The sequence below is a fragment of the Mycobacterium kansasii ATCC 12478 genome (genome assembly GCF_000157895.3).
Taxonomy (GTDB): domain Bacteria; phylum Actinomycetota; class Actinomycetes; order Mycobacteriales; family Mycobacteriaceae; genus Mycobacterium; species Mycobacterium kansasii.
This window is the reverse complement of record NC_022663.1, coordinates 3,626,422-3,684,092: the sequence shown is the minus strand read 5'-3', so window position 1 is coordinate 3,684,092 and position 57,671 is coordinate 3,626,422. Positions and strand designations below refer to the sequence as shown.

Annotated in this window: 46 protein-coding genes (2 of these 46 only partly in view); 23 read left to right on the top strand and 23 right to left on the bottom strand. The window is 67.0% G+C overall.

Annotated features, from left to right (window positions below; translation table 11 throughout):
* On the bottom strand, positions 1–2,361 hold the 5' portion of the coding sequence (gene nirB, locus MKAN_RS16035) for a nitrite reductase large subunit NirB (protein WP_023369814.1). The gene continues 213 nt to the left of window position 1, outside the view; only the first 2,361 of its 2,574 coding nucleotides appear in the window; the start codon lies at positions 2,359–2,361; its stop codon lies beyond the left edge, outside the window.
* 215 nt (positions 2,362–2,576) lie between these two features.
* Between nirB and MKAN_RS16030 the strand changes: the two genes are divergently transcribed.
* From MKAN_RS16030 to MKAN_RS31175, 6 genes are all read left to right on the top strand, one after another.
* Positions 2,577–3,038, top strand: a complete 462-nt coding sequence (locus tag MKAN_RS16030; protein ID WP_023369812.1) for an Hsp20/alpha crystallin family protein — start codon at positions 2,577–2,579, stop codon at positions 3,036–3,038.
* A 199-nt stretch (positions 3,039–3,237) separates the two neighbouring features.
* Positions 3,238–3,534 carry a hypothetical protein gene (locus tag MKAN_RS16025; protein WP_036396094.1) on the top strand — a complete coding sequence of 99 codons (297 nt, stop codon included), beginning with the start codon at positions 3,238–3,240 and terminating at the stop codon, positions 3,532–3,534.
* A 78-nt stretch (positions 3,535–3,612) separates the two neighbouring features.
* Positions 3,613–4,437: a hypothetical protein gene (locus MKAN_RS16020; protein ID WP_023369808.1), complete on the top strand. Its 825-nt coding sequence runs from the start codon at positions 3,613–3,615 to the stop codon at positions 4,435–4,437.
* Positions 4,438–4,476: 39 nt separating this feature from the next.
* Positions 4,477–6,411, top strand: coding sequence for a fumarate reductase/succinate dehydrogenase flavoprotein subunit (locus MKAN_RS16015; RefSeq protein ID WP_023369806.1), 1,935 nt, complete (start codon positions 4,477–4,479; stop codon positions 6,409–6,411).
* The gene (locus tag MKAN_RS16010) at positions 6,411–7,157 is read left to right on the top strand and encodes a succinate dehydrogenase/fumarate reductase iron-sulfur subunit (protein ID WP_023369804.1); all 747 of its coding nucleotides are present in this window, start codon (positions 6,411–6,413) and stop codon (positions 7,155–7,157) included. The genes MKAN_RS16015 and MKAN_RS16010 overlap by 1 nt, the downstream gene beginning before the upstream one ends.
* 123 nt (positions 7,158–7,280) lie before the next feature.
* Positions 7,281–7,436 (top strand): hypothetical protein, encoded by a 156-nt coding sequence (locus MKAN_RS31175; protein WP_165800732.1) that lies wholly within the window; start codon positions 7,281–7,283, stop codon positions 7,434–7,436.
* An 87-nt stretch (positions 7,437–7,523) separates the two neighbouring features.
* On the opposite strand, the gene MKAN_RS16005 is transcribed toward MKAN_RS31175, so the two are convergent.
* Positions 7,524–8,012, bottom strand: coding sequence for a flavin reductase family protein (locus MKAN_RS16005; RefSeq protein WP_023369800.1), 489 nt, complete (start codon positions 8,010–8,012; stop codon positions 7,524–7,526).
* A 493-nt stretch (positions 8,013–8,505) separates the two neighbouring features.
* Here MKAN_RS16005 and MKAN_RS16000 point away from each other — a divergent pair, with 493 nt between their 5' ends.
* On the top strand, positions 8,506–10,341 hold the full coding sequence (locus tag MKAN_RS16000) for an acyl-CoA dehydrogenase (RefSeq protein ID WP_023369798.1): 1,836 nt from the start codon (positions 8,506–8,508) through the stop codon (positions 10,339–10,341).
* Positions 10,342–10,646: 305 nt separating this feature from the next.
* Here MKAN_RS16000 and MKAN_RS15995 read toward each other — a convergent pair whose 3' ends face one another.
* Positions 10,647–12,038 carry an acetyl-CoA C-acetyltransferase gene (locus MKAN_RS15995; RefSeq protein ID WP_023369796.1) on the bottom strand — a complete coding sequence of 464 codons (1,392 nt, stop codon included), beginning with the start codon at positions 12,036–12,038 and terminating at the stop codon, positions 10,647–10,649.
* 102 nt (positions 12,039–12,140) lie between these two features.
* Between MKAN_RS15995 and MKAN_RS15990 the strand changes: the two genes are divergently transcribed.
* Both MKAN_RS15990 and MKAN_RS15985 read left to right on the top strand, forming a co-directional pair.
* On the top strand, positions 12,141–13,505 hold the full coding sequence (locus MKAN_RS15990; RefSeq protein ID WP_023369794.1) for a 3-oxoacyl-ACP reductase: 1,365 nt from the start codon (positions 12,141–12,143) through the stop codon (positions 13,503–13,505).
* Positions 13,506–13,522: 17 nt separating this feature from the next.
* Positions 13,523–14,365, top strand: coding sequence for a MaoC/PaaZ C-terminal domain-containing protein (locus tag MKAN_RS15985; protein ID WP_023369792.1), 843 nt, complete (start codon positions 13,523–13,525; stop codon positions 14,363–14,365).
* A gap of 3 nt (positions 14,366–14,368) precedes the next feature.
* Here the strand turns inward: MKAN_RS15985 and MKAN_RS15980 are convergent, their stop codons facing one another.
* From MKAN_RS15980 to MKAN_RS15970, 3 genes are read right to left on the bottom strand one after another with little or no spacing between them, the layout of a single operon-like run.
* Positions 14,369–15,631 (bottom strand): chloride channel protein, encoded by a 1,263-nt coding sequence (locus tag MKAN_RS15980; RefSeq protein WP_023369790.1) that lies wholly within the window; start codon positions 15,629–15,631, stop codon positions 14,369–14,371.
* A 9-nt stretch (positions 15,632–15,640) separates the two neighbouring features.
* A complete protein-coding gene (locus tag MKAN_RS15975) occupies positions 15,641–16,279 on the bottom strand; it encodes a TetR/AcrR family transcriptional regulator (RefSeq protein ID WP_023369788.1) in 639 nt (212 codons plus the stop codon).
* A 57-nt stretch (positions 16,280–16,336) separates the two neighbouring features.
* On the bottom strand, positions 16,337–17,512 hold the full coding sequence (locus MKAN_RS15970; RefSeq protein WP_023369786.1) for a glycoside hydrolase family 3 N-terminal domain-containing protein: 1,176 nt from the start codon (positions 17,510–17,512) through the stop codon (positions 16,337–16,339).
* A gap of 144 nt (positions 17,513–17,656) precedes the next feature.
* Between MKAN_RS15970 and MKAN_RS29750 the strand changes: the two genes are divergently transcribed.
* From MKAN_RS29750 to MKAN_RS15950, 5 genes are all read left to right on the top strand, one after another.
* A complete protein-coding gene (locus MKAN_RS29750; protein ID WP_023369784.1) occupies positions 17,657–17,830 on the top strand; it encodes a DUF2613 domain-containing protein in 174 nt (57 codons plus the stop codon).
* A gap of 55 nt (positions 17,831–17,885) precedes the next feature.
* Positions 17,886–22,118 (top strand): alpha-(1->3)-arabinofuranosyltransferase, encoded by a 4,233-nt coding sequence (locus MKAN_RS15965; RefSeq protein WP_023369782.1) that lies wholly within the window; start codon positions 17,886–17,888, stop codon positions 22,116–22,118.
* Position 22,119: 1 nt separating this feature from the next.
* Positions 22,120–22,881 (top strand): glycerophosphodiester phosphodiesterase family protein, encoded by a 762-nt coding sequence (locus tag MKAN_RS15960; protein WP_023369780.1) that lies wholly within the window; start codon positions 22,120–22,122, stop codon positions 22,879–22,881.
* Positions 22,882–22,956: 75 nt separating this feature from the next.
* Positions 22,957–24,402, top strand: a complete 1,446-nt coding sequence (locus MKAN_RS15955; protein ID WP_023369778.1) for a lipase maturation factor family protein — start codon at positions 22,957–22,959, stop codon at positions 24,400–24,402.
* 393 nt (positions 24,403–24,795) lie between these two features.
* Positions 24,796–25,140, top strand: coding sequence for a GNAT family N-acetyltransferase (locus MKAN_RS15950; RefSeq protein WP_023369776.1), 345 nt, complete (start codon positions 24,796–24,798; stop codon positions 25,138–25,140).
* Between the two features lie 15 nt (positions 25,141–25,155).
* Here the strand turns inward: MKAN_RS15950 and MKAN_RS15945 are convergent, their stop codons facing one another.
* Both MKAN_RS15945 and MKAN_RS15940 read right to left on the bottom strand, forming a co-directional pair.
* The gene (locus MKAN_RS15945) at positions 25,156–28,491 is read right to left on the bottom strand and encodes a serine/threonine-protein kinase (RefSeq protein WP_023369774.1); all 3,336 of its coding nucleotides are present in this window, start codon (positions 28,489–28,491) and stop codon (positions 25,156–25,158) included.
* A gap of 756 nt (positions 28,492–29,247) precedes the next feature.
* Positions 29,248–30,876: an acetolactate synthase large subunit gene (locus tag MKAN_RS15940; protein WP_172836716.1), complete on the bottom strand. Its 1,629-nt coding sequence runs from the start codon at positions 30,874–30,876 to the stop codon at positions 29,248–29,250.
* 87 nt (positions 30,877–30,963) lie between these two features.
* Between MKAN_RS15940 and MKAN_RS15935 the strand changes: the two genes are divergently transcribed.
* The gene (locus MKAN_RS15935) at positions 30,964–32,337 is read left to right on the top strand and encodes an NADP-dependent succinic semialdehyde dehydrogenase (RefSeq protein ID WP_023369768.1); all 1,374 of its coding nucleotides are present in this window, start codon (positions 30,964–30,966) and stop codon (positions 32,335–32,337) included.
* A gap of 101 nt (positions 32,338–32,438) precedes the next feature.
* On the opposite strand, the gene MKAN_RS15930 is transcribed toward MKAN_RS15935, so the two are convergent.
* The 3 genes from MKAN_RS15930 to MKAN_RS15920 all read right to left on the bottom strand — a co-directional run bounded on the left by MKAN_RS15930 (position 32,439) and on the right by MKAN_RS15920 (position 35,941).
* Positions 32,439–33,383, bottom strand: a complete 945-nt coding sequence (locus tag MKAN_RS15930; protein WP_023369766.1) for a R2-like ligand-binding oxidase — start codon at positions 33,381–33,383, stop codon at positions 32,439–32,441.
* Positions 33,380–34,051, bottom strand: coding sequence for a TetR/AcrR family transcriptional regulator (locus tag MKAN_RS15925; RefSeq protein ID WP_023369764.1), 672 nt, complete (start codon positions 34,049–34,051; stop codon positions 33,380–33,382). Before MKAN_RS15925 ends, MKAN_RS15930 begins: the two co-directional genes overlap by 4 nt.
* 183 nt (positions 34,052–34,234) lie before the next feature.
* Positions 34,235–35,941 (bottom strand): acyl-CoA dehydrogenase family protein, encoded by a 1,707-nt coding sequence (locus MKAN_RS15920; RefSeq protein WP_023369762.1) that lies wholly within the window; start codon positions 35,939–35,941, stop codon positions 34,235–34,237.
* Between the two features lie 136 nt (positions 35,942–36,077).
* Here MKAN_RS15920 and MKAN_RS15915 point away from each other — a divergent pair, with 136 nt between their 5' ends.
* The gene (locus MKAN_RS15915) at positions 36,078–37,058 is read left to right on the top strand and encodes a phosphotriesterase family protein (protein ID WP_023369760.1); all 981 of its coding nucleotides are present in this window, start codon (positions 36,078–36,080) and stop codon (positions 37,056–37,058) included.
* 2 nt (positions 37,059–37,060) lie between these two features.
* Here MKAN_RS15915 and MKAN_RS15910 read toward each other — a convergent pair whose 3' ends face one another.
* Positions 37,061–38,227, bottom strand: coding sequence for an acyltransferase family protein (locus tag MKAN_RS15910; protein ID WP_023369758.1), 1,167 nt, complete (start codon positions 38,225–38,227; stop codon positions 37,061–37,063).
* Positions 38,228–38,403: 176 nt separating this feature from the next.
* Between MKAN_RS15910 and pgfA the strand changes: the two genes are divergently transcribed.
* A complete protein-coding gene (gene pgfA, locus MKAN_RS15905) occupies positions 38,404–39,693 on the top strand; it encodes a cell envelope lipid trafficking protein PgfA (RefSeq protein ID WP_023369756.1) in 1,290 nt (429 codons plus the stop codon).
* A 9-nt stretch (positions 39,694–39,702) separates the two neighbouring features.
* A complete protein-coding gene (locus MKAN_RS15900) occupies positions 39,703–41,388 on the top strand; it encodes an MmpA family trehalose lipid delivery protein (protein ID WP_023369754.1) in 1,686 nt (561 codons plus the stop codon).
* 48 nt (positions 41,389–41,436) lie between these two features.
* Here MKAN_RS15900 and MKAN_RS15895 read toward each other — a convergent pair whose 3' ends face one another.
* Positions 41,437–42,600 (bottom strand): glycosyltransferase family 4 protein, encoded by a 1,164-nt coding sequence (locus MKAN_RS15895; RefSeq protein WP_023369752.1) that lies wholly within the window; start codon positions 42,598–42,600, stop codon positions 41,437–41,439.
* 586 nt (positions 42,601–43,186) lie between these two features.
* On the opposite strand from MKAN_RS15895, the gene MKAN_RS15890 reads away from it, so the two are divergent.
* Positions 43,187–43,966 (top strand): class I SAM-dependent methyltransferase, encoded by a 780-nt coding sequence (locus MKAN_RS15890; protein ID WP_036395900.1) that lies wholly within the window; start codon positions 43,187–43,189, stop codon positions 43,964–43,966.
* A 44-nt stretch (positions 43,967–44,010) separates the two neighbouring features.
* The gene (locus MKAN_RS15885; protein ID WP_023369748.1) at positions 44,011–45,480 is read left to right on the top strand and encodes an aldehyde dehydrogenase; all 1,470 of its coding nucleotides are present in this window, start codon (positions 44,011–44,013) and stop codon (positions 45,478–45,480) included.
* 46 nt (positions 45,481–45,526) lie between these two features.
* Here the strand turns inward: MKAN_RS15885 and MKAN_RS15880 are convergent, their stop codons facing one another.
* Complete coding sequence (locus tag MKAN_RS15880) at positions 45,527–46,348, bottom strand: crotonase/enoyl-CoA hydratase family protein (RefSeq protein WP_023369746.1); 822 nt, start codon at positions 46,346–46,348, stop codon at positions 45,527–45,529.
* Positions 46,349–46,656: 308 nt separating this feature from the next.
* Here MKAN_RS15880 and MKAN_RS15875 point away from each other — a divergent pair, with 308 nt between their 5' ends.
* Positions 46,657–47,295 (top strand): TetR/AcrR family transcriptional regulator, encoded by a 639-nt coding sequence (locus tag MKAN_RS15875; RefSeq protein WP_023369742.1) that lies wholly within the window; start codon positions 46,657–46,659, stop codon positions 47,293–47,295.
* A 208-nt stretch (positions 47,296–47,503) separates the two neighbouring features.
* Here MKAN_RS15875 and MKAN_RS15870 read toward each other — a convergent pair whose 3' ends face one another.
* From MKAN_RS15870 to MKAN_RS15860, 3 genes are all read right to left on the bottom strand, one after another.
* The gene (locus tag MKAN_RS15870) at positions 47,504–47,800 is read right to left on the bottom strand and encodes a hypothetical protein (protein ID WP_023369739.1); all 297 of its coding nucleotides are present in this window, start codon (positions 47,798–47,800) and stop codon (positions 47,504–47,506) included.
* The gene (locus MKAN_RS15865; protein ID WP_023369737.1) at positions 47,797–49,284 is read right to left on the bottom strand and encodes a class I adenylate-forming enzyme family protein; all 1,488 of its coding nucleotides are present in this window, start codon (positions 49,282–49,284) and stop codon (positions 47,797–47,799) included. The genes MKAN_RS15870 and MKAN_RS15865 overlap by 4 nt, the downstream gene beginning before the upstream one ends.
* 121 nt (positions 49,285–49,405) lie before the next feature.
* Positions 49,406–49,933, bottom strand: coding sequence for a methyltransferase family protein (locus tag MKAN_RS15860; RefSeq protein WP_023369735.1), 528 nt, complete (start codon positions 49,931–49,933; stop codon positions 49,406–49,408).
* Positions 49,934–50,013: 80 nt separating this feature from the next.
* Here MKAN_RS15860 and MKAN_RS15855 point away from each other — a divergent pair, with 80 nt between their 5' ends.
* Positions 50,014–50,613, top strand: coding sequence for a TetR/AcrR family transcriptional regulator (locus tag MKAN_RS15855; RefSeq protein ID WP_036395902.1), 600 nt, complete (start codon positions 50,014–50,016; stop codon positions 50,611–50,613).
* Positions 50,614–50,634: 21 nt separating this feature from the next.
* On the opposite strand, the gene MKAN_RS15850 is transcribed toward MKAN_RS15855, so the two are convergent.
* From MKAN_RS15850 to MKAN_RS15830, 5 genes are read right to left on the bottom strand one after another with little or no spacing between them, the layout of a single operon-like run.
* On the bottom strand, positions 50,635–51,417 hold the full coding sequence (locus tag MKAN_RS15850) for a crotonase/enoyl-CoA hydratase family protein (RefSeq protein ID WP_023369731.1): 783 nt from the start codon (positions 51,415–51,417) through the stop codon (positions 50,635–50,637).
* Between the two features lie 42 nt (positions 51,418–51,459).
* Positions 51,460–52,869 (bottom strand): WS/DGAT/MGAT family O-acyltransferase, encoded by a 1,410-nt coding sequence (locus MKAN_RS15845; protein WP_023369729.1) that lies wholly within the window; start codon positions 52,867–52,869, stop codon positions 51,460–51,462.
* Between the two features lie 52 nt (positions 52,870–52,921).
* Positions 52,922–54,133 carry an alpha/beta hydrolase gene (locus MKAN_RS15840; RefSeq protein ID WP_023369728.1) on the bottom strand — a complete coding sequence of 404 codons (1,212 nt, stop codon included), beginning with the start codon at positions 54,131–54,133 and terminating at the stop codon, positions 52,922–52,924.
* Positions 54,134–54,173: 40 nt separating this feature from the next.
* Positions 54,174–54,713 carry a hypothetical protein gene (locus tag MKAN_RS15835; RefSeq protein WP_023369726.1) on the bottom strand — a complete coding sequence of 180 codons (540 nt, stop codon included), beginning with the start codon at positions 54,711–54,713 and terminating at the stop codon, positions 54,174–54,176.
* Between the two features lies 1 nt (position 54,714).
* Complete coding sequence (locus MKAN_RS15830) at positions 54,715–55,977, bottom strand: molybdopterin-dependent oxidoreductase (RefSeq protein WP_042313708.1); 1,263 nt, start codon at positions 55,975–55,977, stop codon at positions 54,715–54,717.
* Between the two features lie 368 nt (positions 55,978–56,345).
* Between MKAN_RS15830 and MKAN_RS15825 the strand changes: the two genes are divergently transcribed.
* Positions 56,346–57,245 (top strand): alpha/beta hydrolase, encoded by a 900-nt coding sequence (locus MKAN_RS15825; protein WP_023369722.1) that lies wholly within the window; start codon positions 56,346–56,348, stop codon positions 57,243–57,245.
* 54 nt (positions 57,246–57,299) lie between these two features.
* Here MKAN_RS15825 and MKAN_RS15820 read toward each other — a convergent pair whose 3' ends face one another.
* On the bottom strand, positions 57,300–57,671 hold the 3' end of the coding sequence (locus tag MKAN_RS15820) for an amidohydrolase family protein (RefSeq protein WP_023369720.1). The gene runs 951 nt beyond the window's last position; 372 of the gene's 1,323 nt are visible here — the last part of the coding sequence; its start codon lies off the right edge, out of view; it ends in the stop codon at positions 57,300–57,302.

The following is a 57,671-nucleotide window of genomic DNA, read 5'->3' as shown; positions in this document are numbered from 1 at the left end:
CGAGTCTTCGCAGACGACCTCGCGCACGTGGTCGAGCCCCAGCGATTCCACCCACGGCGCGGTGCGTTGCAGCCGGTCGGCCGTGCGGATGTAGTACATGAGAAACCGGTCGATGTAACGGACCAGTGTCTCGGTGTCGAGGTCGCCGGCCAACAGCTGGGCATGCTTGGGAGTCATGCCACCATTGCCGCCCACGTAGAGGTTCCAGCCTTTTTCGGTGGCGATGACACCCACGTCCTTGCCGCGAGCCTCGGCGCATTCCCGCGCGCAGCCCGAAACGCCCAGTTTGATCTTGTGCGGCGCGCGCAGGCCGCGGTACCGCAATTCGAGATCGATGGCCAGCTGCACCGAATCCTGCTGCCCGTAGCGGCACCAGTCGCTGCCCACGCAGCTCTTCACGGTGCGCAGCGCCTTGCCATAGGCGTGGCCGGACTCCATGCCGGCGTCGACCAGCCGCTTCCAGATCAGCGGCAGCTGATCCACCCGGGCGCCGAACATATCGATCCGCTGACCGCCGGTGATCTTGGTGTACAGCCCGAATTCCTGGGCGATCTGGCCGATCAGAATCAGGTGCTCGGGCTTGATGTCACCACCGGGAACCCGCGGGACCACCGAGTAGCTGCCGTTCTTCTGAATGTTGGCCAGGAAGTGGTCGTTGGAATCCTGCAGCGCGGCTTGCTCGCCGTCCAGGATGTGGTCGGAGCCGGTGGAGGCCAAGATCGAGGCGACCACGGGTTTGCATATGTCGCAACCCTTTCCGCGGCCGAAACGCTCTAGGAGGCCGGAGAAGGTTCGGATCTCGGTGGCCGAAATGATCTCGAACAGCTCCGCCCGCGACTGGCTGAAGTGCTCGCACAGCGCCTTGGACTGCTCGACTCCCTCGGCTTCCAGCAGCTGTTTCAGCAACGGCACGCAGGACCCACACGAGGTGCCGGCCGCGGTGCATGCCTTGAGGGCCGGCACATCGGCGCAACCATCGGCGATCGCGCACTTCAGGTCACCCTTGGTGACGTTGTTGCAGGAGCAGATCTGAGCCGAATCCGGCAGCGCCCCAACGCCCAACCCACCACCGCCCGGGCCGGATCCGGCCGGCGCGATCAGCGCCAGCGGATCCCCGGGCAACTCGCTGCCGACCATGGGCCGCAGCACCCCGTACGACGAGGCGTCACCCACGAGCACACCGCCCAGCAGCGTCTTGGCGTCGTCGGAGAGCACCAGCTTCGCGTAGGTGCGCTTCACCGCGTCGTTGATGACGACCTCGAGGCAGTTCTCGGTCGCGCCCATCGCATCGCCGAAGCTGGCGACGTCGACGCCCAGCAGCTTGAGCTTTGTCGACAGATCCGCTTCCGGGAACTCGGCAGCACCGCCCAGCAGCCGGTCCGCCACCACCTCGGCGCTGGTGTATCCCGGTCCGACCAGGCCGTAGCAGCACCCCTCAATCGCCGCCACTTCCCCGACCGCATAGATATCGGGATCGCTTGTCCGGCAAGACAAGTCGGTGAGTACGCCGCCGCGCTCGGCGATCGCCAGACCCGCCGCCTTCGGCAACTCGTCGCGCGGCCGGATGCCGGCGGCGAAGATCACCACGCCGGCGTCGATGGTGTCACCGTCGGTAAGCCGCACCCGAACCGTCGCTGAGCCATCTGAGTGTTCAACGGGCTCAATGGATTCGGTGCCAGTGCCAACATGGACGGCGATCCCGAGGTCAGTGATCATGCGAGCGAGCAGGGCGCCGCCGGCCTCGTCGATCTGCTGGGCCATCAATCGGGGCATCATCTCGACGACGTGCGGCTGCAACCCGAACTGGCGCAGCGCATTGGCGGCTTCGAGTCCCAGAAGGCCGCCTCCGATGACCACTCCGGCGTCGGTGTGAGCCGAGTTCAGTGTGTGTTGGGCGCCGGCGCGGATCGCGTCGAGGTCGTCGAGGGTGCGGTAGACGTGACACTCGGGCAGGTCGTGCCCGGGCACCGGGGGGACGAATGCGTAGGAGCCGGTGGCCAGCACCAGAGCGTCGTAGCTGTGTCGCTGTCCGTCGGCGGTGACGACCGACTTGGTCGCGCGGTCGATCTCGGTCACCCGGGTGTTGAGCAGCAACCGGACCCGGTCGTCACCGGCATAGTCGTTGCCTGGCAAAGCGAGTTGCCCGCGGTCCCAGGTTTCGGTGTAGGACGTCAGCCCGACCCGGTCGTAAGCAGCGTCGCCCTCCTCGGCCAGCACCGTGATCCGCCACAAGCCGCTGGTGTCGCGAGCACGCAGTGCCTCCACCAGTCGGTGGCCCACCATGCCGTGCCCCACCACGATCACATGCCGCCGGCAGGGCGATTCCCCGTCGCGCGCGCGAGTGGTTCCGGCTGAAGCCATGCCATGAAGGTTAAGGGCGGAAAATTGCCGCAAAATCGCCCAATGTGACAGCCCGATGACATGGCGCTCACAGCTGGGAACAGTCTGTGTGACTGCGTTCACTATCGGCGAAAGCCCAGGTGGAACTTTAGCGGCTTCGACTCATGTTCTACGAGATAGCCAGCCGGCGCAGCGCCGGATACAGCTAACTCACAAGGAAGCATAAGGAGATATCCATGAGCAATCTCGCATTGTGGTCGCGTCCCGCCTGGGGTACCTGGGACCCCGACCGCTTGCTGCGTGACTTCTTCGGCCCCGCCGCGGCCACGGACTGGTACAAGCCGGCGACCGGCGAGTTCAGCCCGGCCGCGGAGATCGTCAGAGACGGTGACGACGCCCTGGTCCGGCTCGAACTTCCCGGTGTCGACGTCGACAACGACGTCAACGTCGAGGTCGACGTTAGGAACGGGGTGAGCCGCCTGGTGATCCATGGTGAGCACCGGGACGAACACGCGGAGAACGCGGACGGTCGCGTCCTGAAGGAAATCCGTTACGGGTCATTCCGCCGTTCATTCCGGCTGCCGGCCCAGGTCACCAGCGAGGCCGTCACGGCTTCGTATGACGCGGGCATCCTGACCGTGCGGGTCAACGGCGCCTACGCGGGGAACCAGGCGCAGCGCATCGCGATCACGAAGTAATCCGTTAGTCCGGCGACGACGATCCGGCGGGGTGGATGGCTCCGCCGGATCAGCCGGTTGCGGGCGCGGTCCGCGCCGAAGGTCGACCTCGCCGGTGGGCTCGGCCGGTGCTGCGATGCCCTGTGCATCGCCGCGGAGTGCGGATACCATCGGGTGACGTATTGTGATCCGAAACACCATCAGCTTCCAGGGAGATACGTTGTCCGCCTCTGCTGAAATCGCGGAACTGCACGACCTCATCGGCGGTCTGCGGCGGTGCGTGACCTCGCTGAAGTCACGGTACGGCGACGACCCGGCCATGCGCCGCATCGTCATCGACGCCGACCGGATCCTCACCGACATCGAATTGCTCGACACCGATGTCTCTGAGTTGGACCTGGATCGCGCCGCTGCCCAGTATTCCGGCGAGAAGATCGCCATCCCCGACACCGACTACGACCGCGATTTCTGGCGCGACGTCGACGACGAAGGTGTCGGCGGTCACAGTAGATACTGACAACCAAACCCCGCCGAAAAGAGGGCCCCCTATCTGTGTACCCTTCGACGAGATACCACTCGAAGAGGATCACACAAGATGAGCGCACCCGCGGCGAACCGTCCTGACACCGGCGTTTTCTCACCCACCCGGGCGCAAATCCCCGAACGGACCCTGCGCACCGACACCTGGTGGTGGGCACCGCTGGTCACCAACATCGGGTTCCTGGCGTTCATCGTCTATGCGACCACCCGGGCATTTTGGGGTAGCGGCTACTGGGTCGAGAAATACCACTACCTGACACCGTTCTACTCACCGTGCGTCAGCGCGTCCTGCGAACCTGGCGCAAGTCACCTCGGCGTCTGGTTCGGACACTTCCCGTGGTGGATTCCGTTGGGAATGCTGGTATTACCGTTCCTGCTCGGTTTCCGGCTGACCTGCTACTACTACCGCAAGGCCTACTACCGGTCGGTGTGGCAGTCACCGACCGGCTGCGCGGTACCTGAGCCGCGGGCCCATTACACCGGCGAAACCCGGCTTCCGCTGATCATCCAGAACAGCCACCGGTACTTCTTCTACATTGCCGTGGTGGTGTCGGTGATCAACACCTACGACGCGGTCATGGCCTTCCATTCGCCATCCGGTTTCGGCTTCGGTTTGGGCAACGTCATTTTGGTGACCAACGTGCTGCTGTTATGGGCCTACACGGTCTCCTGCCATTCATGCCGGCACGTGACCGGCGGCCGCCTCAAGCATTTCTCCAAACACCCAGTCCGGTATTGGATCTGGACGCAGGTCAGCAAGCTCAACACCCGGCACATGCTCTTCGCGTGGATCACCCTTGGCACGCTGTCGCTGACCGACTTCTACATCATGCTGGTGGCCACCGGAACCATCACTGACCTGAGATTCATTGGCCACTAGGCCAATTCATGATTACAAAGAACAGCTGAGCGAGGTTTCATGGTTGAGGTCGAACGGCACTCCTACGACGTGGTCGTCATCGGTGCCGGCGGCGCAGGGTTGCGGGCGGTCATCGAGGCACGCGAACGCGGCTTGAAGGTCGCGGTCGTGTGCAAGTCGCTGTTCGGCAAAGCCCACACGGTGATGGCCGAGGGCGGCTGCGCGGCCGCGATGGGCAACACCAATCCGAAAGACAACTGGAAGACCCATTTCGGCGACACCATGCGCGGCGGCAAGTTCCTGAACAACTGGCGCATGGCCGAACTGCATGCCAAGGAAGCCCCGGACCGCGTCTGGGAGCTGGAGACCTACGGCGCCCTGTTCGACCGCCTCAAAGACGGCAAGATCAGCCAGCGCAACTTCGGCGGCCACACCTACCCAAGGCTGGCCCACGTCGGCGACCGCACCGGCCTGGAGTTGATCCGCACCATGCAGCAGAAGATCGTGTCGCTGCAGCAGGAGGATTACGCCGAACTCGGCGACTACGAGGCGCGGATCAGGGTATTCGCCGAATGCACGATCACCGAGTTGCTCAAAGACGGTCCGGAGCACGAAGAGCGGATCGCCGGAGCGTTCGGCTACTGGCGCGAAAGCGGCCGGTTCATCCTGTTCGAAGCCCCGGCGGTGGTGCTAGCCACCGGCGGGATCGGCAAGTCGTTCAAGGTGACGTCCAACTCCTGGGAGTACACCGGCGACGGGCACGCGCTGGCGCTGCGGGCCGGCGCGTCCCTGATCAACATGGAGTTCGTCCAGTTCCACCCGACCGGCATGGTGTGGCCGCCCAGCGTGAAGGGGATCCTGGTCACCGAGGGTGTCCGCGGCGACGGCGGGGTGTTAAAGAACAGCGAAAACTCTCGTTTCATGTTCGACTACATCCCGCCGGTGTTCAAAGGCCAGTATGCCGAGAGCGAGCAAGAAGCCGACCAGTGGCTCAAGGACAACGACTCGGCCCGTCGTACCCCGGATCTGCTGCCCCGCGATGAGGTTGCGCGGGCGATCAACTCCGAAGTCAAAGCCGGTCGGGGCACCCCGCACGGCGGCGTCTACCTCGACATCGCTTCCCGGCTGACGCCCGAGGAGATCAAACGGCGGCTGCCGTCGATGTATCACCAGTTCATGGAGCTGGCCGGGGTGGACATCACGAAGGAGCCGATGGAGGTCGGGCCCACCTGTCACTACGTGATGGGCGGCGTCGAGGTCGACGCCGACACCGGCGCGGCCACGGTTCCCGGGCTGTTCGCCGCCGGCGAGTGCTCCGGCGGTATGCACGGCTCCAACCGTCTGGGCGGGAACTCGCTGTCGGACCTGCTGGTTTTCGGCCGGCGGGCCGGCTTGGGCGCCGCCGACTATGTGCGGGCGCTGAGCAGCCGTCCGACCATTTCATCGGAGGCCGTCGACGCCGCCGCCAAGCAGGCGCTCAAGCCGTTCGAGGGGCCGACGGACGGTTCGGCACCGGAGAACCCGTACGCACTGCAGATGGATTTGCAGCACGTGATGAACGACCTGGTCGGCATCATCCGCAAAGAAGACGAGATCACCAGGGCATTGACACTGCTGGACGAACTGTGGAAGCGGTACCAGAAGGTGCAGGTGGAAGGGCATCGTCAATACAACCCGGCCTGGAACCTGGCCATCGATCTGCGCAACATGCTGCTGGTCAGCGAGTGCGTGGCCCGGGCCGCACTGGAACGCACCGAAAGCCGGGGCGGTCACACCCGTGACGACCATCCCGGTATGGACTCCAACTGGCGCAACACCTTGCTGGTCTGCCGCGCCGCGGGCGACGGGGATAGCACCGTCGGTCCCCACATCGCCATCACCCACCAGTCGCAGGTGCCGATGCGGTCGGACTTGCTGGAACTCTTCGAGATTTCCGAGCTGGAGAAGTACTACACCGACGAAGAGTTGGCCGACCATCCGGGACGGAGAGCGTAATGGGCTACAACGCGTGTTTGCGAGTGTGGCGCGGCGATGACGGCGGCGGGGAACTCCGCGACTTCACCGTCGAGGTCAACGAGGGCGAAGTGGTACTCGACGTCATTCACCGTCTCCAGCAAACCCAGACGCCCGACCTGGCGGTGCGGTGGAACTGCAAGGCCGGCAAGTGCGGATCGTGCTCGGCGGAGATCAACGGCAGGCCGCGGTTGATGTGTATGACCCGGATGTCGACGTTCGCCGAGGACGAGGTGGTCACCGTCACGCCGCTGCGTACCTTCCCGGTGATCCGCGATCTTGTCACCGACGTGTCGTTCAACTACGAAAAGGCTAGGGAGATACCGTCTTTCGCGCCGCCCAAGGATCTGCAGCCGGGCGAGTACCGGATGGCGCAGGCCGATGTCCAGCGCTCACAGGAGTTCCGCAAGTGCATTGAGTGCTTCCTGTGCCAGGACGTCTGCCACGTCATCCGCGACCACGAGGAAAACAAGCAGGCATTTGCCGGGCCGCGGTTCTTGATGCGCATCGCCGAACTCGAGATGCATCCGCTGGACACCCGCGACCGGCGCAAGGAAGCCCAGGAAGCTCACGGGCTGGGATACTGCAACATCACCAAGTGCTGCACCGAGGTGTGCCCGGAAAACATCAAGATCACCGACAACGCGCTGATCCCGATGAAGGAGCGTGTGGTCGACCGCAAGTACGACCCCGTCGTGTGGCTGGGTAACAAGCTGTTCCGGCGCTAGCGGTTCGGGGAATGATCTGCGGCCGTTAGGCCTGCGGCGCCATCGGGTACCCCTCCCTTATGCGGGTCCCTTATGCGTGGCGTCGGGTCAAGCCTGCCCACAGCCGGAAAGGCAGGAGGAATGATGCGGGAAACCAAGAGCATTAACGACATTCGCACCGCAATCAGGGAGTTGTCGGTGCGCGCGCAACTTGCGCGCAAAGAAGAGCGGTATGAAGACGCGGCCGAAATCGAGGGCCGCATCCAGGGCTTTCGGGACGAGTTGGCCGAGCGCCCCTAGCGGCCAGCCGAGGCAGGCTTCCGCGCGGGTGCCGGCCCCTGACCGCAGGCTCCATCACCGAGATCACCGAGGTGAGCCGAGCGGCGCTCAGACGCCGAGCCGACGAAAGACGCTGCGGTGGAAAACGATCGGTGCCACGTCGGCATCCACGGTGACCTGGTTGACCCGCAGGACGACGATGGTGTGATCCCCGGCCGGGATCAGTTGCTCGATCGCGCTCTCCAGCCACAGGCTGGTGCCCTTGACGAAGACCGCGCCGCTGTCGCTGGATACCGTCTCGAGCCCGGCGAACCGATCGCCGGTCTTGGCGGCCAAGGTGCGCGCAGCCTCGTCATGAGTTTCGCCCAGCACACTGATGCCCAGCATCGGGGCAACCTTGAGTCTGGGCCACGTCGTCGACATGTTCTGCACGCAAAACGACACCAGCGGCGGGTCCAGCGAGACGGGAACGAAGGTGCTGGCGGCCAGGCCTTCCCGGATCCCGTCGATTTCGGCGGCGATTGCCACCACACCGGACGGGAAGTGTCCGAAAGCCTCACGCAGTGAGGACGGTGTCAGGTTGCTGTGTGAATTCACCGGACTTCATTCGCCCCTCGAGCCGAGGACGGATTTCTCGCAGCCGACACTACCCGGCGCGATATCGGGGGCGTATCCGTACCGGGATGCCGCATTCGGGTCGTTGTCCGCCTGCGGCACTGCGGACACCCGCCGCGCCGCCCCGAGAATCCTGCTCACGAGCTCTCGGACACGGCGTGCCCGGTCACATGAAGCCCATCTGATGGCGGCCTCGCGCAGGGTGCTGTGGCGATGACCGGCCGGGGTCCACGGATCCCGCTACCGGTAACGCCGTGATACCCGTTCGCCATAGTGAGCATCATCGTCGCAGGTGGCAGGGCCTTCCGGGGATGCCGTCACGATGAATCCAACCGGTTGGTTGGTTCGCAAGTGAAATATAGCTCACATCTACTTGCGTACAACTACGCAGCCGATATATTTTAGCGGTGTTACTGGTGGGTAACTTAGACCTAGTACCCAACCGCAAGTGGCATTCTCAACGAGGAGGACCGTAGTGAGCCACTACAAAAGCAACGTCCGCGACCAGGTTTTCACCCTGTTCGAGATGTTGGGCGTTGACCAGGCTTTGGGCAAGGGCGAGTTCAGTGACCTGGACGTCGACACCGCCCGGGAGATGCTGGTCGAGGTCAGCCGATTGGCCGAGGGACCGGTGGCCGCATCGTTCGTCGAGGGCGACCGCAACCCGCCGGAATTCGACCCGAAGACGCACTCGGTGACGCTCCCGGAGGCGTTCAAGGATTCCGTCCGCGCGGTTATGGACGGAGGCTGGGACAAGGCCGGTATCGAGGAGGCCCTGGGCGGGATGCCGATGCCCAAGGCCTTGGTCTGGGCGCTGCACGAGCACTTTCTGGGTGCTAACCCGGCGGTGTGGATGTATGCCAGCGGCGGCGGCTTCTCCAACATCCTCTACCACCTCGGCACCGAGGAGCAGAAGAAGTGGGCCGTGCTGGCCGCCGAGCGCGGCTGGGGATCGACGATGGTGCTCACCGAGCCGGACGCGGGCTCGGACGTGGGTGCCGGACGCACCAAGGCTGTCCAGCAGGAGGACGGCTCGTGGCACATCGACGGCGTCAAGCGGTTCATCACCTCCGGTGATTCCGGCGACCTGTTCGAGAACATCTTCCATCTGGTGCTGGCTCGCCCCGAGGGTGCGGGTCCGGGCACCAAGGGGCTCTCGCTGTTTTTCGTGCCCAAGTTCCTGTTCGACTTCGAGACAGGCGAGTTGGGCGAACGTAATGGCGTCTTCGTCACCAATGTCGAGCACAAGATGGGTCTCAAGGTGTCGGCGACCTGTGAACTGTCGCTGGGCCAGCATGGTGTGCCCGCCAAGGGCTGGCTGGTCGGCGAGGTGCACAACGGCATCGCGCAGATGTTCGAGGTCATCGAGCAGGCCCGGATGATGGTCGGCACGAAGGCCATCGCAACGCTGTCGACCGGCTACCTGAACGCACTGGAATATGCCAAGTCACGCGTGCAGGGCGCCGACCTGACCCAGATGACCGACAAGACCGCGCCTCGGGTAACCATCACCCATCACCCCGACGTGCGCCGGTCGCTGATGACCCAAAAGGCCTACGCCGAGGGTCTGCGTGCGCTCTACCTCTACACCGCGACGTTCCAGGACGCGGCGGTCGCCGAGGTGGTGCACGGCGTGGACGCCAAGCTGGCCGCCAAGGTCAACGACCTCATGCTGCCGATCGTCAAGGGTGTGGGTTCCGAACAGGCCTACGCCAAGCTCACCGAGAGCCTGCAGACCCTCGGTGGCTCCGGCTTCCTGCAGGACTACCCGATCGAGCAGTACATTCGCGACGCCAAGATCGACTCCCTGTATGAGGGCACCACCGCCATCCAGGCGCAGGACTTCTTCTTCCGCAAGATCGTCCGGGACAAGGGTGTGGCGCTGGCCCACGTATCGGGCCAGATCCAGGAGTTCGTCGACAGCGAGTCCGGTAACGGCCGGCTGAAGACCGAGCGGGCGCTGCTGGCCAAGGCGCTTGCCGACGTCCAGGCCATGGCGGCCGCGATGACCGGCTACCTGATGGCCGCTCAGCAGGACGTCACCAGCCTCTACAAGGTGGGCCTCGGTTCGGTGCGGTTCCTGATGAGCGTCGGTGACCTGATCATCGGCTGGTTGCTGCAGCGTCAGGCCGCGGTGGCGGTGGCGGCTCTCGACGCGGGTGCCACCGGCGAAGAGCGCGCCTACTACGAAGGCAAGGTCGCGGTGGCGTCGTTCTTCGCCAAGAACTTCCTGCCGCTGCTGACCAGCACCCGCGACGTGATCGAGACCCTGGACAACGACATCATGGAGCTCGACGAGGCCGCTTTCTAGGCCCCTCACATAACAGCCAGATCCCCCGTTTCCTCGTTGAAACGGGGGATCTGCGTCTGTGGGGCATCCGGAAAAGACCGCCGCTGGATCCCCTCGCTCCAGCGGCGGCCCTTTTCGTACGCCCGTCGTGAAGGACTGCCGACCGGCGGTCGACCAACGGATTGCCCCGCGCTGCGGCCGGGGTCGGGGGTCAGACCACAACGCGGGGCTATCCGAGCTAACAATTACCCATCGGCTCCGGGTAATAAACCCACCGCCAAATCTTTTCGTTTCGCGGATCTTTGGGCCGCCTCGTGCAGGCTTTGTCAGGCCTCCAGAATTGCGGCTACACCCTGGCCACCGGCCGCACAGATCGAGATCAGCGCACGAAGAGGCTTACCCGAGCCACCTTTGCCGGCTGTCTTCTTCTCGCTCAGTTGCTTGGCAGCCTGAGCCAGGATCCGCCCGCCCGTCGCGGCGAAGGGGTGCCCGGCAGCCAGCGACGAACCGTTGACATTGAGCTTGGAGCGATCGATCGCGCCGAGCGCGGCGTCAAGGCCCAACCGCTGCTTGCAATACTCCTCGGATTCCCACGCCTGCAGGTGGGCCAGCACCACCGAGGCGAACGCCTCATGGATCTCGTAGAAGTCGAAATCCTGCAGGCTCAGCCCGTTTCGGGCCAGAAGCCGCGGCACCGCGTAGGTTGGCGCCATCAGCAGGCCGTCACTGCCGTTGACATAGTCCACGGCCGCGGTCTCGGAGTCCACGAGGTAGGCCAGCGGTGGTAGCGAATGGTCGGCCGCCCACTGCTCGCTGGACAGCAACACCGCCGAGGCGCCGTCGGTCAGCGGCGTGGAGTTACCCGCCGTCATCGTCGCATCGCCGGCCTTCACTCCGAAAACCGGGCGCAAGGTGGCCAGTTTCTCGGCGCTGGAGTCGGGACGCATGTTGTCGTCGCGGTACAGCCCGAGGAAGGGCGTGACCAGGTCGTCGAAGAATCCGCGGTCATAGGCGTTAGCCATATTGCGATGGCTGGCGGCGGCCAGTTCGTCCTGGTCGACGCGTTTGATGCCCATTTGCTTGGTGGTGATGGCGGCGTGCTCGCCCATCGACAGCCCGGTACGCGGCTCGCTGTTGGCCGGAATCTCCACGCCGAGGTTGGCCGGCAGCGTGCCCAGCAGCTTCAATCGCTGGACATTGGACTTGGACCGGCGCAGCTTCAGCAGATTGCGGCGCAGGTCATCGCCCAGGCCGATCGGCGGGTCCGACGTGGTGTCCACGCCGCCGGCGGCTGCCACGTCGTAACGACCCGCAGCGATACCGTCGGCGGCGACGATCGCCGCCTGCAGGCCGGTGCCGCAGGCCTGCTGCAGGTCGACGGCCGGGGTGTGCGGCGACAACTCGGAGCCCAGCACGCATTCGCGCATGAGGTTGAAGTCGCGGCTGTGCTTGAGCACCGCGCCGCCGGCCACCAAACCCAGGCGTTCACCGCGCAGGTTGAACCGGTCTATCAGCCCGCCCAGGGCGGCGGTGAACATGTCCTGGTTGGACGCGTCGGCATAAGCGCCGTCGGACCTGGCGAAGGGAATGCGATTGCCGCCCAGGACGGCGACTCGACGCTTGGACTCGGAATTCTGTTGAGCAGCTGCGGGCACTTTGCGTTCTCCGGGTATCTGCGGGTTCTTCGGTATTTCGGAGGCCTTGCGGATTTTGGGCATCAGCCGTTGCAAGCCATACTACCCACTGTTCTTACTCTCAAGTAAGTTCGTCCTCGCTACGGTTGCTTATAGCAACACATACCCGACACGGAAGGCAGCTCTGTGGCTCCCAAGCTCTCGTCCGATCTGTTCTCGCAGGTTGTCAGCTCCCGACCCGGATCGTTCGTGGCCAAACAACTCGGGGTCCCGCAACCTGAGACGCTGCGCCGGTATCGACCGGGAGATCCGCCCCTGGTCGGATCGTTGCTGATCGGAGGTGACGGCCGGGTGGTCGAGCCGCTGCGCGCCGCACTGGACGACGACTACGACGTGGTGAGCAACAACCTCGGCGGCCGCTGGGCCGACTCGTTCGGCGGGCTGGTCTTCGACGCCACCGGCATCACCGACCCGGCCGGGCTCAAAAGCCTGCACGAATTCTTCACACCGCTGCTGCGCAATCTGGGCGCCTGCGCGCGGGTGGCCGTAGTGGGTAGCACTCCCGAGGCGATTACCAACACCCATGAACGGATCGCGCAGCGCGCGCTGGAGGGCTTCACCCGCTCACTGGCCAAGGAATTGCGGCGCGGCAGCACGGTCGCGTTGGTGTACCTGGCGCCCGACGCCAAGCCGGCCGCCACCGGGCTGGAATCGACCATGCGGTTCATCCTCTCGGCCAAGTCGGCCTACGTCGACGGTCAGGTGTTTTATGTCGGGGCGGCTGATTCCACGCCACCGGCCGACTGGGATCGGCCGCTCGACGGCAAGGTCGCCATCGTCACCGGCGCTGCTCGGGGCATCGGCAAGACGATCGCCGAGGTGTTCGCGCGCGACGGCGCCCGGGTGGTGGCCGTCGATGTGGAGTCCGCCGAGGAGGCGCTGGCCGAAACCGCCAGCAGCGTGGGCGGCACCCCGCTGTGGCTGGACGTCACCGCCGACGACGCCGTCGACAAGATCACCGAGCACCTACGCGACCACCACGGCGGCAAGGCCGACATCCTGGTCAACAATGCCGGTATCACCCGGGACAAGCTGCTGGCCAATATGGACGACGCTCGCTGGGACAGCGTCGTCGCCGTCAATCTGCTTGCGCCGCTTCGGCTCACCGAGGGTCTGGTGGGAAACGGCAGCATCGGTGAGGGCGGACGAATCGTCGGGCTCTCGTCGATCGCCGGCATCGCGGGCAACCGGGGACAGACCAACTACGGCACCACCAAGGCCGGCATGATCGGCATCACGCAGGCGCTGGCACCCGAACTGGCCAAGAAGGGCATCACCATCAACGCCGTCGCACCGGGATTCATCGAAACCCAGATGACGGCGGCGATCCCGCTGGCCACGCGCGAGGTGGGCCGGCGGCTGAACTCGCTGATGCAGGGCGGGCAGCCCGTCGACGTCGCCGAGACCATCGCCTACTTCGCCAGCCCGGCGTCGAATGCGGTGACCGGCAACGTTATTCGGGTCTGCGGCCAGGCCATGATCGGCGCTTGAGCGGCTAGGAGGATCCGGTGAACCAGCCAAGCGGCCTGAGAAACATGCTCCGCGCGGCGGCGGGGGCGTTGCCCATGGTGCCGCGCGGAGGCCAGCTGCCTACCCGGACGGTGACCGTCGAGGAGCTTCGGATCGACCACACCAATGTCGCCGACTACGCGGCGGTCACGGGTCTGCGCTACGGCAACACGGTGCCGTTGACCTACCCGTTCGCATTGACGTTTCCCTCGGTGATGTCACTGGTCACCGGTTTCGATTTCCCGTTCGCCGCAATGGGATCCGTGCATACCGAGAACCACATCACCCGGTACCGGCCCATCGCGGTGACCGATACGGTGGGCGTGCGGGTGCACGCCGAAAACCTGCGCGAGCACCGCAAGGGGCTGCTGGTCGACCTGGTGACCGCGATCAGCGTCGGCAACGAGCTCGCCTGGCAGCAGGTGACGACCTTTCTGCATCAGCAACGCACCAGCTTGTCCGGCGAACCGAAACCGCCGCCACAGAAGCAGCCCAGGCTGCCCCCGCCGGCCGCTGTGCTGCGGATCACGCCGAGCCGAATTCGCCGCTATGCCGCCGTCGGCGGAGATCACAACCCCATCCATACCAGTCCGATCGCGGCGCGGTTGTTCGGCTTCCCCACCGTCATCGCACACGGAATGTTTAGCGCCGCAGCGGTTTTGGCGAATGTCGAAGCCCGGCTGCCGGACGCGGTGCGGTATTCGGTGCGGTTCGGCAAGCCGGTGCTGCTGCCGGCCAGCGTCGGCGTCTACGTCGACGAAGCCGATAACGGCTGGGACCTGACGTTGCGCAATATGTCGAAGGGGTATCCGCATCTGACCGGGACTTTGCGGCCGCTGTAGCGATCAGCCCGCGCGATGGTCGAGGTGTGGGAGCCCGCGGCCGACAGCGAGCCTCTTCAGTGCTTCCGCACCGACCGCGGTGACCAGAAAGACCACCAGCATCCAAATCGGTGGCCGGGCCAGCTCCCAGACGAAGATCGCCGCCCAGGTGGGCGAGCCCTGGGTGACCGCAAGCACGCCGGCGGCACCGGCCAGCGAGATCACCGGTCCGTGCAGGTGCGTTCCGGCCGCCGCGTTGAGCGTCAGCACCAGCAGCGACCCCGCCGCAGCGCCGGTGGCCAACGAGGGTGTCAACAGCCCGCCGGCTCCGCCGGCACGCAGGAACAGGGCGGTCAGCAACGGCTTCAGCACCAAGATCACGGCCGCCGACGACAGCGTCATCCCGCTGGCCAGACTGACCGTCAGAATGCTCTTGCCATTTCCGGGCAGCTGGGGCCACCAATGCGAACAGATGCCGGTCAGCAGCCCCGCAGCCGCCAGAGCGGGGATCAGCATCCAGGACCGCAGTAGGGTGCGCGGCCGAGCAGCGGCCATGATCCGGTTGAACGTCAAACCCACCGCAAGCGCAAACGGCGCCAGCAACAATCCGTGCGCGCTGAGCAGATACGTCGATTCGGCGCGGGGCCAGTCGAGTTCAGGGCGATCATGCGTGACGGCCGAACCGATCGCGACGGCCAGGCTGGACGTGATCAGCGCCGCACCCACCGCCCGCAACCGCCAGGTGTTGAGCATGATCCGCAGGGCGAACAGCGCCCCGGCCAGCGGGACGGCGTAGACCGCCGCCAGCCCGGCCCCGGCTGCGCATGCCAGCAGGATCTCCCGATCGCCGGGTGACAGCCGCCTCAACCATCGGCTTCCCACATCGGTGAGGGCGGCGGCGAATTGGCGTGGCGCGCCTTCGCGGCCGAGCGAGGCTCCCGAGCCCACCAGCACGACCTGAAGCGCGGCGTCGATGCTCCACGACACCGGCGGTATCGGATCATGCCGAGCGATGGTTCCGGCCAGCGGCGGCACTTTGGTGCTGCGGCGCAAGATCCACCAGCCCAGTCCCGCCAGCGCGGCACCGACCATCGGCCCCACCGCGCGCCGGACCGGACTGCTGCCGGTGATCCCGTCGAGCAGCGAGCCGAAAGTGTAGTGGTAGGTGAGGTGTTCGACGAAGCGCAGCACCACCGTCGTCGACAAACCAGCCAGCCCGGCCAGGAGGCCGGCGATGATCACCGCGCAGAAAAAGTCGAGGTTGGGGCGGGCCGGCCGGTTAGGCACCGCACGAATCTAGCCTGCGGCGAAGTTCGGACCCAGGCTCGGGCCGGCGTCGCGCTCCGCCGGCGCGCCCTTGAGGCCGTGCCAGAACAAGTCGATCATCATCTCGGCCGCCTCGTCGACGTCGATGTCGCCGACGCTGAGCCGGGTCCCCACCGCCTCGCCCGCCCCCACCAGCGCAACCGCCATCATGTCGATTTCGGCATCCGAGCGCGGGCTGCGAGTCCCGGCATGCAGCATCCCGGCGACCAGGTCGATGATCTGCTCACGTCCCTCGCGCACCGTTTGGGCGAACGCTTGCGAGCTGGTGGCCTGGGTGTACATCACGATCCAGGACGCGCGGTTGGTGTCGATATAGCGCAGGAACGACACGATGGCGTTGCGCAGCAGGTCTTTTGGGCTCACGGTCAAGTCGATATCGGCGCGCAGCGCGTCGATGAACCGGTTCATCTCACGGTTCAGGCAGGCGCCGAACAGATCTTCCTTGGAGCCGTAGTACAGGTACAGCATCGGCTTGGAGATTTGCGCCGCGGCGGCGATGGTGTCCATCGAGGTCTCGTGATAGCCGTTGAGCGAGAACATCTGCACGGCGGCGTCCAGCATCTGCTGCTCGCGGACAGCACGCGGCAGCCGCTTCGTACCACCTGCCATCGCCGTGTACCCCTCCAGCCGGTCAACCAGACTCTAGGGTAAGCACTGCGCGGTCAGCTAATGACCACAGTTCGGGGAGACGTTCTTCATCGCGGCCACCCGCACCACCGATTCGTCGATCGCGGGCATCTGCAATTCGCCGGCAGCCAACGCCTGTTCCAAACGGTCCAGGACGGCGGGCACCTCTTTCGTCGTGACCCATAACGCGATATCGGTGCCGGCCTGCAAGGTGCGTAACACCGCCTCGGCCACGCCGTACCGGTCCGAGATCGCCGCCATGCTCGACAGGTCGTCGCTGAACACCGGGCCGCCGAATGCGGGACCGCCATAACCGGTGCCGGTGCGCAGCAGGTCCACCGCGGCCTTGCTCAGGCTGGCCGGTTCGCTGCCGGTCAACCCGGGAACCTGCAGATGGCCCACCATCACCGCGACCGGGGTCTGGGTCAGCAGGGTGCGGTAGGGCACCAGGTCGCTGGCCACCAGCTCGCTCAGCGGCGGCGTCGTCACCCCGCCGGTGTGCGAATCGCCCGAGCCGCGCCCGTGGCCCGGGAAGTGCTTGAGCACCGGCAGCAGTCCGGCATCGCGCAGCCCCTGCGCGTATGCGCCGGCGTAGGCGGTGACCTTATCCGGATCCGAACCGAACGAGCGGTCCCCGATCACCGTGTCGTCGGGCGCGTCGGTCACGTCGACCACCGGCGCGAAGTCGACGGTGATACCCAGTGTCCTCATCTGCCGGCCCCGCTCCAGCGCCACGTCGTGGACCTGCGCAACGGTTTGGGTCTGCGCCAGCTCCCGCGCCGACGGCCCTCTCCCGCCGAGTAGTGAGTGCAATCGCGACACCCGGCCGCCTTCCTCGTCGACGCCGACGGCCAGCGGCAGCGGGCCGGCGCCGGCGGCGAGGTCGGCAAGCGGGCCGTTCAACATGGACAGGTCGGTGTCGCTGCCGATCAGGATGCCGCCAACGCGATAGGTGCTCACCACCGCCTTGGCATCGGCCGCGTCACGCACCCCCACCATCAGCAGCTGGGCCAGCTTGTCGCGGGTGGACAACGACGCCGGCACGGCCGTCGGGTCGGCACACACCCGTGGTGCCGGAGCAGCGACCGGGGGCGGTCCGGACGGCGTGCTCGACGCCGTCGTCGACGACGATCCGGTCCGGGTGCCGCCGTGGCTGCAGGCGGCCACCAGCACCGCGACGGCCGCAAGCAGCGTCAGTGTGCGCGGAAAAGCCATCCGGACATGCTGTCACGGTGGTGTTTCGGCGCCGGGTTTGGGGGCAACCCCCCTAGCTACACGGTCGACCGCCACGAGACCGCGTTCTGCTAGGTTGGCGCTAAGTTTCTTTCAGCCACGACGTCACGCCTCAAGGAGCTAACGATGAACCGGATCGTCGCGCCCGCCGCCGCGAGCGTGGTGGTTGGTCTGTTGCTGGGCGCGGCCGCTATCTTCGGTATCACCCTGATGGTGCAGCAAGACACTAAGCCGCCATTACCCGGGGGCGATCCGTCGTCGTCAGTGCTCAACCGGGTCGAGTACGGCAACCGTAGCTAGCCCGGCGGCGTCGGCTTCAAAGGTCAGCGCGGCGGCGCTTGCAGCAGACCCGCCGGTGACGCCCCTTCCCCGCCGGTGGTTGCTATTAGTCGGGGCGGTATCGCTGACACTGACATTCGCCCAATCCCCCGGCCGGGTCTCCCCCGACACCAAACTCGATCTCACCGCCAACCCGCTGCGGTTCCTGGCGCGCGCGACGAATCTGTGGAACAGCGAGCTGCCGTTCGGCCAGTCGCAGAACCAGGCATATGGCTACCTGTTTCCGCACGGGACTTTCTTCCTGACCGGCCATCTGCTGGGAATCCCGGGGTGGATCACCCAACGGCTGTGGTGGGCGGTGCTGCTCACAGTCGGCTTCTGGGGGCTGCTGCGGGTCGCCGAGGCGCTGGGCATCGGTAGCCCCGCGTCGCGGGTGGTCGGGGCGGCGGCGTTTGCGCTGTCGCCCCGGGTGCTGACCACGCTGGGGTCGATCTCGTCGGAAACCCTGCCGATGATGCTGGCGCCGTGGGTGCTGCTGCCGACGATTCTGGCCCTGCGGGGTACATCCGGCCGATCGGTACGGACCCTGGCGGCCCAGGCCGGTGTGGCGGTGGCGCTGATGGGAGCGGTGAACGCCATCGCAACGCTGGCCGGTTGTCTGCCAGCGGTGATCTGGTTGGCGTGTCACCGGCCCAACCGGCTGTGGTGGCGCTATACCGCATGGTGGCTGGTGGCGCTGGTGTTGGCGACGCTGTGGTGGGTGGTGGCGCTGAGTCAGCTGCGCGGGGTCAGTCCGCCGTTTCTGGACTTCATCGAATCCTCCGGCGTGACGACGCAGTGGTCGTCGCTGGTGGAGGTGTTGCGCGGCACCGACAGCTGGACGCCGTTCGTGGCGCCCGACGCGACCGCCGGAGCGCCGCTGGTGACCGGGTCGGTCGCGATCCTGGGTACGTGTCTGGTGGCGGCGGCCGGGCTGGCCGGACTGGCCAGCCCGGCGATGCCGGCCCGCGGCCGGCTGGTGACGATGCTGTTGGTCGGGGTGGTGCTGCTGGCCGTGGGCTACAGCGGTGGGCTGGGTTCGCCGCTCGCCCACCAGGTGCAGGTGTTTCTGGACGCGGGCGGCAGTCCGCTGCGCAACGTGCACAAGCTGGGGCCGGTGATCCGGCTGCCGCTGGTGCTGGGCATCGCGGAGTTGCTGGGCCGGATACCGCTACCGGGCAGCGCACCCAGGTCGGAGTGGCTTCGCGCGGTTGCGCACCCCGAGCGCGACAAGCGGGTGGCCGTCGGAATCGTCGTGCTCACCGCCCTGGCGGTCAGCACCTCGCTCGCCTGGGCCGGGCGGCTCACCCCTCCGGGCACCTTCAGGGCGATACCGCGGTACTGGCAGGAGGCCGCCGATTGGCTCAGCGCGCACAACACCGGGACACCGATGCCGGGGCGGGTGCTGGTGGTGCCGGGGGCGCCGTTCGCCACCCAGGTGTGGGGCACCAGCCACGACGAGCCGCTGCAGGTGCTGGGGAGCAGCCCGTGGGGGGTACGCGATTCGATCCCGCTGACCCCGCCGCAGACCATCCGCGCGCTGGACTCGGTGCAACGCTTGTTCGCGGCCGGACGCCCATCGGCCGGCCTGGCCGATACCCTTGCCCGCCAAGGCATTTCATATCTGGTGCTGCGTAACGATCTGGACCCCGAGACGTCGCGCTCGGCACGCCCGATCCTGGTGCACCGCGCCATCGCCGGCTCACCCGGGCTGGCGAAGGTGGCAGAGTTCGGCACGCCGGTGGGTCCCGGCTCGCTGGCCGGGTTCGTCAGCGACAGCGGACTGCGGCCCCGCTATCCCGCTGTAGAGATATACCGAGTGATCCACCGAGTGGGCGAGTCGCTCGCGGCCGGGGCGCCCTACTTCGTCGACACCGACTCTGTGCTCCGCGTCGACGGGGGGCCCGAGGTGCTGCTGCGTCTCGACGAGCGTCGGCGGCTGTCGGGTCAACCGGGACTGGGTCCGGTGCTGATGACGGCCGACGCCCGCGCGGCCGGCCTGCCGGCACCCCTGGTGATCGTCACCGACACCCCGGTGGCCCGCGAAACCGACTACGGCCGGGTGGATCAGCACTCCTCGGCGATTCGGGCGCCCGGGGACGCCCGGCGCACCTACAACCGGGTGCCCGACTATCCGGTACCCGGCGCCGACCTGGTGTACGGGGGGTGGACCGGCGGCCGCGTCACGGTGTCCAGCTCGTCGGCGGATTCCACCGCCATGCCCGACGTGGCCCCGGCCACCTCGGCGGCGGCCGCGATCGACGGCGACTCGGCGACCGCCTGGGTGTCCAACGCACTGCAGGCCGCCGTCGGGCAATGGCTGCAGGTGGACTTCGACCATCCGGTGGCCAATGCCGTCATCACCCTGACGCCGAGTGCGACCGCCGTCGGCGCGCAGATCCGGCGCATCCTGGTCGAGACCGCCACCGGCAGCACCACCCTGCGGTTCGACGAGGCGGGAAAGCCGCTCACCGCGGCGCTACCCTACGGCGAAACACCGTGGGTACGGGTCACCGCGGCCGCCGCCGACGACGGGTCTGCCGGGGTGCAGTTCGGTATCACCGATCTGGCGATCACCCAGTACGACGCGTCCGGGTTCGCCCACCCCGTCCAGTTGCACCACACCGTGTCGGTCCCCGGACCGCCGGCGGATTCGACGATCGCGCGCTGGGACCTGGGGTCCGAACTGCTGGGCAGGCCGGGTTGCGCGCCGGCGCCCGACAGCGTGCGCTGCGCCGCGTCGATGGCCCTGGCGCCCGAGGAGCCCGTCAACTTCAGCCGCACGCTCACCGTGCCGCGCCCGACGACGGTGACCCCGACGGTGTGGGTGCGGCCCAGGCAGGGGCCCAAGCTTGCCGATCTGATCGCCGAGCCGGACACCACCCGCGCTCACGGCGATTCCGATGTGCTCGACGTCCTGGGCTCGGCCTACGCCGCCACCGACGGCGACCCCGCCACCGCGTGGACCGCACCGCAGCGGGTAGTGCAATACAAGTCGCCGCCGACCCTGACCCTCAGCCTGCCGCGGCCCACCGAGGTGGCCGGACTGCGCCTGCTGCCCAGCCGCTCGGCGTTGCCCGCCCATCCGACGATGGTGGCCGTCGACCTGGGCGACGGGCCCCAGGTGCGTGCGGTCAATCACGACGGCGAGCCGCAGACGCTGTCGTTGCACCCGCGCGTCACCGACACGGTCACCGTCAGCCTGCTCGACTGGGAAGACATCATCGACCGCAATGCGTTGGGCTTCGACCAACTCAAGCCTCCCGGGCTGGCCGAGGTGACCGCGCTCGGGGCCGACCTTAGTCCGATCGCGCCCGCGGACGCCGTGCGGAACCGATCCCGCGAGATCACCGTCGACTGTGAGCACGGCCCGGTCATCGCGGTGGCCGGCCGCTTCGTGCACACGTCGATTCGGACCACGGTGGGCGCGCTGCTGGACGCCGAACCGGTTGCCGCGCTGCCGTGCGAAGACGAGCCCATCTCGCTGCCGCCGGGCCAACAGGAGCTGTTGATCAGCCCGGGAGCGGAATTCGTTGTCGACGGCGCCCAGCTGACAGCTCCGGGAGCAGCCGAATTACCCACCACCACAACGGTTCCCGCCTCAACCGGGGTGTGGGGCCCAAGCCGTCGGGAAGTGCGGACGCCGGCCTCGGCAAGATCGCGAGTGCTGGTGATACCGGAAAGCATCAACCCCGGCTGGGTGGCGCGTACCGGTAGCGGAGCCCGGCTGACTGCGGTCGTCGTCAATGGCTGGCAGCAGGGCTGGGTGGTGCCCGCGGGCGATCCCGGCACCATCACCCTCACCTTCGCGCCCAACTCGGTGTATCGATCGGGCCTGGCTTTCGGGCTTACGTTGCTACCGGCGCTGGCCCTGCTCGCGTTCTGGCGGCGGCGAAGGAAAGACCTAGGCCACGCGGCCGTACGCCCATGGGTACCCGGGCCGTTGGCGGCGGTAGCGGTACTGGCGGCCGGCGCGGCGATTGCCGGTGCAGCGGGAGTTGCCGTGGTAGGCGCCGCCCTCGCGCTGCGGTATGTATTGCGCGACCGGGAACGGCTGCTCGGCTGGATCACCGTCGGATTGAGCGCGGGTGGTCTGATGCTGGCCGGGGCAGTATTGTCTCGTCATCCGTGGCGCTCGGTGGACGGCTACGCCGGCCATTCGGCCAGTGTCCAACTGCTGGCGCTGATTTCGCTCGCGGTGTTGGCCGCATCGGTGTCGATGCGGGCCAGGGATAGGAGTCCAGGACTGGACCCCGAACAGGAGACTTGACGTGGAGTTCTTTCGCAGCGCCGGGCCAATTGCCATGGCGCACCGGGGGTTTACCTCGTTCAGGCTGCCCAAGAACAGCATGGCGGCGTTTCACGAGGCGGTGCAGCTCGGGTTTCGCTACCTCGAGACAGACGTTCGCGCAACCCGGGACGGCGTCGCGGTGATCCTGCATGACCGCCGGCTCCCGCTCGCGTCCGGAGTCTCGGGTGCGATCGACCAATTGTCCTGGCGACAGGCCAGTGCGGCGGATCTGGGCTCCGGAGAACCAATTCCGACGCTCGAAGAACTACTTGTCACGTTCCCGGAAGCGCGGGTCAACATCGACATCAAGGCCGAGTCGGCCATCGAACCGACCGTCGAGGTCATCGAGCGGTTGAAGGTGCACGACCGGGTGCTGATCGCGTCGTTTTCCGACCGGCGTCGCCAGCGCGCCGTACGTCTGCTCACCCAGCGGGTTGCCAGTGCGGCGGGTACGGGTGCGTTCATGGCGTTCATGGCGGCCCGGTCGGCGGGCCGGCGTGCCTATGCGCAGCGGATGTTGCGCGACAGCGACTGCGTGCAGTTGCCGCCGCGGCTGGGTGGCGTGCCGGTGATCACGCCGGCGTTGCTGCGTGCCATGCATGCTTCCGGACGTCAGGTGCACGCCTGGACGATCGACGACCCCGCGGCCATGCATGCGCTTCTCGACATCGGCGTGGACGGCATCATCACCGATCGCGCGGACCTGCTCCGTGAGGTGCTTACCTCGCGGGGGGAGTGGTAGGGGCGCGGCACCTGTTGGCTACCGGTTTGCCGACTGGTTAACTGGATACGCGGTCACCGTCCGAGGAGTACTGCCATGGGATGGTTTTCGGCGCCCGAATACTGGCTGGGCAGAATGGTGCTCGAGCGGGGCGCCGCGGTCATCTACCTGACGGCGTTCGTCGCCGCCGCGCTGCAGTTCCGGGCGCTCATCGGAGAGCAGGGAATGCTGCCGGTGCCGCGATATGTGGCCGGCAGGTCCTTCTGGCGAACACCGAGCCTTTTTCACCTTCGCTATTCCGACCGATTGTTCGCCGGCGGGTGCTGGTTCGGCGCGGCCGTGTCGGTGGCCGTGGTTTCCGGCTTGGCGGACTTGGTCCCGTTATGGGCCGCGATGCTGATGTGGCTCACGCTCTGGGTGCTGTATCTGTCGATCGTCAACGTGGGCCAGGTGTGGTACGGGTTCGGTTGGGAGTCATTGCTACTCGAAACCGGATTCCTGATGATCTTCCTGGGCAATGCCCGGGTGGCACCGCCGATTCTGACGCTGTGGCTGGTGCGCTGGCTGCTGTTTCGGGTCGAGTTCGGCGCGGGACTGATCAAGATGCGCGGTGACCCGTGCTGGCGCAACCTCACGTGCCTGTACTACCACCATGAGACGCAACCCATGCCGGGGCCGCTGAGCTGGTTCTTCCATCACCTGCCCAAGCCGCTGCACCGTATCGAGGTGGCGGGCAACCATTTTGCGCAGCTGGTCGTGCCGTTCGGATTGTTCGCCCCGCAACCGGTCGCCAGTGTTGCCGCAGCCGTCATCGTCGTCACCCAGCTGTGGCTGGTGTTGTCGGGAAATTTCTCGTGGCTTAACTGGCTGACGATCCTGCTGGCATGCAGCGCGGTCGACCAGACATCGCTGGCGGCGGTGCTGCCGGTACCTGCTCAACCCGCGCTGGCCGCGCCGCCGCTGTGGTTCACCGCCCTGGTGTTCGTGTTCGCCGCGGCGGTGTTGATGCTGAGTTACTGGCCGGCACGCAACATGCTGTCCACCCGACAGCGGATGAACATGTCGTTCAACCCGTTTCATTTAGTGAACACCTACGGTGCATTCGGCAGCATCAGTCGCACCCGCCACGAGGTGGTGATCGAAGGAACCGTCGAGGAAAAGATCACCGGCGACACGGTGTGGAAAGAGTACGAATTCAAGGGCAAGCCCGGCTCGGTGCGCCGATTGCCGCGGCAATGGGCGCCCTACCACCTTCGCCTAGACTGGCTGATGTGGTTTGCGGCGATATCTCCGGGCTACGCGCTGCCCTGGATGACACCGTTGCTGACGCGGCTGTTGCGCAACGATCGGCCGACGCTGAAGCTGTTGCGGTGCAACCCGTTTCCGGATGCACCACCGCGTCACGTGCGTGCTCAACTTTATCGGTACCGCTTCACCGCATTTCAGGAGCTGCGGCGCGATCATGCCTGGTGGCATCGCACGCTGGTGGGTAGCTACGTGCGCCCGATGTCGCTCGGGAGAGCCGAATCGCCGCCCGGGTGAGGGATCGAATGACGTCATGGCGAATCTGACCATCTGGTTAGTCACTTGCGCCACACCTGTTTCTCGTCGGTGGACATCCATGGCGACCACCGATTGGGATAACGAAATAACGAGGCATCGCGCTGCTCCCCGGCTTGCGACGCCGTCACCGGATTATCGATACGGTCGACGGATGAGATTCGTCTTGTCGCTGCACATCCGACCACGTCTACGGTTGTCGGCGACATCCCGAACCGCCGAACCAGCGAGGTCCGTTTCCGCCTTGGCGGACAACCGCATTTGGGTTGCCCGGCTGTCGCGGGTGCTCTGCCAGCTCCGCGGTAGCGTCGCTACCACAAGCCCTGGAGTTTGTGTCATCGGAAATGCCGCACCAACCGACCTGATAGAGGGGTTATGACCGAACCGACCGTCACCAACGCCACCGAAAACAAGCGTTATGAGATCAGCGCCGACGGCGTGCGCGCCGGGCTGACCGCCTATGTCGACACTGCCGACACCGGCGGCCAGCGCATCTTCTACCACACCGAAGTCGACGACAAGTTCGCCGGGCGTGGCCTGGCAAACAGGCTCATCGCCGCGGCACTGGCAGACACCCGCGCCTCAGGAAAGCGCATCGTGGCGATCTGCCCGTTCGTCGCCGCCTACGTCGACAAACACGACGACTACGACGACATCCTCGACCCGATCACTCCGCAGGCGCACGCGGCGGTGCGAGCTCGGACTCGGGTTCGGGCTTGAGTTCGGCGCAATTCTTCAGCCGAGTCCCGCGTCGGTAAGCAGCCCCGACAGTCCGTGTTCACGGCAGCGCGCGACGACCGCGGGCGCCAGGGAGTTGGCCTCGTCGATTTTCCCCGTCGCCCTGAGTGTTTCGACCAGCAGCAGCTGCGCACCTAATGCCGCCCAGGGCCGTTGCGCCCCGTCGATTCCGGCCAGCAGCTCGGCGGCACGCCGGCATGCCTGCTCCTGATCGTCTGCCGAGTCGCTCGCCGACAACAGGCGAATGCCGGAGTCCTCGTCGAGTTCGGCGATGATCGTGGCGATTCCGTCGCATCGGGGAGGCCGACGAATGGTGCGGGTCGCGCGCAACCGGACCGCGACCTCTTGCGGGATCGCGATACCCAGCCGGATTCGCTCGTTGTTGACGGCCGCCGCCAGCCGCGGCAGCCGCAGCCGCTCTGCTGCCGCCATGCCATCGGTGAGGCGATCGATCGCGGCATCGCGGTCCCCTTGCTTTGCCTTGACTCTGGCACCCGTCACGTATCTGGCGATCATGATGTCGACTCCGGCACCCTCGGACTCCAGCTGGTAGCCCTCGTCCACCAGACGGGTGGCCTCGGCTAAGTCGCCGGTCTGGCAGAGCAATTCGCCGAGAAGGGCGCTGGCGAGCCGCGCCGCGTAGGAGTGCGGTCCCGCCGTCGCGCCCAGCTCGTAGGCTTCCCGGAAATTCTTCAGGGCGCCGGGAATGTCGAGCGTGTACCTGGCAGCGATCCCGCCGAAGCAATGTGCGTACACGCCGGCGAAGGGGCCCATCATCTCCTGGTAGGGCTCCGCCCACGCGAGCAACCGATTCGCGGCGTCGAACTCGAAACGGTGGACTGCGGCGAACGCCGCCAGGCTTCCCGCCACGCCGCCCACCCGCGGATGGAAGCTGTCCGGCCGCGCCAGTGCCTCGGCAACCAGATGATCGATGGCGTCCACCCGGTCAGCGAAGACCTCGCCGACTGCGCGCAGCACGTCGGCCTCGACCCGCAGGTCTGCCCGCGTCACGTCGCTGAGGTCTGCGCGATCCAGTGCCGTCTCGAATGACTTGAGCGCCGCGGCGGCGGGCGCCAATCGTTGCAGCAGAACGTTCGTCCACGCCAGGGTCAACTGCAGCCGCGCTCTCGAAACCACCATTCGCGGCGGCAGTTTCTTGACGATTTCCAGCAGCGTCGTCATCTTCGATTGCTCGAGCAGGTTGGTCTCGTCCTGCTCGACCAGGTCGACCGCCCGCGCGGCGTCGCCCGAGGCCAGTGCGTGGTCGACGGCTTCGTTGAGGTGGTCGTGTTCGGCGAACCAGTCCGCAGCCACGCGATGGAGTTGGTATACCCGGTCGGGGTGATCACGTTCGAGCCGGTGGCGCAGGAATTCGGCGAACAGGTGGTGGTAGCGAAACCAGTTCGGGTCCTTGTCGATTCGCTGCAGGAACAGGCCGCGCTGCTCGACGTCCTCCAGCATTGCCTGCCCGCGCGGCACCGCGGCCAGCGCGGACGCCAGCCCTCCACAGGTGCGCTCGGTGATCGATGTCGCGAGCAAGAACTCGAGCAACTCTGGTTCCAGGCTGTCCAGCACGTTCTCGGCAAGGAAATCGCCGATCATCTCGCTCGCACCGGACATCCGGCTCACCAGGCTGGCGGCGTCGGCGCCGCCGCGCAGCGACAACGCCGCCAATTGCAGCGCGGCGACCCATCCGTCGGTCGAGGTGGTCAGCGCCCGCACGTCACCATCCGGCAGCAGCAGGCCATCGACATCATTGAGCAGCGATCGCGCCTCGTCGAAGTCGAAACGCAATGCCTCACAGTCAATTTCGACGAGTTCGTCGCGTATCCGCAATTTACTCACCGGCAGTCCGGCACGTGACCAACTGGTCACGACGGCTTGCAGATGATGGCAGCCGCGCTCGAGCAGAAAACCGAGCGCGCCGATGGTCTGGGTATCCGACACCCGGTGCCAGTCGTCGATGACCACCACCAGCCGGTCGTCATTCTGGTGTATCTCGTCGATGAGCGCGGTCAGCACATATCGGGCGGCGTCGTCGCCGTGCTCGTCGAGCACCTGTCCCAGCGACGCGGCAAGCGCCGGGCGAACCTGCCGGATCGACTCGAGCAGGTGCGCCAGAAACCACACCACGTTGTTGTCGTCGTCGTCAATGGTCAGCCATCCGACCCCGACCGGGGCCCGCGAAAGCTCCTCGCGCCACTGGGCCGCCAGCGTGCTCTTGCCGAAACCGGAGGGCGCGTGGATGAGGACCAGCCGCCGCAGTCCACCCGCCCGCACCACGTCGAGCAGCCGGTTACGGACAACCAGCGATCGGGTCGGAACCGGCGGTCGGTACTTCGTCGTCGGCGTCGGCGGTGTCGGCGTGGCTCCGGTGTCCCGCCGCACCGCCGAGGGGGCCACCGGCGACGTCCGGCGCTCCACACCCAGGTCGACGGGCAGGGCCATCTCGTCGACGGCGACGCCGCTGATGCGCTGGACCTCGCGCAGCTCGTTGCCGAACGCCGCCGCACCCGGCGGGCGCGCCGCGGGATCGCGCGCCATCGCCCGTTCGATGACCGCGGCCACATCGGCCGGAAGCCCGTGCTCCCGCAGATCCGGTACCGGCTGCGACGTGATGCGCAGGAACTGAGCGACGACCTTCTCACCGCTGCGGCGCTCGAATGCGGCGTGCCCCGTCAGCGCGCAAAAAAGAGTAGCGCCAAGGGAATACAGATCCGATGCCGGCGTGGGCGCCTTGCCTTCGAGCACTTCGGGCGCGGTGAACGCCGGCGAGCCGGTGATGATCCCGGTGGCGGTCTGGAAGCCGCCGGACATCCTGGCGATGCCGAAATCGGTCAGCTCCGGCTCGCCGTACTCGGTCAGCAGGATGTTCGCCGGCTTGACGTCACGGTGCAGGATGCCGGCACGATGGGCGGCCTCGAGCGCACCCGCTAGCTTCACGCCCATGCGCAGCGTCTCGACCCAATCCAGCGGCCCGTGCCTGCGAATCAGCGATTCCAGCGAATTCTTGGCATGGTAGGGCATGACGATGAACGGCCGGCCGCTCACCGTGCTGCCGACCTGCAGGATGGTCACGATGTTCGGGTGGCCCGACAGCTTGCCCATTGCATGCTGCTCACGCAGGAAGCGCTCGAGGTTCTCCGGGTCCAGGTCGGTGGTCAGCACCTTGACCGCGACCGTGCGGTCCAGCAGCGGCTGAGCGCAGCGGTATACGACGCCGAAACCTCCGCACCCGATCTCGGCGACTTCATCGAATCCCGCCTCGCGCAGTTCCGCGGGGATGTCGGGAACCAGACCCCGCTGCGTCGGGTGCGAATCGACGTCGACCATCGCCGGTCACTATCCTCCCCAGGGAGGCTGTTGAGCTCCGCTGACACTGACACCCTAGCGCCGATTGCGGTGAGCGAAAACGGGATGGGAGCCAACGCAAGAAACCCGCTGCGGTGCCCGCCACCCGCTCGATACGGCAATCCGTGCGCCATTATCTGCCGGGGTCAGGACCGACCGGCTCGCCCGAGTGCTGCCGCCTCGTGGCAACCGCTCCTCGTACGGCTGCCCGAAGTTGAGGCAACCGCCCCACGCGACCGCATCGGCTGCGGACCGATGATCAGGGCAGCGTGGCCGGCGTGGCCGTAACCACTGCATGAGAGGTGCGCGGTGAACACGATCTCGACGATGAGGACCGGCCATCATCGACTGGCGGACGGATCCTTGCTCAGGGTGGACATCGAGTTGGGCCGCTGGGTGGGCAGTCTCTACACACCCGACATGCAGGTCGTGAGACGAATTATTGCCACTGACCTAGAGGTTCACGCGTGGGCCATTCGGACGATAGAGCAATAGGCGACCCGCGACGCGCCCGCCGACGATGACCACGTCGTAGTGGTTGACGACATCAGTTGGGTTGGTGACGATGTCGCGAGCGTAACTGAATTCCACGCCGCTGAGCGATCGACGCGATGCCGGCGGTCAGGCAGCCGCCGAGCGCAACCAGTACGTATTCGACGGGGGCGGCGCCGTTGTCATGGCCTCCGATGGAGTCGGATGTTGGGAAGCCCCGCCTTGCCGGGAGAGGCCGGGCGGCGCCTACAGTGTGCCGTCCAACTGTCCAAGCCGGTCCGTCAGGCGCAGGTTCTCGGAGTAGTCGACGGGGCAGGAGATCAGCGAGACGCCGTCGTCCTGGAGCGCGGCTTTCAGCGTCGGCAGCAACTCCTCGGCGCTGGTGATGCGATACCCCTTGGCACCAAAGCTTTTCGCGTAGCTCACCACATCGGGATTGCCGAACTTGACGTAATAGTGTTCGCCGAGTTCGAGGTCCATCTTCCACTCGATGAGCCCGTATCCGCCGTCTTCCCAGATCAGCACCACCAGCGGTATCCGCTCCCGGACAGCGGTCTCGATTTCCTGCGAGTTCATCAGGAACGCGCCGTCGCCGACGACGGCCAGCACCCTGGCCTCCGGCCGGGCCAGCTTGACGCCAATGACGCCTGGTAGGGCAAACCCCATGGTGGACAAGCCATTTGATATCAGACAGGTGTTGCGCTGGTACGTCGGATACAGCCGAGCCATCCACATCTTGGTAGCCCCGGTGTCGACCAGTACGACGTCGTTACGCCCAAGCGCCGCCCGGGTGTCGGCCACCACCCGTTGCGGCGCCAGCGGAAACCGCGAATCCTGTTGTCCCCGGGCGAATTCCTCTTCGAGTAAGCCGGATCCGGGCACGTCGGTGCCGCAGTCGAAGCGGTGGCCGGACAACACGTCCGTCAACGCATCCAGGGACGCACTGATGTCGCCGATGATCCCCACGTCGACCGGATAGTGCGCGTCGACCTCGGCCGGGAAGCGGTGGATATGAATGATCTTCTTGTCGCCGCCCGGATTGATCTGGACTGGATCGAACTCCTGCAGCTCGTAACCGACGGCGATCACGACGTCGGCGTCGTCGAACCCGAAGTTGACGTAGTCGTGCCGCATGAACCCCATCGTGCCGATGCTGTTGGGGTGGTCGTCGGGCATCACGCCCTTGCCGTGGAACGTGTTGGCCACCGGCACGCCGAGTGCGTCGGAGAAGCGGACCAGCGCGGCGGTCGCGTCGCCACGGGCGGCGCCATGTCCGGCCAGCACGACGGGCCGGCGCGCCGCGCGCAGGATCTCGACGGCGCGTGCCACCTGACCTGCTGCCGGCGCTTCGGCGCGCACCACATTGCGCGGCAGCGGGGCCAGGTCGTAATAGTCGGCTGCGTCGGCATCCAGATGCTCGGGCACCGCCAGGTACACCGCCGCCGGGCGTTCGGTCTCGGCGACCTTGAACGCCTTGCGGAACATCTCCGGTATGGCGCGCGCGGTGGGGACGCCGGCGGCCCAGCGGGTGATCGGGGCGAACATCGACACCAGGTCGACGTACTGGTGCGACTCCTTGAACTCCCGGTCCTGACCAACCTGCGCGGAGATCGCGACCATCGGGGTGCTGTTGGTGGTCGCGTCCGCGACCCCGAGCTGCATGTTGATCGCGCCCGGCCCCAGCGTCGTCGACACCACCGCGGCGCGGCCCGTGACCCGGCCGTACATCTCGGCCATGAACGCCGCCGCCTGTTCGTGCCGGGTGAGCACATAGCGGATGTCCGATGCGGCCAACGCCTGTACGAAGCGGATGTTCTCCTCGCCCGGTATCCCGAAGACGACGGAAACCCCCTCGCTTTCCAGGCACTTCACCATGAGCTGGGCGGCGGTAGTCACACTGGCCACGATAGTGGCAGGCTGGGCGGGGAACCTTCCGCTAGACCACCAGCAGAGGATGTCACCGTGCCCATCGCCACCATCAACCCCGCCACCGGAGAGACCGTAAAGACCTTCACACCGGCGACCCGCGAAGAAGTCGACGCCGCGATCGCGCGCGCCGATGAGCGGTTCGCCGACTACCGCCATACCAGCTACGCGCAACGCGCCCAGTGGGCCAACGCCACCGCCGACCTGCTCGAGGCCGAGGCCGACGAGACCGCGGCGGTGATGACGCTCGAGATGGGCAAGACGCTGACCTCGGCGAGGGCCGAGGTGCTCAAGTGCGCCAAGGGATTTCGCTACTACGCCGAGAACACCGAAGCGTTGCTCGCCGACGAGCCGGCCGACGCGGCGAAGGTCGGGGCCGCCAAGGCCTACACCCGCTATCAACCGCTGGGGGTGGTGCTGGCCGTAATGCCCTGGAACTTCCCGCTGTGGCAGGCGGTTCGGTTCGCCGCGCCCGCCCTCATGGCGGGCAACGTGGGTTTGCTGAAGCACGCGTCGAACGTGCCGCAGTGCGCGTTGTATCTCGCCGACGTCATCGCCCGCGGCGGGTTCCCCGACGGTTGCTTCCAGACGTTGCTGGTCCCGTCCAGCGCGGTGGAAGACATCCTGCGGGATCCGCGGGTGGCCGCGGCCACGTTGACCGGCAGCGAACCGGCCGGCCAGTCGGTGGGCGCCATCGCCGGCCACGAGATCAAACCCACCGTGCTAGAGCTCGGCGGCAGCGACCCGTTCATTGTGATGCCCTCCGCCGACCTCGACAAGGCGGTGCAGACGGCCGTCACGGCCCGGGTGCAGAACAACGGCCAATCCTGCATCGCCGCAAAGCGGTTCATCGCGCACGCCGACATCTACGACGCCTTCGTCGACAAGTTCGTCGAGCGGATGGCTGCGCTGCGGGTCGGTGACCCGACCGACCCGGAGACCGACGTGGGTCCGCTGGCCACCGAGTCGGGCCGCGACGAGATCGCCAAACAGGTCGACGACGCCGCGGCGGCCGGCGCGGTGATCCGCTGCGGCGGTAAGGCCCCGGACCGGCCGGGCTGGTTCTACCCCCCGACGGTGATCACCGACATCACCAAGGACATGGCGCTCTACACCGAGGAGGTCTTCGGGCCCGTCGCCTCGGTGTACCGGGCTGCCGACATCGACGAAGCGATCGAGATCGCCAACGCCACGACCTTCGGGCTGGGGTCCAACGCCTGGACCCGCGACGAGGCCGAGCAACAGCGCTTCGTCGACGAGATCGAGGCCGGGCAGGTCTTCATCAACGGCATGACGGTGTCCTACCCGGAATTGCCGTTCGGCGGCATCAAGCGGTCCGGCTACGGTCGGGAACTTTCCGGACACGGGATCCGCGAGTTCTGCAACGCCAAAGCCGTCTGGGTCGGCTGACCTGCCGCTGGCGAGCAGCCGCAGAATCGCATCGGCACCGCGATATTTGTGCGATTCTGCGTCTGCTGGCGGGGCCTCGAGGGTCTGGGACCATCCGGGGCCTAGGCCGAGGCCGCAGCCAGGGCCCGCTGATCCTCCTCGGCGAAGGTGTCCTCGAGTTGCACCGGCGTGTAGTCGAGGTCGATTTCGCCGACCGGGCGGCCGCGAGCGCTGCTGATCGTCCCGAAGCGCCGCATACCCTTGTCGCTGGAATACGTCATGAACTCCTCCACCGACAGGTCGAAGGGCATCGGATCCCCATAGAGGGCGAAGCCGTCCTGGGTGAGTTGCAGGGCCAGCGGGATCAGCTCGTTCATCCGCTCTTCGAACACCGTCCAGTTGGCGTCGTTCGCGGCGACATGGCGCCGGCAGGTGAAGGTCCCCCACGCCATGTGGCGGCGCTCGTCGTCGCTGATGTGCCGTACCAACCGCTGCATCCCGGGAAGAATGCCGCGCTCCACACAGATCTTGTGCCACGCGTAGTAACCGGTGAGCGCGAGCATGCCCTCGACGATGTGGTTGTAGGTCACCGATGCCCGGACCTGGGCGGCCGGCGACGGATCAGTGGTCAACGCGCTGAGGCATTCCGGCAGCTCGTCGTAGAACATCTGCCGGTAGGACGGCAGGTCGTCGAGATAGCCATGCAGGTCCCCGGTTACGCCGACGGAGTCCAGCCACATGCGGAACACCTGGGTGTGCTTGGCCTCCTCGAACGCGAACTGGGTCAGATACATCTCGTCAGCGAGTCGCCCCTCAGCCCGCATGGCGGCCATGAACGGCTGAATGTCCTCGGTCACGGCTTCCTCACCGGCGACGAACTGGGCGCACAGCCGGATGGCATAGTCGCGTTCGGTGTCGGTCAGCCGATCCCAGTCCTCGCGCTCGCGGGAGAAGTCGATGTCGGCCGGATCCCAGAATTTGGCGTTGCCGCCGGCGAACAACTTCAACGGCAGGCTGTTCCAGTTGAGACCGCCGGCAGCCAGCGAGCCTGAGCGTGTCCGTGTCATGTGACCTCCTGAGGTTCGGTGACGAGTCTCGGGGAGAAGGCCGCCGCCAGGACCGCGACCAGCCTGCGCACGGCCAGCGCCGGCTGCTCGGGCGTGGGTTCGTCGAGCCCCAGCACGGGGTCCAGACCGCGCATGTAGGGCGCCAGCGCCAAGTGCGGAAAGAGCAGCAGCAGCAGGGACAACAACACGTCGATGTCGGCATCGGCGCGCAAGTGACCACGGTTTTGCGCATCGCGCACCAACGGCCGCAGCACTTCCAGGTAATGACGATGAATGACGCTCCGCACGCTGATGCGGGCGTCGGTGTCGACCTCCAGCGTCGCCGCGGCATGAAGGGCACGTTCGCGCGGGTGCTCGGCGTAGTAGGCGACCCAGCCGTCGAGCAGGTCGGTGAGAAATTCGAAGAACGGCCGGCTGGGATCGAGCTCGCGGATGAGGTTCTCCATGTAGGAGCGCACCCGCTGGCTGCCGATGTCGGCGATGTAGGCGTAGAGGTCGCGCTTGTCCGCGAAGTACTGGAACAGGCTGCCCTTGGCGACCCGCGCGCGCCGGGCGATGACGTTCAGGCTGCCGTTGGAAAAACCGTGCGCCCCGAACTCGGCCTCGGCGGCTTCCACGATGGCCGCCCGGCGAGCCGGGTCGACGCGCGCCCATGTCACCGTCGGCATACGCCTCCTCGCATCGATGACCACTGGTCATTCTAGTGTGAGGTGCGTCATAGTCAAGCGCGCCCAGCTCGGCTCGGCTCAGCACGACCAGCCGCAGCCACCGGCCAACAGCGTCGGAGAGCTACCGGCCACGCCTCAGCGGGATCTGCGGGCGCGCCCGGACCGCAGCGATGCGTCCGCCTGTCAGGGCCGCATCTCGTACGCGCCGTTGAGCGGCAGCACGTGTTCCTTCCAGATCCGGTCGTAACGCGCCGGGTCATGGACAGGACGGCGGATCATCCGCATGGCGAACCGCGCCTGCTCGTCCGTGGTGGCCGACTTGTCGTGGAGCTCAACTGCGTAGCTGTTGAAGTCGCGCACCAGCAAGCCGAAGATCTCATCGATCAGCGCCTCGTCCACACCCGACAGCGGCGCCTCCTCCAGGATGAGCTGGGCGTAGGGCACCGTCGCAAAGAGCTGTCCCACTCCGAACGCGAAGTCGATGTCCTTTTGCTGGGCGGCATCCGGGGTGGCCGACGCCAGCATCTCGGCGAGCACGTCGACCTGCTCGCGCAGCAGCGCGACGTTGGGCAGGTGGGCGTAGCTGTCGAAGGAAGCGCGCCAATTGTGGAAGCGCACCTTGCCCAGGCCGCCGGTGGGCCCCTGGTTGAACAGGAAGGTGTCGTCGGCCGCGTCGTCTCGGCGCGAGATCAGCGGTAGCGCGGCATCGGGGGCGAACAGGTAGTTGGGCATGAACTTGCCGAGCAGCCCGATGTTGATGTGGACGGTGCCCTCCAGCCGCGGCAGCAGCCCGATCTCGCGGGCCACGGTCTCGAAGAAGGTGTCCTTCTCCACGCCCTTGGCCGCGATGACGTCCCACAAGGCGATGATGACGCGCTCACCCTCGCTGGTGACCTTGGCCTTGGTCAACGGGCTGTACAGCAGGTAGCGACGGTCGTCCGCCGACGCGCTGCGCATGTAGTCGCTGGCCCGGGTGGCCACCAGGCGCATCGCGACCAGGCGCGCGTAGGCGTCGGTCAGCAGCCGGCGCACGTGACTGAAGTCGGTGACGACGGTCCCATACAGGTGCCGGTTAGCGGCGTGGGTGATCGCCTCATACATGGCGTGGGTGCACATGCCGACGGCACCCCAGCCCAGGTTGTACTTGCAGACGTTGACCGTGTTGAGCGCGGCGTGGAAGGCGCCCATGCCGCGGTGCAGCAGGTCGGCCTCGGTGACCGGGTAGTCGTGCAATGCGTAGTTCGCCACGTAGTTCTGCGAATTGACCACGTTCTTCTTCAGCTCATACCGGTCATGCTGGGAGTCGGCGGCGAAGAAGACGTACTCCGGGTTGCCGGACGAGTCGTCGATCTTGCCGAAGGTGGAGACCATCCGGGCGACGTTGGCGTTGCCGATGTAGTACTTCTCGCCGTTGGCGACCCAGCCGTGTTCTGACGGCGTCAGGATCATGTCGGTCTGGTAGACGTCGGCGCCGTGGGCCTGCTCCGACAGCCCGAAAGCAAACACCTCGCCCTGTTCGAGCTGGGCGGCGGCCTTACGCTTGGCGTCCTCGTTGTCGCTCATCCAGATCGGGCCCAGGCCCAGGGCGGTGACCTGGAACGGGTACCAGTAGCTCAGCCCGTAGAAGCCGATGATCTCGGCGAACTCGCTGATCCGGTAGGTGTCCCAGCGGCAGTCGTCGGCGCCGTATTCGGACGGGGTCAGCAGCGAAGCGAAGATCCGTTCCCGCCCGATGTGGTCGAGAAAGTCCGAGTACCACACCCGCTCGTGGTCGTCGTGCTTGAGGCGTGCCTTTCCCCGGGACTCGAAGAAGTCCACGGTGGCCTGCATGATCTCCGCCGAACGCTGGTCGGGATATTTGCGTTGCAGGCGGTTGGGATTGAGCAGCATGAGGGTGGCTCCCGGGCGATTCGATGTGTTCGGAAATGGACGCGGGTAGACCGTACTGCAATACCGCCGTCGTTGTTATCGGTGCCGACAAATCGGCACTGTCGGCTGACCGGCGTTGCGACTTAGCATCAGCTACGTGTCAGAACTCAATACCGCCCGCGGGCCGATCGATACCGCCGATCTCGGCGTCACGCTCATGCACGAGCACGTATTCATCATGACCACCGAAGTCGTGCAGAACTATCCCGACGCCTGGGGAGACGAGGACAAGCGGGTGGCAGATGCGGTCGCCCGGCTCAACGAGTTGAAATCCCGGGGCGTGGACACCATCGTCGACCTGACGGTGATCGGTCTGGGGCGCTATATCCCGCGCATTGCCCGGGTTGCCGCGCAGACCGAGCTGAACATCGTCGTCGCCACCGGCTTGTACACCTACAACGACGTGCCGTTCTGTTTCCACTATCTCGGGCCGGGCACGCAGCTCGACGGCCCGGAGACGATGACCGACCTGTTCGTGCGCGACATCGAGCAGGGCATCGCCGACACCGGTATCAAGGCCGGCATTCTCAAGTGCGCCACCGACGAACCGGGCATCACCCCCGGGGTCGAGCGGGTGTTGCGCGCCGTCGCACAGGCGCACAAGCGCACCGGGGTGCCGATTTCCACCCACACCCATGCCGGATTGCGCCGCGGGCTGGAGCAGCAGCGCATCTTCGAAGAGGAGGGCGTCGACCTCAGCCGGGTGGTCATCGGGCACTCGGGCGACAGCACCGACGTCGGCTACCTCGAAGAACTCATCGCAGCGGGCTCCTACCTCGGGATGGACCGGTTCGGCCTCGACGTCATCCTGCCCTTCGAGGACCGGGTGAACATCGTGGCGCAGATGTGCGAGCGGGGCCACGCCGACAAGATGGTGCTCTCCCACGACGCCAACTGCTACTTCGATGCGCTGCCCGAGGCGCTGCTGCCGGTCGCCGCCCCGAACTGGAATTACCTGCACATCCACAACGACGTGATCCCCGCCTTGAAGCAGCGCGGTGTCACCGACGAGCAGCTGCACACCATGCTTGTGGACAACCCACGCCGGATTTTCGAGCGGCAGGGCGCTTACGAGTAGCCCTACGGCGCGATCGCGTCCGCTTCCCGGTCGACGTCCTGCGGCTCGATGTGCTTGGCGCTTTTCTCCCACCGGCGCAACGCTTCCCGGCAGGGCGACTCGACCAGGGCGTAACTCACCGCGGCGATGGCGAAACCGAAGATCAGCGTCAGCGCCAGCACCGCCGGCAGGTGGCCGGTGAACGGGAAGACGCCGAGCACCGGGAACACCATGTCCAGGGCGGCCAGATGCCAGATGAACAAGCCGTAGGACCACCGCCCCAGCGTGACCATGGCGGTACTGCCGAGCAGCCGGTGCGGTGTCGTCGGCCGGTCCAGCACCAGGGGCGCGACCAACGCCCACGCCACCAGCGCGCCCATCGCGGTCTTCACCGCGAACTGGGTCGGGCTGCCCAGGACCAAACCCGCCGGACCGGCCAGCGGTGACGCCGCGACCAGGTAGGCGAGCACCGCCACCACGGCCATGAATACCCGGCGGCGCGCCAGCCGGTGCGGCCACCCGATCGGGCTGTGCGCCCACTCGGCCAGCAGCATTCCCGCGGCAAACCACGAGAAGAACGCCGGCGGCCAGTTCAGCGGGTTGAGCCCGGAATCGGTGTGCACGGGTATCCACGCCCAGGCCCAACTGCTCACCCCGAGTGCGCCGATCGCCGGCACCCGCGCGCCGACGGGAATGCGGCGGGCCAGCAAGGCGAGCACGGGCAGCGCCAGGTAGAAGGTGACCTCGACGGACAAGCTCCACATCTGGGTCAGGCCGCCGGTCAAGGTGAGCGGGACATAGATCTGGGTCAGCGTCAGGTTGGCCAGCCACACAGTCGGGCTGGCGTGATCGGCGTCGGGCAGCAGGGACAGGATCACGACCACTGCCACCACGTATGCCGGCATGATACGGACCGCCCGCGATCGCAGATAGTGACCCGTACGTGGGCGTGGTCCGGCATCTCGTGCCGCCGCCGCGTGCCCGCGCCACAGCAGGAATCCCGACAGCGCGAAAAACACCGCCACGGCCAGATCGAACCGGCCGAACAGCCGGCCGGCGACACCACTCGAATGCCCGGTCTGGAATGCGGCATGGGTGACGACCACGCCCATCGCCGCGCATGCGCGCATACCCTCGACGGCGGGCAGGAAGCTGCGCGTCCCGCCCACCCGCTGGCTATCGGTCACCATCACAGTGTGCCCGTGTGCCGAGGCGCGAACGGGGTACACCGGCGAAGTGGGACAGGTAGGCAGCCCGGGGCAATGCGTTCTGCTGTTAGGGTCAAACGGGTTTTGCCTCGCTGCATGGTCAGGTCGGAGCGATCGCAACTGACGAGTCCATGGTCTGAGAAGGAGGTCACGGCAACGTGAACCGAGCAGTCATGTTGCGGATGGCCGCATTAGGGACGATCGGGCTCGGAGCCGCTCTGCTGATGGCCGCGCTGCTGCTGTCCACCTACACGAGTAGCAGGATCGCCAAGATTCCGCTGGATATCGATGCCACGCTGATCAGGCAGGGCACCGGATCGGCGCTCGACTCGGCATCTTTGTCCGGTGACCACGTCGTGGTCAACCAGAACGTGCCACTGGTGTCCCAACAGCAGGTCACCGTCGAATCGCCGGCCAACGCCGATGTGGTCACCCTGCAGGTCGGCACCTCGGTGCGGCGTACCGACAAGCAGAAGGACACCGGTCTGCTGCTGGCGATCGTCGACACCGTCACCCTCAACCGCAAGACGGCGATGGCCGTCTCCGACGACACCCACACCGGCGGCGCGGTCCAGAAGCCCCGCGGTCTCAACGACGAAAGCCCGCCGACCGCCATCCCGCTGCGCCACGAAGGGCTGGCCTACCGCTTCCCGTTTCACACCGAGAAGAAGTCCTACCCCTATTTCGATCCGATCGCGCAGAAGGCGTTCGACGCCAATTACGACAGCCAAGAGGACGTCAACGGCTTAACCACCTACCGCTTCACGCAGAACGTGGGCTATGGCTCCGACGGGAAGTTGGTCGCGCCGATCAAGTACCCGTCGCTGTACGCCGGCGACGAGGACGGCAAGATCACCACAACCGCAGCGATGTGGGGTGTTCCCGGCGAACCGGGCGAGCAGATCACGATGAACCGCTACTACGCCGCGCAGCGAACCTTCTGGGTGGACCCGGTGACCGGCACCATCGTCAAGGAAACCGAACGCGCCTACCACTACTACGCCCGCGAGGCGATGAAGCCCGAGGTGACGCTGGCCGACTACAAGGTCACGTCCACCGAAGAGACCGTCGAATCCCAGGTCAACACCGCACGCGACGAGCGCGACCGGCTGGCGCTGTGGTCGCGGGTGTTGCCGATCACCTTCACTGCCGTCGGCTTGATCGCGCTGGTCGGTGGTGGCCTGCTCGCGTCCTTCAGCCTGCGCACCGAAAGCGCCCTGACCGAGCCCGGCCTCGACCGCGACGACACCGACTACTTCCGGCGCGCCGGGCTGGCGGAACCTGTGCCCGGAGCCGAGGCCGAGACCGAGAAACTGCCTACCCAGCGTCCCGAATTGCCAGCCGACCCGGCCACCCCCACGGCGGAGTCGCCCCCGCCCCCGTCGGCCTCGACCGAGCCGCCACCGGAATCCGGACCGCCTGAGCCTCCCCCCGCGGAACGGACTTAACGCGCCGACGTGCGCTGGTTGCGACCGGGCTATGCGTTGGCTCTGGCGCTACTGGTGCTGCTGCCGCTCCTGCGACCCGGATATCTGCTATTGCGTGACGCGGTGTCCACCCCACGGTCATACCTATCCGCTGGCGCCCTCGGGCTGACGGCAGCGCCTCGGGCAACGCCGCAGGATTTCGCGGTGGCGCTGGCGTCGCATCTGGTCGACGGCGGGATCGTGGTGAAGGCATTACTGGTGCTGGGCCTGTGGTTCGCGGGCTGGGGCGCGGCCCGACTGGTGTCGGTGGTGCTGCCGGCGGCGGGAGCAGCTGGCCAGTTCGTCGCGATCACCCTCGCGGTGTGGAATCCCTATGTCGCTGAACGCCTTTTGCAGGGGCATTGGAGCCTGTTGCTCGGCTACGGCTGCCTGCCGTGGGTTGCCACGGCGATGCTGGGGTTGCGCTTGGGCGGGTCCGGCTTTTTTGCCCTGGCGTTTTGGATCGCGCTGGCCGGACTGACCCCGACCGGGCTGCTGCTCGCCGCTACGGTTGCCCTGACCTGCGTGGCCGCTCCCGGTGACGGCCGGCCCCGTTGGCTTTGCGCCGCAACGGGATTGGGCTTTGCGGTGGTTGGCGCGCTGCCCTGGCTGACGGCATCGGCCCTGGGGTCGTTAACCAGCCAAACCGCGGCGAACGGGCTGGGCGTCAGCGCGTTCGCGCCGCGTGCCGAAACCGGCCTGGGCACGCTCGCCAGCCTGGCCAGTCTCGGCGGAGTTTGGAATGGTGATGCCGTACCCGATTCGCGCACAACGCTTTTCGCGGTGGCCTCGGCCGCGGTGCTGCTCGCCGTGGTAGCGGTCGGACTTCCCGCGGCGCTGCGTCGGGCGACAGCAGTGCCGCTGTTGGTGCTGGCGGCGGTATCGGTGCTGGTGCCGGCGGGATTGGCCACCGGCCCGGGGCTGCATGTGCTGACCGCGGTGGTTGACGCGGTACCCGGGCTGGGTGTGCTGCGGGACGGGCAGAAGTGGGTGGCGCTGGCGGTGCCGGGTTACACGGTGTGCGGCGCTGGGGCGGTGGTGACGCTGGCACGTTGGTGGCGGCCTGCCGTGGCGGGGTTGGTCTGCTGTGTGGCCCTCGTCTTGGCGTTGCCGGACCTGGCGTGGGGCGTGTGGGGCAGGGTCACACCCGTGCACTACCCGTCGGGGTGGGCGGCCGTCGCGGCGGCGATCAACCGTGAGCCGGCGGATGTCGCGGTGCTGCCCGCCGGCACCATGCGGCGCTTTTCCTGGTCGGGGCCCGCGCCGGTACTCGATCCGTTGCCCCGCTGGGTTCGCGCCGATGTGCTGACGACGGGTGATCTGGTCATTTCCGGCGTGACGGTTCCCGGGGACGGCGTTCACGCCCGCGAGGTGCAGGAGTTGCTGCTGCGCGGGGCCGATCCGTCGGCGTTGGCGCGGGCGGGAGTCGGCTGGGTGGTCGTCGAATCGGACAGCGCCGGCGACATGGGTTCGGCTGCGCGCACGCTCGACCGGCTGACACCGACGTATCGTGACACCGAATTGGCTCTCTACCGGGTTGGCGGCCAAGCCGACGGCGTCGCTGTTGCGGGCCTCCGAGCGACGATGCTTGCGCATTGGGTATGGCTCTGCCTGCTGCTCGCGGGCGCGGCGGGCATGGCCGGCTGCTGGGTGCGGCGACACTTAACCAGAGGCTAACCAGAGGCGAAGAGAGGCCGCGGATCCCGACGGATTAGGTTTCGCGATTTACACCACGCCGCTGAGGCGGTCTTCCGCCAGCACCGTTTCGAGCACCGTGCGCATGGCTTCGGCGCTTTGTTGCCAAGAGAATTCGCCGCTACGCACTTGCGCCTTGGCGCCGAGTTGATCGCGCAGGATCGGATCGGAAAGCAGTTGTTCGAGCCGGTCCACCAGTTCGCGGTGGCTGTCCACAAGGATGCCGGTCACCCCGTCGATGATCGAGTCGGACAGACCGCCGGAGGATCGATACCCGATCGTGGGCACGCTGTGCTGGGCCGCCTCCACCACCGCCAGACCCCACCCCTCCTTGCGCGACGGCAACAGGTGTACCCAAGAGCTTTGCAACACATGGTGTTTGGTGAGGTCGTCGACGTGACCATGGAAAGTCACCGCGTCGGAAATGCCGAGCCGGTTCACGTGGTCGACGAGTCGCTGCCGCCACCAGCCGCCACCGACCACGTCGAGGTGCAGACCCGGTATCCCAGGGTTTCGTCGCCGTAGCTCCGCCACGGCGTCCAGCGCATCCTCGATCCGCTTGTGCGGTACCAGCCGCGACAGCACCACCACCCGCGGCGTGGCCGCGCGCGGAACGGACAACGTCTGCGCCGGCGCCTCGTCGAGTCCGTTGCGGACCACCGCGATCCGCCCGTTATCCACACCCAGGGCGACCAGATCACGCGCCGACGGCAACGACACAGTCACGTACTGGTTGTGCCGGTTGAGCCGCGGCGACAACTTCGATTCGACGAACCAGCCCAGCCGACCGAGCACCGGGCCGGCCACCGGCCACTGCTCGCGATGACAATGGTGGACCAGCACCACCGTGCGACGCCCATACAAGAGCCGGGCTAGAAACGGCAGACCGTTTTGGGTGTCGACCACCACGTCCGGCCGGACCCGGCGCAGCGGGCCCAACCGGAACCGCGCCAGTGCCATCGCCACCAGCGCCCACACGTACACCGAATAGCGGCCACCGGCGCGGCTGATCCGCACCCCGTCGATGACGTCGTGTCGTGGGGCCCCCGGATAGCGGGCGGTACGCAACGTGACCTTGATACCGGATGCGACCAGCTGCGCGCCGATGCGCTGCAAATAGGTTTCGCTGCCACCGCCCTGGGGATGCCCGGTATCGCGCCAGCACAGCAGCAACACCGAGCGCAGTCCAGACATCGTCGCCAGCCTAGCCTGGCGACGATGCGCGCCGCCGCGCGGCGTGAGAAGGAGCCAGGCGATCAGACCCCGCCTGGCGACGATGCGCGCCGCCGCGCGGCGTGAGAAGGAGCCAGGCGATCAGACCCCGCCTGGCGACGATGCGCGCCGCCGCGCGGCGTGAGAAGGAGCCAGGCGATCAGACCCCGCCTGGCGACGATGCGCGCCGCCGCGCGGCGCCGAGTGTGTACTGGCGGCGCTGAGTGTGCGCTGGCGGCGCCGAGTGTGTACCAGCGGCGCCGAGTGTGCGCTGGCGGCGCTGAGTGTGTACTGGCGGCTGAATCCAGGGCCTGTCGACCGCCCTGACTGCACGACCAAAGCCGTAGATGCACAGTCGATGGCGCATGAGACCCGTCCCAAGCTGATCGACATCGTGGGCGGCGCGAACCAGGCGCGGGAGGCGCGAAACGGGCGCGAACCAGGCGCGAACCAGGCGCGGGAGGCGCGAAACGGGCGCGAACCGGCCGCGAACCAGGCGCGCGAGCCGCGAACAGCCGCGAACGGCCGCGAACAGCCGCGAACAGCTGATGTGCGTAGGGTGTGGCCGGTGGCCGTCGCCTCCCATGTCACCGATGTCGTAGCGCGCCGGGCGACACTGACCCGTTCGCTGCGGTTGCTGTCACTGTTCCGCTATGAGCGGTCCGACCCGGCACGCTTCTACGACGCCCTGGCAGCCGACACCGCGACGATGGTCGGTGATCTTTGGCTGGCCGGCCACGGGGAGCCGCCGACCGGTCGCACACTACTCGACGTGGGCGGTGGTCCCGGATACTTCGCCTCGGCGTTCGCTGACGCCGGAGTCCGCTACATCGGCGTCGAACCGGACCCTGCCGAAATGCACGCCGCGGGCCCCGCAAACGCCGGCGCTCCGGGCGTTTTTGTGCGGGCCTCGGGCATGGCACTGCCATTCGCCGACGACTCGATGGACATCTGCCTGTCTTCCAATGTCGCCGAGCACGTGCCGCGGCCGTGGCAGCTCGGCGCCGAGATGTTGCGGGTGACCAGGCCGGGCGGGTTGGTCGTGCTCTCTTATACCGTCTGGCTCGGCCCGTTCGGCGGACACGAGATGGGTCTGACCCATTACCTCGGCGGTGCCCGCGCCGCCGCGCGCTATACCCGAAAACACGGCCACCCGGCGAAAAACAACTACGGGTCGTCGTTGTTTGCGGTCTCGGTGGCCGACGGTCTGAAGTGGGCCGCCAGCACCGGTGCCGCGATCGCCGCATTTCCCCGCTACCACCCGCGATGGGCGTGGTGGCTGACGACCGTGCCGCTGCTGCGGGAGTTCTTGGTGAGCAACCTGGTGCTGGTCCTACAGCCGCGATAATGGAACGTGTTCTCGTTTCGGGTCGGCTTGGGTAGGGTGGCGCCATGAGCGACAGCCACACGACCGAATACGACAAACTTTTCATCGGCGGCAAGTGGACGGAACCGTCGACCTCCGAAGTCATTGAAGTGCACTGCCCCGCCACCGGCGAGTACGTCGGCAAGGTTCCGCTGGCGGCCGGCGCCGATGTCGACGCCGCGGTTGCAGCGGCCCGGGCGGCATTCGACAACGGGCCGTGGCCGGCGACCCCGCCGAAGGAGCGGGCGGCGGTGCTGGCCGCCGCGGCCAAGCTGCTGGAAGAACGCAAAGGCCTATTTACCAAACTGCTCGCCGACGAGACCGGTCAGCCGCCGACGATCATCGAGACGATGCACTGGATGGGCTCGATGGGGGCGCTGAATTTCTTCGCCACTCAGGCCGTCGACCAGGTCAAGTGGCGGGAGATCCGCACCGGCTCCTACGGCCAGACCATCGTCCATCGTGAGCCCGTCGGTGTGGTGGGCGCGATCGTGGCGTGGAACGTGCCGCTGTTCCTGGCCATCAACAAGCTGGGCCCCGCGCTGCTCGCCGGCTGCACCGTGGTGCTCAAGCCGGCCGCCGAAACCCCTTTGACGGCTAACGCTTTGGCTGAGTTGCTGGCCGAGGCCGGCCTGCCCGAAGGGGTGCTGTCGGTGGTGCCCGGCGGTATCGAGACCGGCCAGGCGCTGACCTCCAACCCCGACGTCGATATGTTCACCTTCACCGGCAGCTCGGCCGTCGGCAAGGAGGTGGGCAAGCGCGCAGCCGAGCTGCTCAAGCCATGCACGCTGGAACTCGGCGGCAAATCGGCGGCCATCATGCTCGAAGACGTCGATCTGGCCAGCGCTGTCCCGATGATGGTGTTCTCCGGCGTGATGAACGCCGGGCAGGGCTGCGTGAACCAGACGCGCATTCTGGCGCCGCGCTCCCGGTATGACGAAATCGTGGACGCGGTAAGCACTTTCGTGCAGGCACTGCCGGTGGGGCCGCCGTCGAACCCGGCCGTACAAGTGGGGCCGCTGATCTCGGAGAAACAGCGCGCCCGAGTGGAGGGATACATCGCCAAGGGCATCGAGGAGGGCGCGCGGCTGGTGTGCGGCGGTGGCCGTCCCGAAGGCCTGGACAACGGATTCTTCGTGCAGCCAACAGTTTTCGCCGACGTCGACAACAAGATGACGATCGCCCAGGAGGAGATCTTCGGGCCGGTGCTGTCGATCATCCCCTACGACACCGAGGAGGATGCGATCAAGATCGCCAACGATTCGGTGTACGGGCTGGCCGGCAGCGTCTGGACCACCAATATCCCGCACGGTATCGAGGTCTCCGAGAAGATCCGCACCGGCACCTACGGAATCAACTGGTACGCCTTCGATCCCTGCTGCCCGTTCGGCGGCTACAAGAACTCCGGAATCGGGCGCGAGAACGGGCCGGAAGGTGTCGAGCACTTCACCCAGCAGAAGAGCGTGCTGATGCCGATGGGCTACACCGTCGAGTAACCAGGGCGAGCAGACGCAACCCGCCAAAATTCGTATGCTCGGCCAACTAGAGTCCCTGGAACCGGGCCTGCCGTCGTTCGATGAACGACTGGACGCCCTCGGCGGCGTCGGCGGTGGCGAATAAGGCTGCGACGTCGGGGCGCAGCCGCTCGATGGCCGCCGCCTCGCCCTGCCGGCGGGCAAGCTGCGCCGACGCCAGCGTGGCCCGCACCCCCAGCGGCGCGGCACGGTCGGCGATGGTGTGCGCGATCTCGCTGGCCCGGGCCAATGCCGCCGCAGCGTCGTCGGCCACCTCCTGGACCAGGCCGATCCGGTACGCCTCGGCCGCATCGAACTCGTCTCCGGTGAGCAGCCAGCGCATGGCGTTGCCCCACCCGGCCTCGCCCGGCAGCCGGATCGTCGCCCCGCCGAAGGGGTAGATCCCGCGCTGCACCTCGAGCTGGGTGAACCGGGTCCCGGCCGCGGCTATGCGAATGTCGGCGGCCAGCAGCAGTTCAATGCCCAACGTCATGCACCAGCCGTGCACGGCGGTGACCAGCGGTGTGGTCCAGTCGCCGTCCAACCGCCAGGGATCGCGTCCACCCTCGGGGAAAGCCAATTCCCCGCTCGCGATGCCAGGGCCGACGTCGACCAGATCGAGGCCGGCGGTGAAGTGGTCGCCGTGGGCGAACAACACCCCGGCCCGTAGCGAGTCATCGGATTCCAGCAGCCCGTACGCCCGGGACAGGTCGCCGAGCATCGCCCGGTCGAAGGCATTGCGTTTGTGCGGCCGGTTCAGGCCGATCAGCAGGACATGGCCGTCCCGCTCGAGGGACACGGTGGCGAGGTCTGGCAGGGAGGGCCGAGAAGCACGAGAAGCAGTGGTCATCGGCTCAGTGAACCTCACAAAAAGGCATTATGCAATAGAACATAATACGTCCGCCGAGATTTATCGTGGATCGGCGTCGGCTCTTCCCCGACAGTCGCAGACATATTATGCTTCGATACATAATCGTGGCCGGTGACCCGGTACATGAGGCAATACCTTCCACCGGGAGTAACCATGTGGATCATCGAGCTCAACATCGCCGGCTTCCGATTCACCCGCGAACTGCCCGATAGACGCCGACGAACGCTTCGGTTGAACCTTCGCCATCTGCACTGGCCGGTGCCGCGTCACGGCCACTCGCACGCCGCATGACACCGACCGGCACGGCCGCGAAGAAGCGCGGCGGCACGCGGGACAAAATGCTGGTCAGCGCCGCGCAGGTGCTGCGCGAACGTGGCGCGGCCGGCGTGACCATCGATTCGGTGCTCGCGCGCAGCGGCGCCCCACGCGGCTCGGTGTACCACCACTTTCCCGACGGACGAAATCAGATACTGAGCGAGGCACTTCGCTACGCCGGGGATTCGATCACCGCCGTGATCGAAAACGCTGCCGACCGGGGGGCCCGGGTGCTGCTGCGCGAGTTCGTCGATTATTGGCAACATCTGCTCACCGAGGGCGACTTCACCGCGGGCTGTCCCGTTGCCGCGGCCGCGCTGGGCTCGGCCGACGACGGACTCGAGCTGTCCACAGAGGCCGGCACGATCCTGAACGGCTGGTGTAGTGCATTGACTCGAGCGTTCATCACCGACGGTTTCGGCGAGTCGGACGCGGCGGCGCTGGCGGTGACGTCCGTGGCCGCGCTGGAGGGGGCCATCATGCTGTGCCGCTCGACGCATACCGCCGAGCCGCTGCGCACAGTTGGCGACCAGCTCCAATTTCTGGTTGCCTCAAGGGAATTCGTTCGTAGTAGCGGTTCTGCCGCCAATCACAACGGCTCGGGCGATTAACGGCGGCGCCCACAACCGCCCCGAAGCGGGCATGACCTGTTTGCTGGCACCTAACCGGCGATGGACTTCAGAGCCGCCCCCAATATCTCGGCGGCCCCCTGGGCAACGGCGGTAACGGGGGAACCGGGTCGATCGGCAAGCCCGGCGGCAACGGTGGCCGCGGCGGTCTGCCGTTCGGGGCGCCCGGCGCCCAAGGCTATAGCGGCGCTCAGTCGCTGGCCGGCAGCGGCTTGACCTCTTTGAGGTGCAGCTTGGTGTCACCGACGCTCAATGACCCGGCGCCCGGTTTGGTCACCAGCACCTCGGCCCCGTCGTCGTCGACGTAGCGCTTGCCCATCACGGAGCCGTCGGCGAACGCCGGGTCGAGTCGGCCGGAGCGCTCGGCGCCGATCGCCACCATCGGTACGCCGCCGCAGCGCAGGTCGTCGAGGCTGTCCGCACTTCTGACCACGATGACCTGGGTATCACAGACCTGGCTGGCGAGGCGGGTTCCGTTCTTGATCATGATGTCGTTCCTGCTAGTTCTTCGATGATCTCCCGGCGGAGTACCTTGCCGGTGGCGGTCGTTGGCAGCTCGTGGCGAAACACTACCCGGTCCGGGGTGCGTGATCCGCGCAAACTCTCACGTACATATTCGCGCAATTCCTCCGGGTCCGGGTCGGCGCCCGCCGATGGCACCACGACGGCGACGATGGCCTGGCCCCACTGCGGATCCTCGACGCCCACCACGGCGACGTCGCGCACCTGCGGGTGTTCGATCAGCACCTCTTCGAGCTCGGCGGGCGCGATGTTCTCACCGCCGCGGATGATGGTGTCGTCGCTGCGTCCGCCGATGAACAGGTAGCCGTCCTCGTCGAGCATCGCGATGTCCTTCGTGGCAAACCAGCCGTTCTCGTCGAGCACCGAACCGACACCGGTATAGCGCCCGGACACCTGCTCGCCGCGGACGAACAACTCGCCGGTGTGGCCGGGACCCAGCACGGTGCCTCCCTCGCCACGGATCTGCACCTCGACGCCGGGCACCGGCCGCCCGACAGATCCCAATCGCCGCGCCAGCGCGGCGTCCGACGCCGAGAGCGAGGCCCGGTGGTCGTCAGGGGTCAGGACCGCGATCGTCGAGCTGGTCTCGGTCAGGCCGTAGGCGTTGACAAAGCCGACGTCCGGCAGCAGTTCCAGGGCACGGCGGACCAGCGGCAGGCCCACCCTCGAGCCGCCGTAGGCCAGGTTGCGCAAGGTGGGCAGCTTGTGTTCGCCGGTCTCCAGCACCGAGACGATACGGTCCAGCATGGTCGGCACCACGGTCGCGGTGGTGACCTGTTCCGCGTTGGCCAGCCGCACCCATTCGTGCGCGTCAAAGTCGGTCAGATACACCATCTTTCGACCGGCGTACAGGTTTGACAGCGCCGCCCCGACCCCGGCGATGTGGTAGGGCGGCACGCAGATCAGTGCGGCGTCGCCGCTGTCGGCCGAGGCGAATTCGACTGTCCCGGTGACGTAGCTGGTGAGATTGTTGTGGGTGAGTTCGACGGCTTTGGGCTGCGACGTGGTTCCCGAGGTGAACAGCACGATCGCCACCGCGTCGGGGTCGGCAAATTCCGACACCGGATCGGCGCTGCCGGCCAGCGCCAGGAATTCGTCCGAACTCATCGACGGTGCATCGCCGAGCATCCCCCCGTAGCGGTCGTCGGCGATCACCAGGGGTTCGGGCAACCGGCGGATCAGGGCCCGGATGCCGTCGGCGGACAGCCGATAGTTGATCGGGGTGAAGGTCAGCCCGGCGCGCGCCGAGGCGAAGATCAGCAGCGGCAGCGTCGCCCCGCCGGTGCCGACGTACACCACATGCCGGGCATTCGACGCCGCGAGTACCCCGGCGCCGCCGTCGGCGAGGTCGCTGAGCTGCTGAGTCGTCAGCCGCAGTTCTCCCGAGACGACGGCCGTGCGGTCAGGGTTGCTCGACGCAGCCATCTCGAGCAGCAGCGAAACGCTCATCGGCGACCCTTCTCCGATCCCCGGACCTTTACAAATCTAGCTTTCAGTGTAACCCATGAGGGTCGCCGTTCGAGGGCAGCGACAGCGACACCGCAAACCAGGTCACGGGCTTGTGAAAGGCCTAGCGCCAGGCCGAGATTCGCGGAATCCAACCGGGAACGTTGCGGCGGTACTCGATGTATTCGGTGCCGTAGCGCTGTCGCAGATGCGGCTCTTCCCAGAATCGGATGGTGATCACCTGGACCGCCCAGAAGGTGGCAAACCACAGCAGCAACCAGCCCGACGCGGCTACGGCCGCCTCACCGAGCAGGATGCACAGCACACCGCTGATCATCGGGTTGCGCACATGCCGATACGGGCCCCGCACCACCAGCTGTACCGGTTCTCCGAGCGTGCTGCCCACCCCGAGGGTGCCGTGGCCCACCCGGTCGAACAGTGCCACCGTCCAGATCAACAGGCCGATGCCGACCGCGATCAACAGGACACCGACCGTCGCCAGTCCGGCTGCCACCGGCGAATGGAGATCCGGCGCCCGTACCCCCGATGCGACCACGATCAGCGCCGGTATCACCAGGGTCATGGTCACCGGAGCGATCAGGAACGAGATCAGGTGCCGCCACCAGAGTTTTCTTTCGTGGGTAGTCGTCATGATACTTCAACCTCCGTTCAAGAATGAGCGTACGCCTCGGCCTCGCGATCATCAACGGGTGTTGAAGTATGCTCACCGGCATGACAGAAGCCCGGCGCAGCGGCCGGTGGCGCACCGGTCAGCAGAACAAGCAGCGCATCATTGCCGCCGCCCGCGAACGTTTCATGCGCGACGGCTACGAGCGGGCCACCGTCCGGGCGATAGCCGGCGACGCCGGCGTGGACGTCGCGATGGTCTATTACTTCTTCGGCAACAAGGAGGGGCTGTTCACCGCGTCGGCGCTGACCGGTCCCGAGCATCCACTGCATCAACTGGCCACGCTGCTGGACGAGGGGATCGACGAGATCGGCCCGCGGCTGGTGCGCCGTTTCCTGGAGCACTGGGACGAAGGTGCGGAGTTCGAGCCGCTGCTGACGCTATGGCGTTCGGCCGCGATTCAGCCCCAGGCCCGAAAGATCTTGCACGACAGCCTCGCCGGCCCGATCGCCGAGCGGCTCACGGCCGAGTTCGGAGTCACCGATGCGCAGTTGCGGGCCGAGCTGGTGGCCAGCCATCTGGCGGGGTTGGCATTCGCGCGGTACCAGCTGAAGATCGAACCGATCGCCTCGACCGGCGTCGACGAACTGGTCGCCTGGCTGGGACCCACCGTGCAGCGCTACCTGACCGATGAGGCGCCGTAACTACCGCGTCTGCTCGCGGGCTCAGGTGCCGGTCCAGCGCGGCTGGCGCTTCTCGGCGAACGCGATCGCGCCTTCCCTGGCGTCGTTGGACATGAACACCGGACCGAAAATCTTCAGCTGCTCCGCGAACCGGTTTTCCAGGCTCCAGCCACGTGATTCGGTGATGATCCGCTTGGTGGCGGCCACCGCCAGCGGCCCGTTGGCGGTGATCTTTTCGGCCAGCGCAATAGCTGCCTCGAGTGCCTTGCCCGGCTCAGCCAAGATGTTGACCAGACCCAGCATGTGGGCGCGTTCGGCGGGCAGGTTGTCACCGGTGAGCGCCAGCTCCATGGCGATCGCGTACGGGATGCGCTCGGGCAGCCGCAGCAGTCCCCCGCCGCCGGCGACCAGTCCACGTTTGACCTCCGGAATGCCGAACGCCGAATCCCGGGCTGCCACAATCAGATCGGTGGCCAGTGCCAACTCGGTGCCGCCGGCCAACGCGTAGCCTTCCACCGCCGCGATGAGCGGCTTGGCGGGTGGACGTTCGGTGAAGCCCAGGCCGCGGCCTGCGACCACGACGTTCTCGCCGCGGGCGAAGGCCTTGAGATCCATTCCCGCGCAGAACGAACCGCCCGCGCCGGTGAGGATGCCCACCGAGAGGCCGGCGTCGGAATCGAGGCGATCCATCGCGTCGGCCAGGCCACGGCTGACCGCGGCGTTGACCGCGTTCTTGGCCTTCGGCCGGTTGATCGTGATGATCAGGATCCGATCACGCTGTTCGACAAGGACTTCGGGTTCGGTGGTGCCGGATTCTTCACTCACAGTGGTTAGCAGCTCCTTCTGATGTGGATCATGCTGTGGCCGTCACGCTTGCGCCAGCGCCAGCTCGACGACTGTCAACTCTTCGGAAAGACCAGCGGCCCTTCGTATTTCAATAAAATCGGCGATCATGGCCTCGGTCACCTCGTGTGGATCCCTGAGGGTGGCGCCGTCGGTCAGCACCGAGATGTTGAGTTGGTCGACATAGCTCCACACGGTGATGTTCAGGCCGCTGCCCGCGGTCAACGGGCCCACCGAATAGATCTCGGTCACCAGCGCACCACCCACCCTGCCGCGTTCGCGCGGACCGGGAACGTTCGAGATGTTCAGGTTGAGGATCTTGTTCTGCCCGTCGCGGCCGGACATCCACCGAAACATCGCCTCGGCACCGGCCGGTGGAAAGTAGGCCGCCCAGCGGCTGATCAGTTCCGGTCCCAGCAGCTGGTGACTTTCCTTGGCGGACAACGCGTTCTCGCGACAGCCCCGCACCCGCTCCAGCGGGTCGTCACAGTCGGTCGGCAGCGCCACCAGCATGCCGCTGAAGTGGTTTCCCGAGATCCGCTGCGGTGAGAAGTCGTAGCTCACCGGGACGGAGGCGAGCAACGGTTCGGCCGTGCCGTCGTAGCGCAGCAGCAGGCTGCGCAGCGCTCCGGTGGACATGGCCAGCACCATGTCGTTGATCGTCGCCCCGAGCCTTCTCCCCGTCTCCTTCACATCGACCAGCGCCAGGGTGGCGGTGGCGAACCTGCGCTCCGGAGTGATCTTGTGGTTCATGAAGGTCGGCGGCGGGGTGAACGGCCGGGTCAATTCGGGAGAGAGCTTGCGCGCGCTGCGCCGCACCCGGGCCAGACCCTCCGCGGTATACCGCATTGTCGCGGGGACCCGCCCCAGGTGGCGCAGGTGGTCGACGAACGCCGAACTCATCAGCTCCCGCTTGCTCGGGGCCGGGTCCGACACGTACGGGTTGCCTTCCGGTCCCGGCAGCAGATCCATGCCGCGCGCCATCAGGTTTGCCGAAGCGACCCCGTCGGCCAGCGCGTGGTGAATCTTGGCGACCACTGCCACCCGGTGATTGGCAAGGCCCTCAACGAAATACATCTCCCACAGCGGGTATCTGCGGTCCAATGCGGTGCTGGCGATCTGACCGATCGCCTCGTCCAATTCGCGTCGGCCGCCCGGCGGGGGCAGCCTCCAGGGCCGGATGTGGTAGTTGAGATCGACCTCGCAGTGCTCACGCCACATCGGATGGTGGAACTTGAGCGGGATGTCGATCAGTTGATAGCCCAACGGCTCCAGCTTGCCCATGCGCCCGCCGATGACCTCGCGAAACGCGTCGATACCGAACTGGCGGCTGTCCGGGTCCAGCTCGATCACCGCGACCTTGATGGTGTGCATGTGCACATTCGGTGTCTCACTGTAGAGCAATACCGCGTCCCAGCCGCTGAGCCGTTTCACCGCAGCCCCCTGGTCATAGCGCGACTCTACAACCGGCGCATTCGGCCGGTGCCTAGATGACCTCTTTTGCGAACTGATTCCGGGTGCGGTGAACGTGGTTGAGGAATAGCGAGATCGCGTGGGTGGTCGGGCCGGTGCGAGCGCCGTCGAGCAAATCGAAGCCGTGGCCGGCCCCGGGCAATTCCACATAGGCCACCAGCGACCGCGACGCCGCACGTAGCCGCTCGACGAAGCTGCGCGCCTGCGCCACCGGGATGACCCCGTCGCGGCTGCCGTGAATGACCAGGAACGGCGGCGCATTGTTGTGCACCCGGGCTATCGGCGATGCATCCCGGTATACGTGCGGGTGGCGGGCGATCCTGCGATTGACCACGACCCGCTCCAAGAAGTCGACGAACCGCACCCGCTCCGGGGTGGAGCGGTCCTGCCAGTCGTAACGACCGTAGATACCGACCGCGGCGTCGACCGAGGTGTCGGAGCCCTCCGGTAACTCGCCCTGGTAGCCGGGGTCGTTGGCGGTGAGCCCGGCCAATGCGGACAGGTGGCCGCCGGCCGAGCAGCCCGCTATCGCGATGAAGTCACGGTCGCCGCCGAATTTGTCGACGTTGGCCCGCGCCCAGGCGATGGCGGCCTTGACGTCTTGGATGTGGCGCGGCCAGCGGTGGTGCGGCGCGACGCGGTAGTCGATCGACAGGCACACCCAGCCCTGCTCCGCCATGCGCGACAGCAGTGCATACCCCTGCATGGTGCGGCTGCCGTGTATCCAGGCGCCGCCCGGGACGAACAGCAACACGGGCGCGGGATGGGTGGGCAGCTCCTTGCGGCGCCACACGTCGAGCAACTGCGCCGGGCTGTCGCCGTAATGGACGCCACGGCGGTGCAGGTAGCGGCGGTGCCGCAGGGCTTCGCAGACCGGTGGGGTGCGCTGCGGCACCGGCCATTCGAGGTCCAGCTCGGCGGTCGCCACGATGCCCCGCAGCGCCGCGACCGAAACCTCGTTCGTACTGGCGCGGTCGCGACGGCGGAGGCCGCTGGTTCCCGGGGTGAGCCAGTCCTTGGCCCTGGTGGACACGAATTCCGGTGCATGCCGGGCACCCCAGACGCTCATCGCGGTGACACTGCCCAGCGGCTCGAGGTGCTTGCCGACCACCGGGAGCGAAGCCCCGGCGACGCTCAATGCCAGCAGATAGTCGCCCGGACGGGCCCGCAGCAACCATTTGACCTGGGACATCATTGTCGGGATTATCGGGCCGCTCGCCGTCATGGGGGGAGCGTACCCCGCCGGGTTCGCGCTAACCACGATCTCATTGGGGTGGTTCGCTGCTGCGCTGTGGGCTGCCGGCGCCCCATCGCCGCCCAACGGCGCGCCGGGCAGCGTAAACGATGGCGCTGACGGCGAACATCGCCGCGGTCAGCAGCAGCCATCTGCCCAGAAACGGCTGCTGGGTCTGTCCGGTCGCCGCCAGGTAGGTCGGTGCACCCTGTTCGATGATGCCGGGCAGGAAGATCAGCAGGGTCAGCCCGGATCCCAGCGCCGGGATGCGAATGTGGTTGCGCGCGCTGATCTCTGGGAGTTCTGGCTGAGAGCGGCCCGACCGACGCCCAGGCGCCGCCAGGACGTGGTCGGCCAGCGCGTATAGCGGAAAGAGCAGCAGGTCGTGTCCGATCACGGCGGCGGCGAACCAGACCGCGATCGACTGCCACCAGGTGCCGGGGTTCCACAGTGTGGCGGGCTTGAAGGTGGCCAGGAGGTAGCCGAGCAGCGCGAAGCCGGACAGCATGGTGAGCAGGTGTAGTGGATGCGCGCCGTAGTAGTGGCCGAACCGCTTTGTCGCTCTTAGCATTTCAGCTCGGCTCGAATTCGATGCCCGCGACCCATTTGGTGTTGTGCACACCCGGCAGCGCGGGAACGATGATGCGGGCCGGATAGCCATGATCAAGGGGTAGGTCGTCGCCGTTGACGCGCAGTGCAAGTAGCGCATCGGGATCGTTGATCTGGTTGGCCTGCAGCCGCGCGGTGCCGAATGCGCCGCCGCGCTGCAGCGATACCACTCGCGCCGAGCGTGGTGCCGGGACCCCGGCGATTCGAGCCAGGTCGGCCAGCCGGACCCCGGTCCAGGTCTGCACGGTCGACCAGCCTTCCACGCAGGCGATCGGCAGCCTGGCGGTGCGCTGCGGCAGTGCGGCCAGGGCGGCGCGATCCAGTACCACCTCCGCCGGACCGCCGCGCAGCGTCAGCCGCCACTTCTCGCCGACGCTGTCGGGTGCGATCGCGGCGGCTGCGGCGGTCTTGTTGACCGGGAAATCTCGGCCTCGTCCGCGAGGCAAGAGCAGTGCCGCGCTGCGCGCCGGCCCGCCGAGGGTCTGCCCGACGGTCAGCACCGCGATCAGCAGCACACCGGAGCCCACCAGGGCCAGGGCGCCACGCCTGCTCACCGTCGGCGCCGCCGGGTCGGCGGCCACCAGCCCGTCGGGATCCGGCGGTTCGGGCCGGGTGTCGGTCACGTTGGTGCGCAGCACTTCTCGCATCGACAGCGAGCGCAGCCCGGTGATCATGCGCGGAACCTTGAGCGCGATATGCATCAGGAAGCCGGCGATGAAAACCCACGCCCCGAAATAGTGCCCGGTGTAGAAGCTGAACCCGAAGATGTAGTCGTACTGGATGTTGAGCACCCCGGTGACGATCTCGAACAGCCCCCCACCGACCAGCATCAACAACGACACCCGCTCCAGCAGCTGGGCGATCGACCGCGCGGGCGGCCAGACGAACAGTTTCGGGATCACCGACCACAGCTTGGCCAATACCACCGGGATGATCAGCAGGCCCAGCCCCACATGGACACCCTGGGTCAGCCGGTACAGCCACGACGGATGGGTGGGCCAGGCGAATACGGGCAGCCGCAGCCACCCGACGTCGTCGGGGATCGCTTGACCCAACTGCGGTGCATAGGCGATATAGGACAGCAACCCGGTGATCACCACGATCGGCAACGTCACCAACAGCACCAGTCCGAACACCGATGTCAGCCACGGGCCGCGCAACGGGCTCCGAAAGCGGTTCAGCCGGTCCGCACCCGGCGGTGGATGACGCTCCACGGTGCGCCACAGGCTGGCGGGAAAGCCGTGGGCTGAGTCTTGTTGTCGCTCCGGAACGCCTACCGGGCCACCGGGCTGGCGATCAGCCGCCCGCCGATCCGCGCCAGACCCGGCTGCGCCGCCAGTGTCGCGGCGCTGTTTACGCCCACCGATGCCCTTCGAATCCACGGCCCGACCTCCCGCGCTGACTCTAGGCGAAGCCGGCGTGCACGGATACCAACGGCGCGCGCATCGAACTCGGCCACCGGACACCCTCCGCGGCACAGTAACTCGGCAGCTCGGGCCAGACCCCGCGGCGGGTCCCTTGTGCCCGATGCCGGCGGCGGTGGCACAACTCCGCCGCCACATCGTGCGCCCGCGTCCGGCCACATACTGGGTGGATGCGCGCCAACGTTGACGTCGTCCATCCGGATCTGCGCCGAACCGCCCGCTTCGCACCACGACGACTGGTCGGTCCCCGGACATTGCCGGTCATCCGGGCGCTGATCGCCCTGACCAGCCGCGGGACGCCCGGCGATGTCGAGGTGATCACGCTGGGCTCGGGTGCCGGCGTACGGCTCTACCGGGGCACCGGCGTTACCGAGCCGACACCGGCCCTGCTGTGGATTCACGGTGGCGGATATGTGCTGGGCAAGGCCGCCCAGGATGACCGGCTATGCCGCCAGTTCGCCCGGACGCTGGGCATCACCGTCGCCTCGGTGGAATACCGGCTGGCACCCGAGCACCCCTACCCCGCGCCGCTGGAAGACTGCTACTCGGCGCTGCGTTGGCTGGCCGCGCTGCCCGCGGTGGACCCGGGCCGGATCGCCATCGGCGGCGCCAGCGCGGGCGGCGGTCTTGCCGCGGCGCTGGCCCTGCTGGCACGCGACCGCGCCGAAATCGTGCCGGCATTTCAGCTGCTGACCTACCCGATGCTCGATGACCGCAGTTCCGCGGCCGCCGCCAACCCGCGCTATCGGTTGTGGGATAGCCACGCTAATCGGTTTGGCTGGGCGGCGTATCTCGGCGATGCGGACCCCCGAGTGGCCGTCCCGGGCAGACGTGCGGACCTGCACGGCCTGGCGCCGGCGTGGATCGGCGTCGGCACCCATGACCTGTTTCACGACGAGGATCTCGACTATGCCCGACGGCTGCAAGCCGCCGGGGTGCCCTGCCGGGTCGAACTGGTGCCGGGCGCGTTCCACGGCTTCGACCTGGTAGCACCGAAGGCCCAAGTGTCACAGCGATTCTTCGCGACGCAGTGCGATGTGCTGCGGGCGGCGGTGACGCCGGCGGGTTGATCCTCGCCGAGCGTAGCGCCACGGCGAAATTCCGGCCGGATTTTCGCCGTGGCGTTACGCTCGCGGGCAATCCGGGCCGCTGGTATAGGCGATCTCGCCGCCGACGATGGTTGCGGCCACCAGGCCGGCGTCCAGCTGAGCCAACACCGTCGCGGGCGGCTGCGACAGCACGCACAGGTCCCCAGGTTGCCCCGCCGCAACCGTGCGCGCCCGCCCGGGCTCATCCGAGTGACCCAGAAACATCGTCAAAGCCGTTCGCGCCGTGACACATTCACCGGGATTGAGCACCGCCCCGCCGGATGTGGCGCGATGCACCGCGGCGCGCATGGCCGCCCACGGGTCGCCGTGACCGAACGGCATATCGGTCGACAATGCCACCGGCACTTGTGCGTCCATCAACGACGCGACTCGCCAGAGCAGATGATG

Coding starts and splice junctions, on each gene's coding strand:
- MKAN_RS16030 (WP_023369812.1), top strand. CDS start 2,577: ATGAGCAATCTCGCATTGTGGTCGCGTCCCGCCTGGGGTACCTGGGAC.
- MKAN_RS16020 (WP_023369808.1), top strand. CDS start 3,613: ATGAGCGCACCCGCGGCGAACCGTCCTGACACCGGCGTTTTCTCACCC.
- MKAN_RS16015 (WP_023369806.1), top strand. CDS start 4,477: ATGGTTGAGGTCGAACGGCACTCCTACGACGTGGTCGTCATCGGTGCC.
- MKAN_RS16010 (WP_023369804.1), top strand. CDS start 6,411: ATGGGCTACAACGCGTGTTTGCGAGTGTGGCGCGGCGATGACGGCGGC.
- MKAN_RS31175 (WP_165800732.1), top strand. CDS start 7,281: ATGCGGGAAACCAAGAGCATTAACGACATTCGCACCGCAATCAGGGAG.
- MKAN_RS15995 (WP_023369796.1), bottom strand. CDS start 12,038: ATGCCCAAAATCCGCAAGGCCTCCGAAATACCGAAGAACCCGCAGATA.
- MKAN_RS15975 (WP_023369788.1), bottom strand. CDS start 16,279: ATGGCAGGTGGTACGAAGCGGCTGCCGCGTGCTGTCCGCGAGCAGCAG.
- MKAN_RS15970 (WP_023369786.1), bottom strand. CDS start 17,512: ATGGCTTTTCCGCGCACACTGACGCTGCTTGCGGCCGTCGCGGTGCTG.
- MKAN_RS29750 (WP_023369784.1), top strand. CDS start 17,657: ATGAACCGGATCGTCGCGCCCGCCGCCGCGAGCGTGGTGGTTGGTCTG.
- MKAN_RS15955 (WP_023369778.1), top strand. CDS start 22,957: ATGGGATGGTTTTCGGCGCCCGAATACTGGCTGGGCAGAATGGTGCTC.
- MKAN_RS15950 (WP_023369776.1), top strand. CDS start 24,796: ATGACCGAACCGACCGTCACCAACGCCACCGAAAACAAGCGTTATGAG.
- MKAN_RS15945 (WP_023369774.1), bottom strand. CDS start 28,491: ATGGTCGACGTCGATTCGCACCCGACGCAGCGGGGTCTGGTTCCCGAC.
- MKAN_RS15940 (WP_172836716.1), bottom strand. CDS start 30,876: ATGGTGAAGTGCCTGGAAAGCGAGGGGGTTTCCGTCGTCTTCGGGATA.
- MKAN_RS15930 (WP_023369766.1), bottom strand. CDS start 33,383: ATGACACGGACACGCTCAGGCTCGCTGGCTGCCGGCGGTCTCAACTGG.
- MKAN_RS15925 (WP_023369764.1), bottom strand. CDS start 34,051: ATGCCGACGGTGACATGGGCGCGCGTCGACCCGGCTCGCCGGGCGGCC.
- MKAN_RS15920 (WP_023369762.1), bottom strand. CDS start 35,941: ATGCTGCTCAATCCCAACCGCCTGCAACGCAAATATCCCGACCAGCGT.
- MKAN_RS15910 (WP_023369758.1), bottom strand. CDS start 38,227: ATGGTGACCGATAGCCAGCGGGTGGGCGGGACGCGCAGCTTCCTGCCC.
- MKAN_RS15895 (WP_023369752.1), bottom strand. CDS start 42,600: ATGTCTGGACTGCGCTCGGTGTTGCTGCTGTGCTGGCGCGATACCGGG.
- MKAN_RS15885 (WP_023369748.1), top strand. CDS start 44,011: ATGAGCGACAGCCACACGACCGAATACGACAAACTTTTCATCGGCGGC.
- MKAN_RS15880 (WP_023369746.1), bottom strand. CDS start 46,348: ATGACCACTGCTTCTCGTGCTTCTCGGCCCTCCCTGCCAGACCTCGCC.
- MKAN_RS15875 (WP_023369742.1), top strand. CDS start 46,657: ATGACACCGACCGGCACGGCCGCGAAGAAGCGCGGCGGCACGCGGGAC.
- MKAN_RS15870 (WP_023369739.1), bottom strand. CDS start 47,800: ATGATCAAGAACGGAACCCGCCTCGCCAGCCAGGTCTGTGATACCCAG.
- MKAN_RS15865 (WP_023369737.1), bottom strand. CDS start 49,284: ATGAGCGTTTCGCTGCTGCTCGAGATGGCTGCGTCGAGCAACCCTGAC.
- MKAN_RS15860 (WP_023369735.1), bottom strand. CDS start 49,933: ATGACGACTACCCACGAAAGAAAACTCTGGTGGCGGCACCTGATCTCG.
- MKAN_RS15855 (WP_036395902.1), top strand. CDS start 50,014: ATGACAGAAGCCCGGCGCAGCGGCCGGTGGCGCACCGGTCAGCAGAAC.
- MKAN_RS15840 (WP_023369728.1), bottom strand. CDS start 54,133: ATGACGGCGAGCGGCCCGATAATCCCGACAATGATGTCCCAGGTCAAA.
- MKAN_RS15835 (WP_023369726.1), bottom strand. CDS start 54,713: ATGCTAAGAGCGACAAAGCGGTTCGGCCACTACTACGGCGCGCATCCA.
- MKAN_RS15825 (WP_023369722.1), top strand. CDS start 56,346: ATGCGCGCCAACGTTGACGTCGTCCATCCGGATCTGCGCCGAACCGCC.